Source organism: Vibrio sp. NC2 (assembly GCF_025195005.1).
Lineage (GTDB): Bacteria > Pseudomonadota > Gammaproteobacteria > Enterobacterales > Vibrionaceae > Vibrio > Vibrio splendidus.
The window spans coordinates 119,650-177,320 of sequence record NZ_JANVFC010000002.1 but is presented as its reverse complement, the minus strand read 5'-3'; the positions used below and the strand labels follow the sequence as shown (position 1 = coordinate 177,320).

47 protein-coding genes are annotated in these 57,671 nt (G+C 43.2%); 28 read left to right on the top strand and 19 right to left on the bottom strand.

Translation table 11 applies throughout. From position 1 onward, the window contains the following. Positions 1-53: 53 nt before the first annotated feature. The 6 genes from NX845_RS04515 (at position 54) to NX845_RS04490 (ending at position 6,857) form a co-directional block, all read left to right on the top strand. Positions 54-1,055, top strand: a complete 1,002-nt coding sequence (locus tag NX845_RS04515; protein ID WP_029222116.1) for a TerC/Alx family metal homeostasis membrane protein — start codon at positions 54-56, stop codon at positions 1,053-1,055. A 312-nt stretch (positions 1,056-1,367) separates the two neighbouring features. Further along, positions 1,368-1,556, top strand: coding sequence for a hypothetical protein (locus NX845_RS04510; protein WP_017079198.1), 189 nt, complete (start codon positions 1,368-1,370; stop codon positions 1,554-1,556). Positions 1,557-1,786: 230 nt separating this feature from the next. Then, positions 1,787-2,527 carry a DUF1223 domain-containing protein gene (locus NX845_RS04505; protein ID WP_065681459.1) on the top strand — a complete coding sequence of 247 codons (741 nt, stop codon included), beginning with the start codon at positions 1,787-1,789 and terminating at the stop codon, positions 2,525-2,527. Between the two features lie 143 nt (positions 2,528-2,670). Further along, complete coding sequence (locus NX845_RS04500) at positions 2,671-3,957, top strand: DEAD/DEAH box helicase (protein ID WP_004730920.1); 1,287 nt, start codon at positions 2,671-2,673, stop codon at positions 3,955-3,957. 197 nt (positions 3,958-4,154) lie between these two features. Further along, a complete protein-coding gene (locus tag NX845_RS04495) occupies positions 4,155-5,873 on the top strand; it encodes an autotransporter assembly complex family protein (RefSeq protein WP_065681499.1) in 1,719 nt (572 codons plus the stop codon). 102 nt (positions 5,874-5,975) lie between these two features. Beyond that, on the top strand, positions 5,976-6,857 hold the full coding sequence (locus tag NX845_RS04490; RefSeq protein ID WP_017059808.1) for an aspartate/glutamate racemase family protein: 882 nt from the start codon (positions 5,976-5,978) through the stop codon (positions 6,855-6,857). A 133-nt stretch (positions 6,858-6,990) separates the two neighbouring features. Here the strand turns inward: NX845_RS04490 and NX845_RS04485 are convergent, their stop codons facing one another. The 6 genes from NX845_RS04485 to NX845_RS04460 form a co-directional block, all read right to left on the bottom strand. Continuing rightward, positions 6,991-8,448 carry a phospholipase D family protein gene (locus NX845_RS04485; protein ID WP_065681460.1) on the bottom strand — a complete coding sequence of 486 codons (1,458 nt, stop codon included), beginning with the start codon at positions 8,446-8,448 and terminating at the stop codon, positions 6,991-6,993. 84 nt (positions 8,449-8,532) lie between these two features. Next, positions 8,533-10,632, bottom strand: coding sequence for a carboxylesterase family protein (locus NX845_RS04480; protein WP_260256570.1), 2,100 nt, complete (start codon positions 10,630-10,632; stop codon positions 8,533-8,535). A gap of 218 nt (positions 10,633-10,850) precedes the next feature. Beyond that, the gene (locus tag NX845_RS04475) at positions 10,851-12,512 is read right to left on the bottom strand and encodes a hypothetical protein (RefSeq protein ID WP_065681462.1); all 1,662 of its coding nucleotides are present in this window, start codon (positions 12,510-12,512) and stop codon (positions 10,851-10,853) included. 360 nt (positions 12,513-12,872) lie between these two features. Further along, a complete protein-coding gene (locus NX845_RS04470) occupies positions 12,873-14,228 on the bottom strand; it encodes an FUSC family protein (protein WP_017090882.1) in 1,356 nt (451 codons plus the stop codon). Positions 14,229-14,241: 13 nt separating this feature from the next. Beyond that, positions 14,242-15,102 (bottom strand): HlyD family secretion protein, encoded by an 861-nt coding sequence (locus NX845_RS04465; protein ID WP_017092840.1) that lies wholly within the window; start codon positions 15,100-15,102, stop codon positions 14,242-14,244. 10 nt (positions 15,103-15,112) lie between these two features. Continuing rightward, on the bottom strand, positions 15,113-15,325 hold the full coding sequence (locus NX845_RS04460) for a DUF1656 domain-containing protein (protein ID WP_017079206.1): 213 nt from the start codon (positions 15,323-15,325) through the stop codon (positions 15,113-15,115). 466 nt (positions 15,326-15,791) lie between these two features. Here NX845_RS04460 and aspT point away from each other — a divergent pair, with 466 nt between their 5' ends. The 7 genes from aspT to NX845_RS04425 all read left to right on the top strand — a co-directional run bounded on the left by aspT (position 15,792) and on the right by NX845_RS04425 (position 24,474). After that, entirely contained in the window at positions 15,792-17,507 is a 1,716-nt protein-coding gene (gene aspT, locus NX845_RS04455; RefSeq protein ID WP_065681463.1) for an aspartate-alanine antiporter, read from the top strand. Between the two features lie 89 nt (positions 17,508-17,596). Then, on the top strand, positions 17,597-19,192 hold the full coding sequence (locus NX845_RS04450) for a bifunctional aspartate transaminase/aspartate 4-decarboxylase (RefSeq protein WP_017081112.1): 1,596 nt from the start codon (positions 17,597-17,599) through the stop codon (positions 19,190-19,192). A 180-nt stretch (positions 19,193-19,372) separates the two neighbouring features. Then, positions 19,373-20,230 carry a pyridoxal kinase PdxY gene (gene pdxY / locus NX845_RS04445; protein ID WP_017079209.1) on the top strand — a complete coding sequence of 286 codons (858 nt, stop codon included), beginning with the start codon at positions 19,373-19,375 and terminating at the stop codon, positions 20,228-20,230. A 164-nt stretch (positions 20,231-20,394) separates the two neighbouring features. Continuing rightward, positions 20,395-21,567 carry a patatin-like phospholipase family protein gene (locus tag NX845_RS04440; RefSeq protein WP_065681464.1) on the top strand — a complete coding sequence of 391 codons (1,173 nt, stop codon included), beginning with the start codon at positions 20,395-20,397 and terminating at the stop codon, positions 21,565-21,567. Positions 21,568-21,580: 13 nt separating this feature from the next. After that, complete coding sequence (locus NX845_RS04435; protein ID WP_065681465.1) at positions 21,581-22,006, top strand: hypothetical protein; 426 nt, start codon at positions 21,581-21,583, stop codon at positions 22,004-22,006. 142 nt (positions 22,007-22,148) lie between these two features. After that, the gene (locus NX845_RS04430) at positions 22,149-23,054 is read left to right on the top strand and encodes a LysR family transcriptional regulator (RefSeq protein ID WP_017079212.1); all 906 of its coding nucleotides are present in this window, start codon (positions 22,149-22,151) and stop codon (positions 23,052-23,054) included. A 259-nt stretch (positions 23,055-23,313) separates the two neighbouring features. Next, positions 23,314-24,474, top strand: a complete 1,161-nt coding sequence (locus NX845_RS04425; protein WP_017095565.1) for a BamA/TamA family outer membrane protein — start codon at positions 23,314-23,316, stop codon at positions 24,472-24,474. A gap of 85 nt (positions 24,475-24,559) precedes the next feature. On the opposite strand, the gene NX845_RS04420 is transcribed toward NX845_RS04425, so the two are convergent. The 3 genes from NX845_RS04420 to NX845_RS04410 form a co-directional block, all read right to left on the bottom strand. Beyond that, positions 24,560-25,117, bottom strand: coding sequence for a PhnA domain-containing protein (locus NX845_RS04420; RefSeq protein WP_004730927.1), 558 nt, complete (start codon positions 25,115-25,117; stop codon positions 24,560-24,562). Between the two features lie 264 nt (positions 25,118-25,381). Continuing rightward, entirely contained in the window at positions 25,382-27,925 is a 2,544-nt protein-coding gene (locus tag NX845_RS04415) for a VolA/Pla-1 family phospholipase (RefSeq protein WP_017095564.1), read from the bottom strand. 18 nt (positions 27,926-27,943) lie between these two features. Then, positions 27,944-29,197 (bottom strand): outer membrane protein transport protein, encoded by a 1,254-nt coding sequence (locus NX845_RS04410; protein ID WP_017095563.1) that lies wholly within the window; start codon positions 29,195-29,197, stop codon positions 27,944-27,946. Positions 29,198-29,553: 356 nt separating this feature from the next. Here NX845_RS04410 and NX845_RS04405 point away from each other — a divergent pair, with 356 nt between their 5' ends. After that, the gene (locus NX845_RS04405; protein ID WP_017095562.1) at positions 29,554-30,636 is read left to right on the top strand and encodes a site-2 protease family protein; all 1,083 of its coding nucleotides are present in this window, start codon (positions 29,554-29,556) and stop codon (positions 30,634-30,636) included. Between the two features lie 85 nt (positions 30,637-30,721). Here the strand turns inward: NX845_RS04405 and NX845_RS04400 are convergent, their stop codons facing one another. Continuing rightward, the gene (locus NX845_RS04400; RefSeq protein ID WP_004730934.1) at positions 30,722-31,510 is read right to left on the bottom strand and encodes a M48 family metallopeptidase; all 789 of its coding nucleotides are present in this window, start codon (positions 31,508-31,510) and stop codon (positions 30,722-30,724) included. A gap of 188 nt (positions 31,511-31,698) precedes the next feature. Between NX845_RS04400 and NX845_RS04395 the strand changes: the two genes are divergently transcribed. From NX845_RS04395 to NX845_RS04375, 5 genes are all read left to right on the top strand, one after another. Beyond that, positions 31,699-32,124: a hotdog fold thioesterase gene (locus NX845_RS04395; RefSeq protein ID WP_004730936.1), complete on the top strand. Its 426-nt coding sequence runs from the start codon at positions 31,699-31,701 to the stop codon at positions 32,122-32,124. A 76-nt stretch (positions 32,125-32,200) separates the two neighbouring features. After that, positions 32,201-32,434, top strand: a complete 234-nt coding sequence (locus tag NX845_RS04390) for a DUF3389 domain-containing protein (RefSeq protein WP_004730938.1) — start codon at positions 32,201-32,203, stop codon at positions 32,432-32,434. A 154-nt stretch (positions 32,435-32,588) separates the two neighbouring features. Continuing rightward, positions 32,589-34,280, top strand: coding sequence for an SgrR family transcriptional regulator (locus tag NX845_RS04385; protein WP_017079218.1), 1,692 nt, complete (start codon positions 32,589-32,591; stop codon positions 34,278-34,280). A gap of 65 nt (positions 34,281-34,345) precedes the next feature. Further along, complete coding sequence (locus NX845_RS04380; protein ID WP_065681467.1) at positions 34,346-35,254, top strand: DMT family transporter; 909 nt, start codon at positions 34,346-34,348, stop codon at positions 35,252-35,254. Positions 35,255-35,275: 21 nt separating this feature from the next. Then, a complete protein-coding gene (locus NX845_RS04375; protein WP_017082269.1) occupies positions 35,276-35,527 on the top strand; it encodes a hypothetical protein in 252 nt (83 codons plus the stop codon). Between the two features lie 82 nt (positions 35,528-35,609). On the opposite strand, the gene NX845_RS04370 is transcribed toward NX845_RS04375, so the two are convergent. Then, positions 35,610-36,215, bottom strand: a complete 606-nt coding sequence (locus tag NX845_RS04370; RefSeq protein ID WP_004730945.1) for a DUF2238 domain-containing protein — start codon at positions 36,213-36,215, stop codon at positions 35,610-35,612. 202 nt (positions 36,216-36,417) lie between these two features. Here NX845_RS04370 and NX845_RS04365 point away from each other — a divergent pair, with 202 nt between their 5' ends. Both NX845_RS04365 and NX845_RS04360 read left to right on the top strand, forming a co-directional pair. Next, on the top strand, positions 36,418-37,257 hold the full coding sequence (locus tag NX845_RS04365) for an isopenicillin N synthase family oxygenase (RefSeq protein ID WP_004730947.1): 840 nt from the start codon (positions 36,418-36,420) through the stop codon (positions 37,255-37,257). Positions 37,258-37,565: 308 nt separating this feature from the next. Next, on the top strand, positions 37,566-38,186 hold the full coding sequence (locus tag NX845_RS04360) for a DNA-J related domain-containing protein (RefSeq protein ID WP_065681468.1): 621 nt from the start codon (positions 37,566-37,568) through the stop codon (positions 38,184-38,186). 172 nt (positions 38,187-38,358) lie between these two features. On the opposite strand, the gene mrdA is transcribed toward NX845_RS04360, so the two are convergent. From mrdA to NX845_RS04335, 5 genes are all read right to left on the bottom strand, one after another. Next, on the bottom strand, positions 38,359-40,257 hold the full coding sequence (gene mrdA / locus NX845_RS04355; RefSeq protein ID WP_065681469.1) for a penicillin-binding protein 2: 1,899 nt from the start codon (positions 40,255-40,257) through the stop codon (positions 38,359-38,361). Between the two features lie 246 nt (positions 40,258-40,503). Next, positions 40,504-42,159: an ABC-ATPase domain-containing protein gene (locus NX845_RS04350; RefSeq protein WP_004730952.1), complete on the bottom strand. Its 1,656-nt coding sequence runs from the start codon at positions 42,157-42,159 to the stop codon at positions 40,504-40,506. Positions 42,160-42,278: 119 nt separating this feature from the next. Further along, positions 42,279-44,186, bottom strand: a complete 1,908-nt coding sequence (locus tag NX845_RS04345; protein ID WP_017079223.1) for an EAL domain-containing protein — start codon at positions 44,184-44,186, stop codon at positions 42,279-42,281. Between the two features lie 178 nt (positions 44,187-44,364). Beyond that, positions 44,365-45,564 (bottom strand): enoyl-ACP reductase FabV, encoded by a 1,200-nt coding sequence (fabV, locus tag NX845_RS04340; protein ID WP_065681470.1) that lies wholly within the window; start codon positions 45,562-45,564, stop codon positions 44,365-44,367. An 81-nt stretch (positions 45,565-45,645) separates the two neighbouring features. Further along, positions 45,646-46,263, bottom strand: a complete 618-nt coding sequence (locus NX845_RS04335) for an arylesterase (protein ID WP_004730957.1) — start codon at positions 46,261-46,263, stop codon at positions 45,646-45,648. Between NX845_RS04335 and NX845_RS04330 the strand changes: the two genes are divergently transcribed. The 3 genes from NX845_RS04330 (at position 46,262) to NX845_RS04320 (ending at position 51,362) form a co-directional block, all read left to right on the top strand. Then, a complete protein-coding gene (locus NX845_RS04330) occupies positions 46,262-46,936 on the top strand; it encodes an ABC transporter ATP-binding protein (protein ID WP_004730959.1) in 675 nt (224 codons plus the stop codon). The genes NX845_RS04335 and NX845_RS04330 overlap by 2 nt on opposite strands. A gap of 1 nt (position 46,937) precedes the next feature. Then, the gene (locus NX845_RS04325) at positions 46,938-49,376 is read left to right on the top strand and encodes an ABC transporter permease (RefSeq protein ID WP_065681471.1); all 2,439 of its coding nucleotides are present in this window, start codon (positions 46,938-46,940) and stop codon (positions 49,374-49,376) included. A gap of 531 nt (positions 49,377-49,907) precedes the next feature. After that, positions 49,908-51,362: an NAD(P)-binding protein gene (locus tag NX845_RS04320; RefSeq protein ID WP_260256569.1), complete on the top strand. Its 1,455-nt coding sequence runs from the start codon at positions 49,908-49,910 to the stop codon at positions 51,360-51,362. 141 nt (positions 51,363-51,503) lie between these two features. Here the strand turns inward: NX845_RS04320 and NX845_RS04315 are convergent, their stop codons facing one another. The 3 genes from NX845_RS04315 to NX845_RS04305 form a co-directional block, all read right to left on the bottom strand. After that, positions 51,504-52,454, bottom strand: coding sequence for a biotin-dependent carboxyltransferase family protein (locus tag NX845_RS04315; protein WP_029406024.1), 951 nt, complete (start codon positions 52,452-52,454; stop codon positions 51,504-51,506). Then, on the bottom strand, positions 52,447-53,214 hold the full coding sequence (locus NX845_RS04310) for an allophanate hydrolase subunit 1 (protein ID WP_017095552.1): 768 nt from the start codon (positions 53,212-53,214) through the stop codon (positions 52,447-52,449). Before NX845_RS04310 ends, NX845_RS04315 begins: the two co-directional genes overlap by 8 nt. Before the next feature lie 176 nt (positions 53,215-53,390). Next, a complete protein-coding gene (locus NX845_RS04305) occupies positions 53,391-54,134 on the bottom strand; it encodes a 5-oxoprolinase subunit PxpA (RefSeq protein WP_017095551.1) in 744 nt (247 codons plus the stop codon). A 170-nt stretch (positions 54,135-54,304) separates the two neighbouring features. Here NX845_RS04305 and NX845_RS04300 point away from each other — a divergent pair, with 170 nt between their 5' ends. From NX845_RS04300 to NX845_RS04285, 4 genes are all read left to right on the top strand, one after another. Next, positions 54,305-54,520 carry a hypothetical protein gene (locus tag NX845_RS04300; RefSeq protein WP_065681473.1) on the top strand — a complete coding sequence of 72 codons (216 nt, stop codon included), beginning with the start codon at positions 54,305-54,307 and terminating at the stop codon, positions 54,518-54,520. After that, positions 54,510-55,046: a YfiR family protein gene (locus tag NX845_RS04295; RefSeq protein ID WP_065681474.1), complete on the top strand. Its 537-nt coding sequence runs from the start codon at positions 54,510-54,512 to the stop codon at positions 55,044-55,046. The genes NX845_RS04300 and NX845_RS04295 overlap by 11 nt, the downstream gene beginning before the upstream one ends. Continuing rightward, complete coding sequence (locus tag NX845_RS04290; RefSeq protein ID WP_065681475.1) at positions 55,046-57,019, top strand: diguanylate cyclase domain-containing protein; 1,974 nt, start codon at positions 55,046-55,048, stop codon at positions 57,017-57,019. Before NX845_RS04295 ends, NX845_RS04290 begins: the two co-directional genes overlap by 1 nt. A gap of 85 nt (positions 57,020-57,104) precedes the next feature. Further along, the coding region (locus NX845_RS04285) for a UDP-glucose 4-epimerase (protein ID WP_260256568.1) at positions 57,105-57,671 on the top strand (567 nt) is incomplete at its 3' end.

The following is a 57,671-nucleotide window of genomic DNA, read 5'->3' as shown; positions in this document are numbered from 1 at the left end:
TGATAGTTTTGTTTGCGGAAGGTCTTTGTACAGTTCTTCCGCCCGGAGGAATAATGAACTCAACTCAATCTCTATTATCTACAAATAGTGAATCCTTTTTTTCATCGCCAATCATGACGACTTATGCGGGCTTTTTCCTGCTGACAGTCATTCTCGTCTCTATTGATATCTATCAGACTCGTGGTGGTAGTGTAACCATCAAGAAAGCGGCAATTTGGAGCGTTTTCTGGTTTGTGCTCGCGTTTTTATTTGCTGGTTCCATTTACCTTTTTTGGGACATCTATGCGCCGAATAGTGAATACACAGCCCAAAAAGCAACCGTGTCATTCATTACCGGTTACTTGCTAGAAAAATCATTGAGCGTGGACAACTTGTTTGTTTTCGCGATGATCTTTGCCCAGTACCAAGTTCCTGAACATCTAAGACCTCGTGCGCTTCTTTGGGGTGTCATTGGTGCATTGGTGCTTCGTGCAATTATGATCGCATTAGGTGCTCAGCTATTGGCTGAATACCATTGGGTGCTTTATGTATTTGCTGCATTCCTAATTGGTACGGGTATTAAACTAGCGCTAGACAAGGGCGAAGAGGAGAGTGTGAATACGCTACCTGAGAAGTTACTTCGTAAAGTGATGCCAGTGACAGAAGACTTCCATGGTCCAGCGTTGATGATCAAGCAAGGCACTAAATGGGTACTCACGCCAATGATGTTGGTGATTGGTGCCATTGCGGTTATGGATGTGATGTTTGCACTGGATTCTATTCCTGCAATTTTCGCCGTTACGCGAGAGCCATTCTTAGTACTGGCTGCAAACGTATTTGCATTGCTTGGCCTTCGTTCTTTGTACTTTGTTCTGCAAGGCATGATGGATAAGTTCATCTACTTGAAGCCTGCACTGGCATTCATCATGGTGTTTATTGGTGTGAAAATGCTATTGGTTGACAGTGAGTGGGCTATCCCAACGTATTGGTCGCTAGCTGTTCTGATTTCTACTATGACGATTGCGGTTATAGCGTCGATTTATGCGAAGAAGCCAGACATTGAACAAGTAAATTAAAACAAAAATAACTTATCGAAAACTCGATAAGGATTAGGTGGTCAATGAAGCTTGAAATTTATTTATGTAAATTTTTTGTGACATTGACCACTGTTGTTTGAGGGTTATTTGTACTAAATGCATGATTTAGGCACTGTTGTGAATTTTTACTCATCAAGCGTGAATATGTATTTCGAGGTGTTGTTAATGGATTGTTTTATTAGAAAAACTAATCTGAATTTCTAATTTTAGTCATTTTTTAACCTGCAAAAGATCACCTATTATTCTTGTCATCAGAACGAACCACATAAACAAATTTATAGAGAGGCAATCATGGCTCAAGCAATGCAAATGAATACTATCGCTGTTCCTAACTCTATGGATAAGAAGACCTACTCGGTTAACATCAAAGGATTGATTGCACACATTTTCGATATTCTTTTCGTAGACAACTCTCCACGTAGTTACTACGCAAGCGACCTATCTGGTCACATGCAACGCGATATCGGTATCAACCGTTAATCTCTGCGTTAACATGTAAAAATATAGAATTTAAAAAACGCCAGCTGCTAAAGCTGGCGTTTTTGTATCTGAAAGAAACTGTGTATCTAAAACAAGCTGTCTATCTGAAATAAACTAAGCATCTGAAATAAACCCAGCACCTGAAAGAAACTCATCATCTGAAAGAAATACTTAGGCATAACGGTCTGTATTTGAGCGCCAGTAAATTCGCTTTGTACAAGGATCATGGTATGTCACACGCCACACGCAATTCATCATTGATTAAACTCTGTTTACTTGCCTTGCCAATCGGCGCCCATTCTTCTGTGTCGTTTGCACAAACGTGGAGTAACGAAGGCCAGCCTGCTCAGGTTATTGAGCTGTTTACCTCTGAAGGTTGTTCTAGTTGTCCGCCTGCTGACACGTACCTCAGTACTTTTGCAGATCATCCAAAACTTTGGACCGAGGTTATACCGCTTGCTTATCACGTAGACTACTGGGACTACTTAGGCTGGGGAGACAAGTTCGCCAGCAAAGCATTCAGTCAGAAGCAGCGTTTATACAAAGCTTATGGGGTAACAAGTGGCGTTTATACTCCGGGCTTTGTTGTCGATGGAAAAGAGTGGCGTGGTTACTTTAATTGGCTAGACAGAACGTTGCCTTCGCTCCAACAACAAGCTAATCCCAAATTAACAGTGAACCATAAAGGCGATACGTTCAACGTGAGTTACGAAGGCAAAGGGGATTATGTCGCTCATATTGCCTTGTTGGCGATGAACGAAGTCACCAGCGTTAAAGCGGGCGAGAACAGAGGTAAGAAACTTAAGCACGATTTTGTCGTGGTTTACGACGGCTATCAACGTGGTGAGTCTGATTGGCAATTCAATATCGATTTCTCCCCGTTAGTCGCCACGCCAGATGCTGTAGCCGTGTGGTTAACTGAGCTCAACTCGTACACGCCAGAGCAAACGGTAGCAGGGGGGCTTAACTAAATTTGCGATAACTTGATATCTGGATGTGTTTTAGAGGGGCTTAATCGCTGAAACACGGGAGAAAGGGGCGATTTAGTTACGTAATACTGCTGAAATACGTTAATATAGCGCGCTATTATTTTAGCTTTGAGTTCCTGCAATTAATGACTAACACCACAACACCAACCAACTTCTCTGATCTTGGCTTAATCTCTCCTTTGATGGCTCGCTTAACAGAGCTTGAATACCAACAGCCAACGCCTATCCAAGCGCAAGTTATTCCAAGTGTGTTAGCAGGACGCGACCTAATTGCAGGTGCAAATACGGGTTCAGGTAAAACTGCAGCATTTGCACTGCCGCTGTTACAACAAATCCATGAAGATGCACCTTTAGACCGCAGAGCAGGCAAAGGTAACTTTGTGTCTGGTCTCATCTTAGTTCCTACTCGTGAACTTGCTAAGCAAGTGGCTGACAGCGTTAAGTCTTACGCAGTACACTTCAATGGTGCGATCAAAACGGTTTGTGTATTTGGTGGTGTATCGGTAAACACTCAGATGCAAGCGCTACGTGGCGGCACTGATATCTTGGTGGCAACACCGGGGCGTTTGCTGGATCTGATCTCAAGCAACGCTATCAAGCTCGATAAAGTAAAAACGTTAGTGCTTGATGAAGCTGACCGAATGTTAAGCCTTGGTTTTACAGAAGAACTAGACGCGATCTTGAAACTTCTGCCAAGCAAAAAACAAACCTTGTTGTTCTCTGCGACTTTCCCCGAGCAAGTTAAAACGCTGACTCACGAACTACTGAATGATCCAATTGAGGTTCAACTTCAAAGTGCTAATGCGAGCACATTGGTTCAGCGTGTATTCGAAGTAGAAAAAGGTCGTAAGACCGCATTGTTAGCGCACCTGATTCAACAGCACGAATGGCGCCAAGCTCTTATCTTCGTAAACGCGAAAAACAGCTGTGAGCACCTTGCAGACAAGCTTTACAAGCGCGGTATCATCGCAGAAGTATTCCACGGCGATAAAGGGCAGGGTTCACGTACTCGTATTCTTGAAGATTTTAAATCTGGCGAGATTGACGTTCTTATCGCGACAGACATCGCGGCACGTGGTCTGGATATCGAAAAGCTACCAGTAGTAATCAACTTTGACTTACCGCGTAGCCCATCAGACTACATGCACCGTATCGGCCGAAGTGGTCGTGCAGGCGAGGTTGGTCTTGCACTATCTCTGATCGATCACGAAGATTACCATCACTTCACAATCATTGAGAAGAAGAACAAAATCCGTCTTGAGCGTGAGCAAATTGAAGGTTTTGAAGTGGATGAAGAAGCTACGGCTGAACTTGTTGCTGCATTAAAACCCGTTGCGCCACCGGCTGGCACAGGAAAAAAGAAAAAGAAGAAAGCACCTAAAAACCAAGATGTTTGGTTGAGAAATAACTGATATTGAGTCAGTAAAAAATAGAATTTCTAAAGGCGCTTAATTGCGCCTTTTTTGCGTCTGTAGTGAGGGGATTTGAGTCGTTAATAAACGACTGTTGCAGTGTTAAACAACCAGATAAGCGGCTCGAAGGATAGCGTCCTCCATAAGAGATTCAGCGATTCAACGCTTTGCTCATAACCTGTTCGGGTTTTGAGCAATTGGGTAACCGCGTGAAGACCTCGATTAAACCATTAGTGCTGGCCACTTCATTTTTCCTGTTTACCCAATACTCTTCTAGTGCTGCTGAATTTGAGGTTAAAGGGGTTAATAAAACTCTCACCGACAATGTAGAATTATATTTAGAACCTTTAGCCGATGTTCCCGTCTCACAGTTGTCAAAAAAAAAGATAGCAAAACGTATCGAAAACGCACTCAACCCTTATGGATACTATCATCCTCAATTAGATATCGAACTTAATGATTCTGATAAAGTGATCATTAACGTCGATTCTGGTCCTGTCATGCGCATCGCAGAATCGATAGTAAAAATTACAGGTGCAGCTAGTTTAGATGCGGAGTTCATCAATATACTCAATCAAAGCAAGTTAGGCTCAGGTTTAACTTTGTCTCACCAAGAATACGACCAAACTAAGCGTGCGATTTTCTCTTTAGCAAAGCGGAAAGGTTATTTTGACGGTAGGTTTATCGAGTCAAAGATTGAGGTTATTCCTAGCGAGAACATCGCGAATATACACTTGTATTTTGCAAGTGGTCCACGCTACAAGTTCGGTTCTATAAGTATTCCTGATGATGGGGTTGAGCCTACTCGTATCGAGAAAATACCTACCTTTAAAAAAGGTGATGACTTTGACACCATCAAGTTAGGTGAACTGCAATCTGACTTGTCTGACACTCTATGGTTTCGCAGCGTCGTTGTGCACAGTGAGTTCAACCACCTTGATAACAGTCTGGAAGTCCCAATTGAAATCATCGCGGAGCCAAGCTCGCGTGATATTGTTCAAGTTGGTGGTGGTTATTCTACCGATCTCGGATTTCGAGCCTCTCTGAACTGGTTAAAACCTTGGTACAACCGAAGGGGACACAGTTTTGAAACTCAAACGTATTTGTCTGAACAAGAGCAGTCGCTTCAATTGGGGTATAAGATCCCGACGGTAAAGGTAACGACCGATTACTTTGGTATTCAGTTTGAATCGAAACGTATTGATCATCGAGACACAAAAAGCTTTTCAAACGATCTTAAGTTTGAACGTTACTGGCAACTAGACAGCGATTGGCAAAGTACTATTTACGTCAAATACTTGCACGAGCAGTACCGTCAGGCCTCTGAAGAAGAGCAATCTCAATTGTTCTTACCTGGAATCAGCTTTTCTCAGGTTGATCGTAAGAATGATCAATTGGAGCTTAATCATCGACACATCTATTCTATTGAGTATTCTGACCCTAGTCTGTTCTCTGATTCAAGGCTATTACGGTTGGAAGGAAACAGTGTAGTTTCGTGGGATATTAGTGATGAGCAAAAGCTTCATTTCCGTTCTAACGTCGGCATTAATATCGCAAGATCATTATCGGATGTGCCTTCCTCGCTTCGTTATTTTGCTGGTGGAGACGGCAACTTGCGGGGCTATGGTTATGAATCGATTTCTCCTAGAGACGAGAATGGCGAATTAACGGGGGCACGTTATATGTTAACGGCTGGAATCGAGTATCAGCATCAAGTCTATCGTTCAATTTGGTTGGGTGCCTTTCTTGATGCGGGAGATGCATTTGATCAACAAGCATATTGGAAGCGTGGCACGGGAGTGAGCTTGATTTGGAACTCACAGCTTATGCCAGTTAAACTCGATTTTGCCTATGGTCTGGATGCGCCCGAAGGTGATGAATTCCGTATCCATTTTTCTCTAGGCACTCAGTTTTAATATTTATGGGTCTCAGGGAGGGTTTGATCCATCTAATGGGATTCTAGGAAATCAAGCAAGCGTAATAACCTTTGTGCTTAAATAAACATAAAGGTAAATACGATGAAAAAAGTACGATTTGGCGTCTTTGGTAATATGGGACCTGAAGCTGATGCGTTATTCCAAGATATCGTTGCTAAGAAAGAGATCGAGCATGGTGCGCTAAAAGACCAAGATCATATGGCCATGATTGTGGTTAAAAATTCAGATATTCCGGACCGCTCTGAAGCAATTAACGAAGGCGGCACCGACCCTGTTCCAGAGCTGATTGAGTCAGCGTGCATTTTAGAACATGCCAATGTTCAATTTGGCGTGATGACCTGCAATACCGCTCATTACTTCAGACCTGAAGTTCAAAAACATACCAATGTTTATATTGTCGATATGCTTCAAACCACGGTTGATCAGATCAAAGAAGATAATCCGGAAGCAATTGTTGGTATTCTGTGTACCAATGGTACTTACAACTCGGGAATCTATGACCGTTACTTAACTGACGCCAATCTGGTGTTTGTTAAGCCAGATGCCTTTGAGCAAGAGCATAACGTACATAGCGCTATCTATGGTGAAGTGACGGGTGAGATGACAGAGTGTGGTCAAGCGATTCGTAAAACAAACGGTATTAAAGCCGGTCAGTTTGACCATAATGCAGCTCTACTTTCGATTGCTGTACAAAGTATCGTTGATAAAGGGGTAAATACCGTGATTTTAGGGTGTACTGAACTTCCTCTTGTTAGAAAACAGCTTGCAAGTGCATTTCCAACTATCAAACTTATTGACCCAATGGAAGCGGTGGCTGAGCGTGTTGTAGATATCTATCGACTAGCAGAACAGTATGTCGAACGTGACCATCTTGATTACGACATTAGTGATGTTGAATCTATTTACACAACGTTAGATATGGTTAACTACGTAGCCAAGAGAGCGATGACTCGTCGTTTATAAACTGAGATCTGCTTGCCTGAAACATAAATAAACCGCGAATCACGCGGTTTTTATGTTTTGAAGATTGATGAATTACAAAGAATTGCAGACAAATAAGGACTTTATGATTCTGACACACTCACGGGCATTAGTATTAAAGCTCAAACTCGCCGTTTATTTTGCGGAACAACCAATCCGGCAACGTATTCCATGAACTGTAATCAGGGTTCTTAGTCTGTTTTTGTTCCCCTGAAACCCAAGTAGTCTCACCTGATTGGGCACGTGACACCTCCCAGAACAATTCCTCTTTCTGACGCGTTAAGTAGTGTGTCACTTGCTTCGCAAATTCTTCATTGTCAATCAACACACCAAACTCAACGTTCAGAAAGTCTGATCTTGGGTCAAAGTTAGAAGAACCAATGTAGGTAAAACGGTCATCTAAAATTACTGTCTTGTTGTGGTAGTAGGTATCAACATGAAAGTAGTGATCATCATTGATAGCTTGGCTTTTGTACTCATAGATACTTACGCCTTTGTCGAGTAAAGTCTCACGGTGTTTTTCGTAATACGCTGGTACAAAGCCTGAATCATTGGAAGCCGATGAGTTGGTCAGTAAAGTGACTTCGGCTTGGTTCTCTCTGAGCGCATCGACAAACACAAACTGATTATCGCTTGGCACCGTATAAGGCGTAGAAATTATAGCCTTAGTTGGCGTCGCTACTTTTTGCTTTATTAAGTGCTCTGTACGTTGACGAAAGTAAGGCTTGTTGTCATTGAGCTTCTCCAGTGAATCAAATACTGGCGTGACAGAGGCCGAAATGAACTTCGGTTGGTTTAAGCTCTTTATCTGCCTTTCGACTTCAGACGTGATCAACGCTTTATTCTTCTCGCCTTTATTTAACGCTTTGGTGAACGCTTGGTATTGCTCTTTCTCTTTGATTTTAATGCGCTCTTGAATGGGCACCACATGCTCACTGTTCCACAGCGCTTGGTAATTTCGGTCGAACGCAGCAATCACGTCGCCTTTAAATAGCACATCCATATCAAAGAAGTTGGCGCGTTCACTGTAGCCAAAGTAGTCATCACCGATGTTGCGCCCACCGAGGATCATCGATTGGTGGTCAACATTGAAGTATTTCTCATGCAGTCGGTTATCTAACTGTTTTTGGTGAGTCGAGAAGTTAAACGCGCGTCCTATCCAGCCTGCTTTACGTGACTCAAAAGGGTTGAACAGTCGAATCTCAATATTGGAGTGTGAGTCCAACTCCGCAAGCCATTTGTCATTGAATACCAGTAAGTCGTCTAGCGTCAGGCGCACAGCCACATCGCGATCAGCGGCGTGTTTTAGCTCGTTTAACAGCATCAGGCCCAGAGTGTCGTTTTCCCAAGAGAAGTAGGTCATATCTACGGAATGTTGGGCTTGGCGAACCAGATCAATGCGGCGCGCAAAGGCTTCAGGCGCACTCGGGATCAAATAGACTTCGGCTTGATGTTCTGTGCTTTGCCAGTTAGCTTCGAAGTCAGGTTCAACATCGGGGTAAGGTTGGGCACATCCTGTGACCAAAGCAATCAACATTATTGTGCATGCTGTTTTTAGTTTGCTAAGTGTCATAACTAACCTGCGTTTAAACATAAAATTTGGATATAGAAACGGCCAGCGAGCTGGCCGTTAAAGTAGGAGGGGTGCTGAATATGTTTAGTTAAGGTACCAGTCCCAAGGCATAAGACCTTGCTCTGCTAGACCCGTTAAGCGACCTTCACGAAGCTTAGGATCAACACCTGGGTTTGTGACATAGTCCCAGTCGAAGGTAATACTGTTTTCGCTGAATCCTGCACCATCAATTACAAGCACATTGTCGGCTGCATCGCTGTACTGGTAGCTCTGGAACAATTCATCGCTAAACCAAAGACGCGACATTTCGTTCATCAATGTCTTCTCATTGCTTGTCGGGTGAATATCACTACCGTCAAAGCGTATAGCTTTGTTGAACATAAATGGCAGTTCTGAACCGTTACATGCACCGCTGATGCAACCAATCGTTTTGAATAGATCAATGATTGACAGTTGGTCGTATTCGCCCGTTTCTTCATTTAGACCTGTTTTAAAGTTCCACATGTTAAAGCTTGGTTTGTGCTCAAAGTGGTATAGCGTTGCTTCTACTTTGCTATTTGCTGCCATATAACGAGCAGGGCCATTGAACAAGGTGTCATTTAGCAGGGTTTTAAATTGCGTCATGTTGTCAAGAGCACCACCTATGTCAGCTTCTGAGTTAGGGTAGAAATCCGTTAGAGCCAGAATATCTTGGGTTTGTTGGTGGCTAGTGATATCAACAATGTCGACCAAGCAACCTACGGTACCCGTAATGTCACTGGTATCAATGCATCCAGTCATTTCAAGTAGATCACCTTCTAGCTTGGCACCATAAAATAAACCCGTTACTGCGCTGTAAGCACTGCTTGGCAATGCAAGATCTGCTGAAGCTTCATCACTTGCTTGCTCAGATAGTTTTTGCTGCAGAAGAACGATGTTGTTTTCATCTTCTAACCAGTTAACCATAGCTAGAGCTAGCTTTGCTGGATCTTCATTAGTAAGCAGTTCAGGTTCATCATCTGTTAATAACTCGATGACCGTCGGAATTAAGAACGTAGTGGTAAAGAGCATGCCAAAGCTGTTCGCTTCATGTGCATTTTCACCTAGGACAGTTGGTACTGATAAGCCTGCTTGCGTTGGTGATTCTGCTGATTCGCTACAGCTACCAAGGATACTAGTTTTTTCACACAATATGTATGGAGCAAAAGGCATCAGGTTTGACATTGGCGTCTCATCTGCTGTTGGGCTCAGAATTGGGATTTGCAAAGAACCTAGCAACCAATTTTTTAGCTGTTCAATTCCATCCATAGCTGTCTCTTGCGACGCCATGATCTCGTCGATCGAAGTGTCTACATCAAAGTTATTGTTGCGGTCCTTAGCCACGTCATAGCTAGAATACTCAAAGCCATACGGGTTGCTTTGCATGATGGCACGTTGGAAATATTGACCTGCGATATTGTCATCTTGTTGCAAGAAACCAATAGACATAGCACCTGAGCCTTGACCCATAACGGTTACGTTTTGAGCATTACCACCGAAGTCAGCGATATTGTTATGTACCCACTCTAAGGCGCGCTTCTGGTCACCTAGGCCATAGTTGCCATCTTCGTTCGCGCCTTTAATCCATTGAGTACCTAACTGACCAAGACGGTAGTTCAAGCTTACATAGATGAAAGGCTTACCATCGTCGCTTCCTTGAGCAACTACGGTATCACCCTGCACAAGTGCTTCAGAACCTGAGCCATATTCAAAGTCACCACCGTGGATGAATACATAAACCGGTAGATCTGCATCAGTATCTACGCCTACTGGTCGCCAAATGTTAAGGTTCAAACAGTCTTCAGATTGTGTCTGTGAAACGTTCTTCAATTGAGGACATGCATTACCAAACGCAGTCGCATCAATGTCGCTCCCAAGATCAACAATGTTACTTTGCTCAAAGCGCTCTGCTTCGGCAAATTTAATGCCTTTAAAAGCCTCTACAGAAGCTAGCTTATCGTCTTCGGTATTCGACGTAATTACCAGCTCTTCTTTGGTCGCTTTGATACTTGCGTCGCCGATTTGAGTAGTAAAGGTTTCCGCAGGGGCAGGTATGAGAGGTTCAGGTTTGTCAGGGAAAGGAACCGTTGGCTGGCTCTCGTCGCCGCAACCTATAAGGGCTGAAGCAATAGTCAACGTAATAAGAGAGCGATATGCAATAGTCATAAAAAATGTGTCCACAATAGAATTCGGTAAAATAACGAACCGCGCATCGATACCGTCAAACCTGTAGATCCATAAGGTGATGGCTCCGTCTTTGGAGCATTTGACGTTGTGTTTCTTCGTGTGTTATCTACTTGATAACCAACGTTGGCGCGTTTTCATTTGTATGATGTCGAACTAATACAACGTAGGTTCACATCAGAAATTTGGTTAGATTTAGTCTAGAAGCGGTACCCGAGATTTAATGTCAGTGCATCGCGCGTTTCGCCTTTGTTGTACAAAACGGTTAAGTTGTAATTTTTACCGATTTGCTTGTTGAAACCCGTTAGGAGAGCCCATTCGTTTAGCTCGACACCAACGTCATAATCAAATTCAATATCACCGGTTTTTACAGTACCTTGCATGCGTGAATCTAAACCTTGGTATTCCGCACCTACGAAAAATTGAGCGCGATAATCGACTAATTGATAACCCAGCATTGGTTGAACTGTAACAATGCCTTCTCCCCAATCGTCTAATCCTTTTAGGCGTGTTTGCGAGTAAGTGCCGGTAACTGAGGCAAAAAATTCTTTGTAACCAACAGATAACGTTGTACCCAGACCTCGGAGATCATATTCAAGGTGAAGTGGAACGTTTAAGCGACCGCTGTTACACAGTGCAGATACACCTTCACAAAGTTTGTCGCCCAATCCTGGTAGTTTGTCGTTAAGTTTATCTTTGAGAAATTGCCCAGCTTCCCCTGTATAAGACGCGTCGACATTTGCATCGACATTAACCTTTCCTATGTATCCGAAAACATTCCAAAACGGTAGGATATTTACGTCACCTCGGATAGATAAACTCTCTGCATTGACGATGCCCACACTGTCGTCGGGATCGAACAAATCGTTTAAACGAACACCCCCGATAGTGAAATCGTTGAAGGGAACATTCATGTCTTGGTTTCGGTAAGCAACAGAAACACCGAATGGAAGCGGCATATCGATGCCTTTGCGGCGCACCATGTCACCCATTAATGGAAAGATGCGGTCCAGCTTTACGCTCGCTTCTTGCATTCTTGGGTCTGAGACTTCCTGAAGTCTTGCTTCATTTAGAACTTGTACGCCGTTGTCATCTGCGTATAGCGCGACTGGTTCTACCAAACTAGTCATCTTCATCGGTTTATTCTTCGTTGTGCCGACGACTTCTGTTGTTTTGCGTGCAATAACGAGCTTGCCAGACTCCAATGTGTTGAACTCAATCTCTTGGTTGTAGCTTTCTACCTTGTAGATATGGTGTGTAAAAGGCTTGTCATTGGTGATCAACATTCGCTTTGGTTCACCGTCGACCAATTCGATATCGACATTCAAGAATCGGAAATACGCGATATCTTGAGGTAAGCCATACTTCGAATAATCAAAGCTAATGATGACTTTGTTGTCGTCGATTTCTTGCACGCGCACTGAAGAAGAATCAAAGCTTTCGGCATAGTCACGTAAGCGATATTCAGTACGAGTGAAAGCTTCTATTTCATCCAGTAGATCATCGTTATCGTCCAGTTCTTCTGGGTTATATTTTATACGTAGGTCTATGTTGCCCTTGCTGTCGGTGTTTTTAACTAGGTAGACGCTTGAGTCACGAATTTCATCACCGACTTGAAGAGTACGACGCGCATGTTCGACTAAGTGCTCACCTTGAACCAATGAGCTGATTGCTAGTTTTGGTAAGTCGTGGCTGATGCCATATTTGTCAAACAGGGCACGTCCTTTTTCCATGGCTTCGCTGTAAGTTTTAGTTTCTTCTGCGGCTGAAGCTAAAGAGGGTGTTGTAAGTAGCAGGGCGCTCGCTAATACAGAAAGAGTATGGGTCTTACAGGCGCTAGTGCGTATTTCAAAAAAACTCATGACGGTTTCCACTCTGAGTAGCCTCAAACCTTCGAGACTCAAACAGTCGATGTTGTACTGAACCTCGTGTTCAGTTTGTTATGTATGTATCCATAAGGATTTCCAGTGTGAATGTCGCGTTTAAAAATGCATTGCGCCAATCAATGATAGGATTCTAAGGTGAGGGTGGAAATGTCGTTAATCGCGTTTGATGGACGCCATCCTCACTTAATTGTTTTTCAGTGGTATTATTTGCCAACTAATTGATTTTATAGCTTTAATATGATCATAAGGCAGGCAGGTAAACAGAAAGGAAAACGGCCTGCGAAGCAATATGCTTGGCAGGCCGTTACATTTTTATGAGGGAGTGCAGGCGTAATTTTAAACCGTCACTTTTACTCTGAATAGATCAGTAAATAGTTTCGCTATCATCAAAATGATTAAGATATTGACCAACATTAATAGTGGTGTTTCTATTTGATAGACTGGTGTCAGGTTGAGTGCACCAGATGTAAGAACCACCAATAAGTTAATACCCAATATTCGATGTACCATTAGTTTAGGTGTCGCGAAGACTTTCCATATCACCATGATATTAACGAAGTAGAATAGGGCAAGTTGCCAAAGCTCGGTCATCAAAGGCATCACGAAGATGTATTGAAGTAAGATCACTGAACCTGTACCAAGCACGCCGAAAAATGCATCTTTGATGATACTCGGTGGCATTGTAGGTACCATTGAAGAAAAAACGCCCGCAAGCATTGGAAAAATAAAGCCACCCGGCATTGGAAGATATATCCATATCAATAGCGAAGTTACGAACATCGACACACCTTGTAGGACCTTGCGTCCGTCTTCATTCAAATGTTGAACAAACGTACGATGAGCGCGATGCCAAGACACGTCTTTATTATCGCCCATTACATTGGGTTCACCTTCAATAAGTGATTGATCTGGTGTTAGTGTATTAAAGCTCTTCAAGTTGTTGGTAATAACGGCCCATTGAATACCCAAGTCAGATTCACTGTGACTTTGCTCAAGTAATGTATCTTGGATATGCGCCATCTCGTTGATACGTAAGCGCCATGTTTGGCTGTTCTCTTTAAGATGGTAACTACCAGTAAGTGGCAAATCTAAAAGTTGATACAACTTATCAATATTGGCGGTGTTACTTTCAAGCGCGTTGATGTCGATGTTGTCTAGGTTTTCCATTATTTCTAATAGTGAATTTCTACTGGTTTCAAATCGTTGTATAAAATTTAGCTCTGTGTTGACTGGCCAAATTAAACGATAGACGATAGAAAAAGTTACGATACCAAGTATGGTTTCTTGTATACGTAGCACGGCAAAATGGAAGGTCACTTGGCTATCAAACCCACCCATACAAGAAATAATCGAACAGACGGCGAAACCAATTGAAAACACATAACCATATTTCTCGTCACTAGACATGAAAATGCATGTGCCTAAGAACAATGTAAAAAATGTCAGAAACAAAAATCGGTCTTGTGAAAACATCGCAATGAGGAAAAAGGCATAACCGGTCCCTAACAAGGTTCCCATTAACCGGTTATGCCCTTTGTTTATAGAGTGAGCAAAGCTCTCATTCAACGCCATCACTGCAACTGCAATCGCTGCCCAATAAGGTTTTTCCCATTGGAACCATAGTGCTAAGCATATAGCGATAACAATAGAGAACGCCGCTTTTATCGCTTCTTTAGTCGACGCATTGAACATAGAAAACACCCAATTATTTGATAATTTTGATAGAAGCTGTCATACCAACACGAAGCTGTAATTCATCAGGAATATGGTCTAACTTCACTTTAATTGGAATACGTTGCGCAAGGCGAATCCATTGGAAATTTGGGTTTACGTTGGGCAGCAAGTCATTACCGGTACTCCCATCTTGTTTTGCGATACCAAAACCGATGCTCTTAATGTGACCTTCTAACTGGATTTTGTTGTGCATCATTAACGTTACGTATGCTTTGTCTTGCGCGTCAACGCCAACAAGATCCGTTTCTTTGAAATAACCTTCAATCCAAAAGCTATCCTCATCAATTAACGCGACAACTGGCGAGTTTGCGACTGCTTGAGAACCCTCACGAAGGCTTAGATTAGTGATATAACCATTAGTTGGTGCATACACCTTTGTATACTCAAGATTAAGTTGTGCTTCTTCGACGTTTGCTTTAGCGAGCTGAACGTTCGCGGAGGAAGTCTCAACCGCATTACTGAGGTTGTTTAGCGTTAAAACTGGAATTGCACCTGGCGTTCTTTTTTCTAAGTTAAGTGCGCGTTGCTCTTCATTCTTTGCTTTTGAAAGTAATGCTAAGGCTTGTTTTTGAGAAGCTAAGGCCTTGTGATAGGCCGCTTGGTACAGGCTTGGGTCGATTTCGAACAGAATATCGCCTTTGACCACTTGAGAGTTATCATCAATATGGACTTTGGTTACTTGGCCTGTAACACGTGGTGTTATAGAGACAATATAAGCACTCACCTGGCCGTCTCTAGTCCAAGGGTTGCTTGAATAAGATTGGTAATAGCTATAGATGACAGTACCAGCGGCTGCGAATAATAGGAGTGTAATGAGATAACGTTTTATCACAGGAATTGCCTCAAAAAATGGTAATAAATTGGCCGACGATGCCAGTAAAAATGACGATTAGGCTCAATTCAGCTAACGCAGGAAACGCGACATATTTATGAAGTCCTAATCTGGTTGTGATTGAGCCGGTTAATATCGTCAACACATAAGCCAATGCGACAACCAGTAACAGCGGTGGAAAGTAAACCTCTCCCCATACGAGCTCATGCGGCATGGTGTTCATGGTTTTGTTCTCTATTTGTTTGATGAATGGAACGATACGGTAGTTAGGCTGAACGTGATAATCGTGTTTAGAGGACCTGATCCATCAATAGGCGTAATCGACTTTCTATTTGCCGGATAAGCCTATCAATACGAAGTGAAGTGGATACGTAAAGCGAGGTTGTCAGAGGTATAAATAGAGGTTAGAAACAAATAACGGTTACTTTTAAAATATCTACAAAATTCAAAATAATTATTTTTATTGTAACTCACTGTAATATATTGAAATCTTCATTTCTAAAATGATGATATCGCTTAATTATTGAACATGCGATGATTGAGTCCATCAAAAAGGATTACATTGAATACTCTTTTCTAACTAATATTCGTCTCGAAGCAACGAGATGCTTTAATAATCCAACAAATATCATTACTAATTTATTCGTTCGGTTATTTATTCCTTAATTTAACATAAGAGTAAATTTGTCATGGACATCATTTCTAATCTATTTGATATGGCCCCATTTGTCGCACTATTTATTACACTCTCTCTCGGTTATATGGTCGGTAAGATTACCATTGGTCGATTTGTTTTAGGCGGTGTTGCCGGGACATTATTAATGGGAGTAATTATCGGACAATTCGGTGTTGATATTGACCCAGGCGTGAAAAGTATTTTCTTTGCGCTATTTATATATGCAGTTGGTTATCAAGGTGGTGCTCAGTTCTTTAAAGCACTTAACTTTAGAACCATCAATATATTACTTTCAGCTGTCGTAATGACAGTGTCGGGCTTACTCTGTGTATTAGCTGCCGCATGGTTATTTGACCTCGATAGAGGTACGGCTGCAGGCCTAGCCGCTGGTGGTCTCACACAGTCTGCAATTATTGGTACCGCTGGTGATGCTATCGCTCGCCTTGGTGGGGTGTCAGAAGAAGCAAAACACCTAATGCAAACCAATGTTGCTGTCGGCTATGCAGTAACTTACATCTTTGGTTCTTTGGGTCCAATCCTAATGGTTACCTGGGTATTCCCAACACTAATGAAGTGGGACATTCGAGCTGAAGCGATAGCCCTAGAAGAAAAAAACTCTAGCGGTAAACGCGAACTGGCACCTGGTGAATTTAATGCGGTTACGGCATTAGTTACCCGTGCGTTTAAAGTAAGTTCTGGAGACAAGTTAGTCGGAAATACCTTAGCACAGTTAAATGACACATCGCTTTCTGCTTGTATCGAATTGATTGAGCGTGATGGACATGAGCTTAATGCAGACAAGTTCACAGTACTCAAAGAAGGTGACATCATCGTTGTTACCGGTCGTAGAAATGCGGTTCAAGAGTTACAAGGTAGCGCTCATGGCAAAGAAGTATCTCTTCCTGAAAGCTATGAAATTATAGAAGAAAATCGACAGCTGATCGCTGATAATCGTAAGCTTGTCGGACAATCTCTTCGAGAGATCAAACAACACTCAAACGAAGGTTTATATCGTGGTGTTTACATTACTGATTATATCCGTGAAGGCGTAGCGCTTGCATTGACACCGGAATTGGTTGTTAAGAAAAACGACATTATTCAAGTCACTGGTACTGCAAATGATATTAATCGCGTAGAGAAAAATATTGGTCAGCGCATGGGCTCAGCAAGCATGACTGACTTTGTGATTCTTGGTTTGGGTATGGTTGTTGGTCTGCTTATTGGTTTGATTAGCTTTAAAATCGCTGGTATCCCAGTAACGATCGGCTCTGGTGCAGGTTGTTTGATTTCTGGTTTATTCGTTGGCTGGATTCGAAGCCGAAACCCTCACATTGCACAGTTTCCAGTTGGAGCCGTTAACTTTATTCGTGACTTTGGCCTGGCAGCTTTTGTTGGAATTGTGGGTCTGCAAGCAGGGCCACAAGCCGTTGACACCATCAAAGAACACGGTATGTCATTATTGTTCTTAGGTGCTGCTGTAACCATTATTCCGCAACTTATATCATTCTTCTTTTCATACTTTGTGTTAAATATTAAGAATCCGGTAGAAGCATTAGGTTGTGTGACTGGCGGACGCAGCGCAAACCCTGGCTTTGCGGCATTAATGGAAAAAACAGGCAATGCAACACCTGTATTTACTTTCACAGTAACTTACGCAGTAGCTAATGTCCTACTTACATTGTGGGGCCCTATCATCGTCGGTGTAATTACTTTAAACGCAGGCATGTAAATAATAAACAGTATAACTTATCGGCTAAATATTTGGTCGATAGGGTAAGTATTCCCAAAATTTAGTAAATATATAATTAGGTAAATATTATGACTACACAAAATACAGTAATCGACTTCTCAAAATTCGAAGATTTAAGCCCATTTGAATTAAAAGATAAACTAATCGAAGTAGCACAAACAGTGCCTGACCGCGCGCTATTAGATGCTGGTCGTGGTAACCCTAATTTTTTAGCGACACTACCACGTAAAGCGTTTATTCGCCTTGGTGAATTCGCTGTTAATGAAGCAGAACGTAACTATGCATACCTTGGTGGTGATTTTGGTGGTATTCCTGACGGCGTAGGTATTGTTGAGCGTTTCGATACATTTGCAAAAGAATACCAAAACGACAAAGGTGTTCAGTTCATCGAGCGCGCACTAAGCTACGCAAAAGATCGTCTAGGCATCCAAAAACAAGCGTTCCTAAACGAACTCGTTCTCGCTTACCTTGCGTGTAACTACCCAGTACCACCGCGTATGTTGGTAAACATTGAGAAAGTAGTTAAACAATACATCGCTGAAGAAATGTACGGCCCAACACCAATGACAACAGATTTTGATTTGTTTGCAACGGAAGGTGGAACCGCTTCAATGACTTATACATTCCAAACGATGTTTAACAACGGCTTACTTAAAAAAGGCGACAAGGTTGCGTTGATCACACCAATCTTTACTCCTTATTTAGAAATACCTGAACTTTCTGAATATGAGCTAGAGATCGTCGAACTACGCCTTGATGAGACAACTTGGCAACTACCAATGTCTGAAATTGAAAAACTAGCAGATACAGACATTAAACTGCTTTGTGTCGTTAACCCGGCGAACCCGGCATCAGTGAAATTCTCGGATGAAACGCTAGATAACTTAACAAAATTTGTAAATGAGCAACGCAACGATCTATTTATCATTACCGACGATGTATACGGCACGTTTGCTGACGATTTCGTTTCTCTATTTGCAAAACTACCATACAACACACTTTGTGTTTATTCATTCTCTAAGTACTTCGGTGCAACTGGCTGGCGCTTAGGTACTATCGGGATTCAGCACAAAAATGTATTCGACGACACACTGAGCTCATTCAGTGAAGAGAAACAATGTGAGCTTGATGACCGTTACAAAACGTTGTCTCCTGAACCTCGCGACATCAAATTCATCGATCGTATTGTGGCAGATAGCCGAAGCGTTGCATTGAACCACACTGCTGGCTTGTCATTACCACAACAAGTGCAAATGGCAATGTTTGCCCTAACATGCCTTATGGATTCTGAAGGCAGCTATAAAGCGGCGTGTAAACGCATCATCCGTGAACGTTACATTACGCTTTACAAAAACATGGGTCTTGAAGTTGAAGAGAACAAAGATCGCGTTGATTACTACACACTGCTTGAGCTGGATACTTTAGGTGGCAAGTTGTACGGCGACGCGTTTGTCGATTGGTTCAAATCAAATGGCAAAGGTAAAGATTTCCTATTCCGTCTTGCGCATGAAACGGGCGTTATTTTGCTGCCAGGCAAGGGTTTCGACACGGTACATGCATCAGTTCGTGTATCACTCGCTAACCTAACTCACCATGAATACGAGCTAATTGGCCGCGCGACTCGTAAAGTACTTGATGAACACTTTGTTGAGTTTCAAGGCTAATAATCGCTAATGAGTTAGTGGTTCTATTCACTTACCGGTCCTATTAACTCAACGGTTTACATTATAAAGAATAAGCCTCGACACCGTCGGGGCTATTCCGACCAAATAAGCACAGTGAAATCCAATTAATCTGTTGTGTTTATTTAGTCGTCAATCGATCTCACTAAAGAAGAGTGACCTATGAAAAGTATTATCTCGATCCAATCTCATGTTGTTTATGGTCACGCTGGTAATAGTTCAGCAGTGTTTCCGATGCAGAGAATGGGGCTAGATGTATGGCCGATTCACACTGTACAGTTTTCCAACCACACACAGTATACACAGGGTTGGACTGGGCAAAAGTTTACATCAGATGACATTCGAAACTTGATGAAAGGGCTTGATAACATTGACTCTTTGCGAGCATGCGGCGCTGTATTATCGGGTTATCAAGGGAGTGCAGACCAGTGTCGGGCTGTTGCTGAATCAGTAACTTTAGTCAAAGAACGCAATAAAAATGCTTTGTATGTATGCGACCCAGTAATGGGTGACCCGGACAAAGGTTGCATTGTTGATGACGGTGTTAAGGCAGCGATTGTCGAGCATCTTTTACCCATCTCTGATGTCATTGTTCCGAATCAATTTGAACTTACGGAACTTACGGGTATCAATATCAACTCTTTGTACGATGCAGTGACCGCATGCAAAAAAGCGTTAGAACTGGGCCCGAAAATCGTTCTAGTAAAACATCTCCATTCATTACCTGACGAAGCTTTCAGCATGATCTTGGCGACACCTAAAGCCTGTTATCTAGCTCAGCGACCAAATATCGATTTTCCTAGACAACCTGTAGGTGTTGGTGACCTAATTTCAGGGCTGTTCACCGCATGTTTAGTTAAACGCATGTCGCCTGTTGCCGCTTTTCGTCACGCACATAATGCGGTCTATGGGGTATTAGAAGTAACTAAAAGTTATGGTACTTGGGAGCTACAAACCATCAATGCTCAATATGAATTCGTAGAACCAACGAGTGATTTCAATGTTGTTAAAATTGCATAGCACCTTATCGGGTGTTTTTTCGAAGGGTTACATCCTACATACGTGATTATTTAAACTCGTCGATTCGTTTTATATTTATTCGACAGAAGAAACGGACTTCATTTATTTCTTACCCTTGAAACAAAACTCTGGAAAGCACCGGAGAAGATGAAATGAGTCCAAATATGAATCGCCGAGTTTACTCTGTTTTTACTGTCCTGCTGTCCGCCTTCTTAGTGGCGTGTAGTTCTCCTCACACCTTAGATGCAAGAGTTTCTAAGGATAATTATCGAGACGTAACGGTTGCAGCGACACCTTCTCATGAGCCATTACGTACGTGGGCGAATGAAACCCCTGATTTTCTCTATTCTGAATATAACAAAACAACCCCGATTAAGGTGAGTGGCGAACATTTAAATATACTCGCGCTTTCTGGTGGAGGGGCGAATGGGGCATTTGGGGCTGGAGTTTTGATGGGACTAAAGGAGTCAGGACAACTCAAAGACTATTCAATTATCACAGGCATTAGCGCGGGGGCGTTGATTGCGCCGTTTGCTTTCATCGGCGGAGATGCGCTACGTGATATGAAAAACGTCATGCTCGACATAAACGACGATGCAATATTAGGGAAAAAGAATTTTCTAAACACGGTTTTCAAAGACGCCTTTACTGACGGTGAACATTTATACCAATTCATTGCCAATGCTTATCCGGAATCAATGATCGACCAAATCGCTCAACAACATCGAAATGGTAAACGCCTATTCATTGGTAGTACGCATTTTGATTCCGGAGAATTGGTTATTTGGAATTTAGGCGCCATTGCTAACAGTGAACGACCAGATAAGGCGGAACTCGTATACAAAGTGTTAGCCGCAAGTGCTTCAATCCCCGTGGTTTTTCCACCGCAGTTCATCAATGCAGAACTAGACGGAAAGACATATGAAGAGTTGCATGTTGATGGTGGCCTTGCTGCTCAAGTGTTTTTTAATCCATCAAATTTTGATTATACAAAGATATCTGAAGCGTTAGACCTCGAAACACCTCCCCAATTAGACGTAATTAGAAATGGGGCTCTTAAAGCGCCTTATCATCGTTTACAAGATAAGGGGTTGGATTTGGTAGCAAAAAGTTTAACAAGCTTGACGTTGGCACAGACGCGAGGAGACCTTTATCGAATGAAATACTTCAGTGAACTGAATGACATCAAAATGCAATTTACCTATATCGAAAAAGACTTTGGATTTGCCAAACGCTCAAAAGACATGTTTGACGAGCACTACTTGAAAGCAATTTATCAATACGGCTTTTATAAAGCGACTCAAGGGCAACTTTGGGTCACTGAATTACCACAATAAAAAGAGCAAAGAAATGAACAACACAACACTGGCGTTACTATTACTAAGCATGTCAACGAGCGTTATGGCGCAAGACCTAACGAAAGCTGATCAACATCACGTAGATAACCAAATGCAACAAATGACACGAGTACATGAAGATTCGGCCATTATTATGATTGATGAGAATTCGAGTTATGTTTCTATTGAATACGTTGGCGAATGGACAGAGATAAACAATTACGTTTCTCATGATGAGGCAAACGCGCTGCAACTACAAAAAGTGGGCAAAAAATTTGTTTACTCACAAACTGGCGATAGCCTCGAATTCTTAGAACAAAAGTTAATGGAACATATTGAGAAAGATCGCCCGAGCTATTTCAGTGTTGATGTATACCGAGATTATCATGGAGACTCAGGTGAATTTAATTACTTAGCGCGTGTCATCGAATATAAATAAGCGTTCTATAAACCTACTCAATTCAGTAGGTTTTCTTTTCTATCCAGCATGTTAGTCATGGCGTTATTTACGTTGCTTAGTAGCAATTACGCGTTCTTGTGATAGTTTAAATACATGATTCGAGAAAAATTAGTACTTCATTATGAACTTTAGTATTGAACAACTTCTTGCTTTTGTGACTGTCTATGACCAACTGTCTTTCAGCAAGGCAGCAGTCAAGCTTAACAAGCACAGAACGACAATCGGGCAGGTTATAACTAACCTTGAAGACCAACTCGCGGTAAGCCTATTTGAAAGGGTTGGACGCTCTGTAAAGCCGACAGAAGATGGTCATCATCTGTACCACTACGCTAAGCAAACGATTGAACAGGCAAGAACATTCGACAAGGTGGCTTTGAGCTTGTCTTATGGCGGGTTGGAAAACATCACCTTTGCTTATTCTGGTGTGATACCTCATCAAATGCTTTTGGATATTCGAAAGAAACTGCGTCGTGATTTCCCGATGATGCGAGTGAACTTTTTAATTCGAAACAAAAAGGATATTAAGAAGGGCCTTCAAAGCGGAGAGTATCACTTTGGACTAGTCAATGTGCATGACAGCCGGGGTATACACAGCTTTGATGCGACTTTTCTAGGTCACATTGAATTTTCCCCATTCGTTCAAAAAAATGGTGAGTTCTCATCTTTGGCGCAAGAGGATGTACTTTTAGCGTTAAGAAATTCAAAGCAGTTTATCTTGAGATCGTTTATTGAAGAGGGAATGTCAGAAAAAGTAACCATCAGCTCCGATAACGAAGAAGTCGATCAATTGGCGTTAGTTATTAAAATGGTTGAAGCCGGTTTAGGGTGGGCACTGTTACCAAAAACGTTTGCTCATTCTGAATTTTCCCATTACGACATTGAACCTATACAGTCATCTGAAATGCACCAAGGATTCAAATTCGGTTTTGCGCTTTGGTGCCATCACTCTAAGCAAATGAGGGAAGTAAAATTATCGGTTTTATCTGTTATAAAAGAACATGTTGATCGAGTATTGAAGCGAGATTAGCAGAGCAAGAACGTAAGTAACTTATTAATAGAGGCTCATTTATATGAGCCTTTTGCGTTTCTGTCATCTAGAAAGCTCTTTAATTTTGTAGGGCGACATCCTCCATATGGGAGTAGGGCAAATATACAAAGCTGGTTATTATGCCCGTGCTGATGAGGAACTCTCTTAGCAGCAAAAAGTTCTTAATTTCAATGTTTATTGCACGGAAGCAAACTTTCAACCGAGGCTCAGTCCTCGGTTTTTTTTTGAGGCAATTTATATGAATCGCTGTGGTGTGCTTGCGTTATTCTCAAGCTCCTTATTGACCCCTTTTACTTCTATGGCATCCTTTTACGACCCAGTGGACGGTCAGTTTGATATGGGGCATCACATCGCGGAAAATGCGACTGGATTCTTACCCATACCTATCTTAATTACAGAGCCTGCCGTTGGGTACGGTGGCGGTGTTGCTGGGTTGTTTCTACATGAGAGTGAAGAAGAAAAACGTGTCCGTAAAGAAGCTGCGTTAAAGGCTATTGATGGAGGGGCGCAACTCGTTCCGTCTGCGATGAGTGTCGTAGGTGCTTTGGGGACTGAGAATGATACTTGGTTTGTATTCGGTGGCCATAGACGATCTTGGGTGAATGATTCAATACGTTATATTGGTGGTGGTGGTTTTGGTGTTGCGAATCTTGATTTATATAAGCAGTTTTCTCTTGGCGGGAAAGAGTTAGACCTTAAATTTGGTACAAAAACGTCAGTCGCTGTACTGTCGCAAAAGGTCCAATTTAGAATTGGCAGCACGCCCTGGATGATTGGCGTGAAACAGTTATTAGCCAAGTCTAAAGTTGAATCTGATAATCGCTTGATTGATAAGTTAATGGAACTCACTTTAGGCACAGAGTCGGTGACATCAGGCTTAGGTATTGAAGCTGAATTTGATACAAGAGATAACTTGTTCTACCCAAAGAGCGGGTACCGGTTTTCAGCGGACTACATGGTTTTTGATGATGCTATTGGTAGTGATTCAAACTATCGTAACTTCAATGTTGAAGGCGAAGGTTACATCCCAGTGGCAGAAAAGTGGACGCTTGGGCTAGCGGGTAATTATCAAAGCTATGAGCAAGATGATGGGTTCGTTTCTCCAACAGCCAAGCCATATGTTGAATTAAGAGGTGTTTCCTCATTTCGCTATCAGGGAGATGAAATTGAGACACTTCAAGGGCAGCTAACTTACAGCATAAGCCATCGTTGGAACGTATCAGGCTTCTATGGATCAGGAAAAGCATCAGAGCGAGCTGAACAAAGTAACAAAGTGAGCGCAGGTGGAGTAGGCTTTCGTTATCAAATTGCTCGTAGGTATGGTTTACATATCGGGATGGATTACGCACAAAGCCATGAAGAAAGTGCCGTCTACTTTAATATAGGCAGTGGATTCTGACAAAAAATTGGTTTGAATTTTCCAATCAAAAAAGGCGCTAATTATTCATTAACGCCTTTTTAGATTTTTTCAGCGAAAAGAAGAATTACTTCTTACGGCAGAACTCAGCGATTACGTACATTGATTGACCGCCGTTGGTTTTACCAGAAACAAGCTTAGGATCGTCACCAACGCTGATGCCACGGATAACAGTACCTTGCTTAATCACTTGGTTAGTACCTTTGATTGGCAGGTCTTTGATTACTGTTACGTCGTCACCTTTTTTAAGTTCAACGCCGTTCACATCAAGAGGCTTGTCATCAGCAGACATGCCGATTTGTGCCCAAACTGATGTTTCTTCTTCAAGGTACATCATGTCTAGCGCGTCTTGAGCCCAGCTTTCAGAGTTCAGACGAGTAAGTTGACGCCATGCCATTACTTGAACTGGCGCTTCTTGGCTCCACATGCTGTCGCTTAGGCAACGCCAGTGGTTGATATCTTTTGGATCGTCAATCTCACCAAGGCATTTGTCACATACCATGATGCCGTGATCCACTGTTACGTGGCTGTGTGGCGGTACTGCGTATGCAGTAAGAGAAGAATCAGAACCACATAGTTCACATTTAGATTGGCAGCGTTCTAGCATCGTAGCTTCAGAAGACATAATGGACTCACATTTATTAGGTATTAAATTACGGGGCTATTATCCACTTTATTTACAATAAAGAAAGAGGTCGTACGGTATTCTGTCTTGATTAATTTTAGCTGAGATCAACCATTTGTGTTTTAAGGTTCTATGCAAACGGTTAACTAGGGACGATGGGGTGTCGATAGATACAAAAATGCCAGCGGTTAGGCTGGCATGAATAAGTTATAACTTGGCTTAATGACCTGGGCTATTTGCCTTTTAATCATTAGTTACTTGTTGCTAATCAATCGTTGCATCAAGCAGTACAGGGTTAACGACTAAGCTACCCGTCGCATTACCTTGGGTGAGATTGAATTGCACAATTTGTGACACCATTTCTTCATGCGCGGCACTGTCGTCTTCTGTAGGTAGGTGAGATTTTTGTGGTGCAATCGCAGTACTATGCTCAGCAAATGAAGTGCGAGCAAAGTAAGACGCCAATAATTGGCCTGTAGAATGATTAACACTGTTCTTTAACTCAAGTTTGCTAAACAGAGCTTGTGTGCCAGCTGTAGGCAGTTGAGTCGTATTAGGTATTGTCTCATCACCTTCTGCTTGTATGCCAAGTACCGGGCCAGACATAAGTGTCGCTATGTTAATCGGGTCAACATTGTCTAACACGGTTTGCGCCGCATAAGTGAATGACGTGAGCGTTGCATCAACAACGGCTTTTGTTTGTTTTTGTTCATTACTTGCGTTCGAGTCACTGAGCGTTGCATAGAAATCATCAAAGCAATCACCACCGTCAATTGCCGGCGTTTTGTTATAACAATTGACGGCATAATAGTCTTGATATGCGGTGACTTGAGTACCTATTACCGTATGCTTTATTGTTCCGGAAAATGAGCCAGATTCAAGTAAGAATGGACCGATACCACCGCCTGGATTCGCTAACGTTGTCGCTTTATAAGCAAGTTCGTCATCAACCGTAATGCCGAATTTCGCATCAATCTTGGTGTTGGCTACTGCTGAAGAACTAATGCCGGTAATGCCACCAATAGAGTGCCCCATCAAAGATACGTTGCTCGTATCTAAAGAGCTAAATGGTGCACCAGTACCGTTATTGAGCGCAAGTCTCAAACCAATGCCATCAATCGCACTTTGTCTAATATTGTCACGGGCAACCGGTAAGTACTCAAGGTTCATGTACACAGTCGGTGTGTTTGGCGTAGTCACGACTTCTCCATTTTGTCCAAGACCTCGCTGACCATGCAGCGGTTGATCAATCGCAACAATGGCGTAAGGTTGCTGGCCGGTTTGGATTGCGCCCGCAATATGCTGCAACGCGAAAGCGTAACTGGTCTCTTTTAAACTGGTAATACCGTGCTGGTATTGAAGTACTGGCAGGCTGTTACCTACAGGGCCACCAGAAGGGATAAACATAATGACATCAACGCTTTCAACAGAGCGAATCTGTGGAACGGCACTGTATTTGGTTAAGATTCGTTCTGGGTCCAGTTGAGAGCCGTCCGCTAAGGTCAGCTCCGTACCAACTAGGTTCTTTTGGTAATTTGGATCGAGTAGTTGAGTCGCTGGGTCAGTGATACCCAGTACAAATAGTTGCCTTGCTATTTCACCTTTGTCTGCGTCCGAACCAGACGTTAGAACTTTGAGGATCTTGAGGACACTCGGCATGCTACTGCGCCAAGGCTGAGTTTTCCAACCACTGTTCGCTGTGTCATTAGATAGGAAATACGGTAATTTAACTTTAGCACGGTAGACCGTGATTTCGCTGCCCGTTAACTTTAGATCAGCATAATTGGTGGTGAGGGCATTAATGCCATCTGTTCCCAGTACCGCTTTTGCGTATGGATCGACACTTAGTGCGGTATCAAATGCCATGGTATTTGGAATTTGGCTCGCAGTATCAATTTCTATCTCGTAAAGGCTATTGAGTATATCTGCATCAATATTGTTCGGGTTGGCGCTGCCTTGCCAAATCTGAGATTGGGTTGACTCATACCCTAGTGCTAACGCGTTTTTGGTATTTTGCATTACGTTACCTGCCGACGCAGTAGTAAACCAAGATGAGTAGATAATTTCATCTGAGCTTGATACAGAACCATAGCCAGCGAATAACGCTTCAACTTGATGGATGATTTTTTGTGGTAAATCGAGCGAGCCTGCTTGGTCTATATCTGTCGTTTTTAAAGACGCGTAGGAGCTTGATGTTCCTAGTGGTTCATCTGCACTATCAACAATTGAGTCAGTTAATGCATAGATATAGTCAGAGCTAGGGTCTAAACCTTTAAGAGGTAAAACTTGTATGGTCTTAAAATCGCTAGATGCCACTAAGTAGTCAACTCCAGCAGTTAGCGCAGTAAAGTTAGACATGATACCGGTACTCAGATCAACGTCTACTTTTGCTACTTTTACGCCAGCATTTAAGTGCGCGCTAAACGGTGTCGTCCCGTTCATCACGACATCGTTTTTCAGCGTTCTATCACTTGGAAGATTCACATTAATAGTGAACGGCATGATAGTACTCCAACCATCAGCTTCCCCCATCGCTACTTTTGGATCATTCAACAATCCCGTTGAATTTGTATCTAACGGGATGTTTAAAGTGTGATCGTTGGTATCGAACAAGAAAAACGAAGGAAGAGGGACATCCGCTTCATTACCTAAAAGCGTAAAGCTAATTTTTGAGCTTCTAGCTAATGATTGGTTGATTGCGTCGGAATACGGTGCTGCAGTTGAATCACCAGAGCTTTCACTGTTGTCCCCACAGCCAGTAAGAAGTAATGCTGAGCATACGAGAGATAAAGAAAATTTGTTATTCATGTAATTATTCCCGTACGGTTAGTTGAACGTGTAGTTAAGTTGGATCGCTGAAAGGTAAGCAACGCCTTCAGCATCAAATGTAAGCTTTTGTCTTGCTGCATCGGTTTCGGTAAACGAGCCGCTTTCGCTTTGTACTAATGCAAATGCTGCATCGACAGTCATGTTTTCAGAAACGGCATAAGTTAAACCGGCTGAATACCACATACGGTCGCTATCGGGGATGCTTAAGGTCGCTTCACCAGCTTGTTCGTCATATGCCAAACCTGCACGTAGAGTCCAGCTTTGGTTAACCATGTAAGTAGCACCTACAGACCATCTTTGGTTGTCTTCGTAATGCTCGGTTTTTAAGAAACACTCATTATTTTTACAATCTGAACTCGTTGCTTTTAATTCTTTGAACTTACTCCATTTGGTTAATTGCCAACCATAGTGTATTGCCCAAGCATCGCTAAGTTGATGAAAAGCCGATAGTTCAAAGATATCGGGTAGTTCAATTTCTAAACGTCCGGTAGTCTTACCTGGAGCGCCACTTTCCATTTTTAAGCCGGTGTAATCAGTGAACTCTCCGTCATCAAAATCAAGTTCGACAGATGAGCGATAGCCAAAACCAAAACGGTTATTTTCATTCAGTTCATACAGCGCACCGACATTCCAGCCAAAAGCGAACGTTTCACCTGTCATTGATATCAGTTTGTCACTTGGCGATCCGCCAACAGGCAGACTTCCTTTGTGTCTATTTAATTCAGCTTCCGCATATACCAGATTGATACCAGCACCGAGGCTCAAGCTTTCATTTACTCTGTAAGCAATGTTTGGATTTAGGTTTACGGACACCAAAGATGTGTCACCGGCTAAATCACCTGCATAAATATCGTCGGGATAATCAGTAGCAACGCCATATGTAGTGAACATGCCAATCCCCCAAGCCCACTTTTCATTGATTGGACTGATGTAGTAAGCGGCTGGGACTACTTGCAAGGGGGCTACGTCAGAAGACTTCTGATTGAAATCGCTATCATTAATTTTGGTTTGAGTGACGTTAACCTCTGGATCAACGATAGAAACCGCGCCTGAAAATTGGGCTGTATCAAATAGGGTCATTGCGGCGGGGTTTCTCGCTAGTACACTCGCGTTATCAGCTACAGCACCTTCACCTGAAAATGCGCGACCAAGACCTGAGGCAGAGTGCTCAGCAACTTGGAAACCAGCCGCAAGTGAATTACATGCAAATAGCACAGAAAGTGAAACGAGAGAGCGTTGTATTGTTTTCATCCTTGACCCTCCTAGGGCATCAAATCTCATTCTTATTGTTGAAAACACACTGAGCGTTGTTGGTGTTTAAGCTCTAATGTAAATGGCATGTTAAATTCATGTTTAATATAAAGTCAAAGAATGAGTTATCATTTTGTGAAGTAATATTTTTAAGGGGCGGCACTCTAACACTAATAATATAACTACAATCAATGATTTATGGGTGGTTGGAGGTGTGACCAGAATGTTTATGTCAGGTACTGGTATAAATAGTGTTCAACTGCTCAATATGTAACAACTTTGTTTATGTTTACCGTTAATCGCTAAATCGGCATAATATCGATTCATATTGATAGTCATTAAATTGGAATTAAAGTTTGGAATTACTCGCGATAGAGTTTCTTGGAAAACCACTTCGTTTAGAGGGGTCAATGGCAGGGTGGCAACAGTTGTATTGGGACAATACTTTGGTGTCCCAATTAGACGCAACCACAGATCAAGATGATGCTCGAACCCATGCATTTACTCTGCGCGCAGGTGAAGAAACGTTGCAGTGTAACGTTGAGGCGGCCGTTCAGTGGCAACCGTTTGAGATGACCTATAAAGCGACCGTGAATGGCCAAACCGTTACCGAAGGCAATCGAAACACCAAAGATATTGAGCAACAAACCCCGGTTGTCGCACCAAAACCAGAGAAGCGTTTTAGCTTAATCGGGTTAGTTTCGCTGGGAATGAAAGCCCTCAAGAGTGCCAAGTTAATCAAGGTGGTACTTGCCTCTGCGAGTTTAGCCGCTTATTCGTGGCTATTTTCAATTCAGTTCGCTTTAGCCTTGATCGCTTGTTTAATGTTCCATGAATATGGCCACATCAGAGCAATGAAATACTTTGGAATGAAGACCAAGGGCATCTATTTAATACCGTTCCTTGGTGGCTTGGCGTTATCCGACGAAAAGATCAATACGCGCTGGCAAGATGTGGTTATCTCGATCATGGGACCATTGTTTGGCTTGATATTGTCGTTGATATTTATGGTGTTGTACTGGGCGACTGGCGAAATGTTCTTCGCGGGGCTTGCGGTATTTAACGCGTTATTAAACCTGTTTAATCTATTACCGATTTTGCCTCTCGATGGCGGGCATGTACTAAAAAGTATCAGTTTTTCGATGAACAGTGTGCTTGGTATTGTCCTGTGTGTTGCAGCCGCTATTGCTGGCGTGGTACTGAGTTATCAGTTGAATTTGACCCTGTTTGGCTTCTTATTGATCATGGGCAGTGTGGAAATACTATTCGAATGGAAAGGGCGTCACCACAGTCACTTGTTGCCATTAGACAAATACGGTCAAGTCGTGTCGTTTGTTTGGTATGTGGGTCTAGTGAGCAGTTTGATCGGTGTTATCTGGTATTTTGCATCTACTGGTGATCAGCTATTAAGCCTACCATTGCAAATTCTTGGTACTTAACAAGAATCAAAAACAAAAAAATGCCCTAAACAATATGGATAGGGCATTTTTGTATTCGAAGTTTAGCGTCTAAACAAATGTTAGATTACGCTTTGCAATTTGGTCTTGGTGAACCCGATTGAGGTAACGTCTTTATCGTCGCCTGTAGATCTTTGATACGTGTACTGTGGGAAGGGTGCGTAGACAGTAATTCTGGCGGTTGGCTACCACCTGATGCTTTCGCCATGTTTTGCCACAAGTCGACGCTCTGTTTAGGATCGAACCCTGCCTGAGCCATATATTCTAAACCAACAACATCGGCTTCTGATTCCTGAGTTCGGCCATACGGTAGAATAACCCCGTATTGAACACCTAAACCTAGGGCAGCCATTGTCATTCCTTGGTACTGTTTGTATTCTGATGCACCTAACGCGACACTAGTAATAGATAAGCCAGTATTAGCGATTTGAGACTGAGATAGACGCTCATTACTGTGGTCAGCGAGTACGTGAGCCACTTCGTGTCCGATAACCGTTGCGAGTTGGTCTTGATTGACCGCTACCTTAAGTAACCCTGTGTATACGCCAATTTTGCCACCCGGCAAAGCAAAGGCATTCACTTGGTCGCTATCAAAAACAACAACTTCCCATTCACTAAAGCCTTGTTTTGGAATATGTTGAGTAATGCTATTTGCAACGCACTGTACATAAGCGTTCGTTTTCGCGTCTTTACTTATTGGCTGCTCTTTCTTCATTTGTTCAAAAGATTGTGCCCCAAGTTGAGACATGTCTTGATCAGAAAAAAGCAGTAATTGGTTTCTTCCTGTCGGGGAAGCGCTACATGCGGTTAGGCCTGCAAGTGTGAGAAGCGAGGCAAACTTCATCCATGACGTCATACAATATCCTCTGTGTATTCGGTTTTTATGCATGTTAACATCAACTTGCGTAATAACTAAGAGCTGTAAGATAAGTATTGTATTTAAAAACATGGTTATCGTTAAGATCACTATTAACGATAATGAAGCTATTCACTTACTAATAAAGCTATTCACGCACTAATAAAGTCAATAATTAAGGAACCCATATGAGTATTTGGAAAAAGCCCGTTGACCTAGATACCTTCAACGCGACCTCAAAAAACACCTTAATTGAGCATCTCAACATTGTTTACACAGAAGTAAACGATAATTCCTTAGTGGCAACCATGCCGGTTTGTCATTTTACGCACCAACCACTAGGCATGCTTCATGGCGGCGCATCGGTTGTGCTAGCGGAAACGCTTGGCTCATTGGCGGCTAATTTCTGCGTACCGGAAGGCTACTATTGCGTTGGATTAGATATCAACGCGAATCACGTAAGATCAATGCGTGAAGGCCATGTTATCGGTACTGCTGAACCTATTCACCTGGGTGTCTCTACCCAAGTATGGCAAATCAATATCACTGACGAGCGTCAACGCTTAGTTTGTACGAGTCGATTAACGATTGCCGTGAAGAAACATAAGCGATAATAGAGTAGGCAGCAGTTAACTGTGTTCTATTTAGAAAATAGTAATTTGTATTTCAAAGAAGTAGCTAGAGAAACCGATGGTCATAACGTTTAAAAGTGGAAAAGTTATCGCAACCGCACATGAGCTGGTTGTTCGTTTAGATGGTGAACATAGAGTCACGCTGCAAGCGCAAGTTGATGCGATTCAATTAATTGGAAAAGGGGCAAATGTCATTTCGGCGAATGGCTCTGAGTGCAAGTGGTCAATTAAATTAGATAATGAACAACAGCTTCGTGACATCGCCAATGAAATCGGCTGCGATGTGATGTAACCGTATGCTGCAAAAGTACTTAGCCATTCTGTTTGAATAAAATCTTGGGACGTCATACCCAATAATTCGCAATAAAAACACGTCAGTAAGATTGATTTTACGTCTTAAAATAGGGAAACTGAATTCAATGTCCTTTGAATAAGTTTTCCTCTTTATGAGCAGCCCAAGACTTCGCGTTCAATTTGAAACCCTGTTTGAATACTTCGATGGTAAAGATTCTGATGTTCAGCTCGATGACATAACAGATGTACTCTGTTGTACGCGTCGTAATGCAAGAATGGTACTCAACAAACTTGAAGAACAAGGCTGGGTAGAATGGCTACCGGCAGCTGGCCGAGGTAAGTTATCTCAACTTATCTTTAAGCAGAATCGTTGCGATGTCAGTGAAAACTTAGCGAGGCGGTACTTACAGGAAGGTAAAATTGGTCAGGCGCTGTCAGTGCTTGACCACAATGCTGCCAAGCTTACTCAGGTTATTCAAAACTATTTGGGTGTGCAATATCAAGAAGGTGAGCAGGTCATTCGTTTGCCTTATTACCGACCGCTCTCAATGCTTAACCCTACAAAATCGATGCGACGTTCAGAGCAGCATATTGCCTGCCAAGTCTTCAGTGGGTTAACGCGACTGGATGAAAATGATCAGTTACAACCCGATCTTGCTCATTCATGGCAAAAAATCAGTGACTATCAATGGCGATTCTTCTTAAGGCCGGGTGTCCGTTTTCATAACGGGGAGCCTCTATTAACGAACCATGTTGTCGACACGCTTCTTGCGCTCGAACCACTCAATTTGTTCTCGCATATTAAAGATGTCTCTTCACCCGCAAATTGCGTGGTCGATGTCTTCTTAACGCGCCCAGATAAGTATTTCCCACTCGCGCTCACGGAGTCGGTCGCTAAGGTCACTTTACCGATGATTTTACGTGGCGAAGACTACGATATTCGACCAATTGGTACGGGGCCGTATCGCATTGAGAAGAACGATGAGAAGCAACTCGTACTAACGGCTTTCAACGGATACTTTGGTTTCAGGCCGTTGATTGATCGCGTTGAGGTTTGGGTGGTTGATGAAGCGTATTCCTCTATGGTTTACCCAAGCCTTTCGAAACCGGTGATGGCCGACCGTGGTGATAGTGATGAAGTAGAGCTTGATCCCGGTTGTACGTATTTACTGTTGAATAGAAAGAAGGGCATCGCACAAGATCCCGCATGGGCGGAGTTTTTGTCTAACGCATTGAATGCAGCGGATCTGTTTGTTCATATCCCAAAAGAGACCGTCATCGATTTGGGCGTTCTGCACGCATATGGGATAAAACCTGGTTGGTATGACATAAAGTTAAACACGCCAGTTTGTCCACCAGCAAATGCGAAACCTACCATTAGATTGGCGTACCAATGCCAACACCCGATGTTCCCAACACTTGCCAAAGCGATTGTCACCGTGTTGAAGCAATATAATGTCGATGTTGAGCTTATCGGTTACGAAACCGATCCTCCACACGCCGATAATGTTGATATTTGGATTAATCCAATGGGTATCGCTAATAATAGAGACGATGCATTGGCCGGTTGGTTAATGGATTACAGTTTTCTTGATGAATCTAGCCCAGCTGAAGATTTCGACCAATGGTGTCACATGATTGATCGTTGGCGTTCAGGCGAATTCGAGCAATTCCCAGCACGACAGTTAGGTAAACAACTGGTGCAAAGCAATCAGTTAATTCCGATGTTCCACTGTTGGTTGGGCGTTAACAAAGATCAATGTGGTACGTTGCAGAACGCAAAATGTAATGCATTAGGTTGGTTCGACTTTAGTCAAGTTTGGGTGAAGCCTGACGTTGATTGAAATCCAACGTTGATTGAAACCCAAGAACACTTATTAGGACAAAACAACTCAATTAGGACAAAACGATGCAAACTGTGATGGTTACATTTATTACGCTGGTGGCCTTTGCTGCTAATTCAGTATTGTGTCGCTGGGCTTTAATGGATCAAACGATTGATCCTTTGAGCTTTTCTATCGTACGCATCTTGTCTGGTGCGCTTACACTTCTGATTTTATTCACTTTATCTTCCCAATCAAAATCTAAGCAAGAGCTAGCAAGCAACAGCACATCGGTATATACAAAGCTAAAGTCACAGTTTCAATACACATCAATATTGTCACTGCTTGTGTATATGTTTGGCTTCTCATTCGCTTACTTAAAGCTTGGTGCAGGTCTTGGTGCGCTGGTGTTGTTTGTCGCAGTACAATTTACGATGATTGCCGCACACTTGTTCTCTGGAAACAGGATGTCATTACTTGAGTGGGGCGGATGTTTGTTATCGGTGGCAGGGCTTGTTTACTTGTTAATGCCAACTGAATCGACACAGGCACCAGACTTAGTTTCTATCATCTTGATGTCTCTGGCCGGAGTTGGGTGGGGTATTTACACATTGGCAGGAAAGAAATCTTTAAACGCACTGCAATCGACGACCGCTAACTTTGGATTTAGCTCGCTAGTTATCCTTGTAGGTTTAAGCCTTCTAGTTGTAATACCTAATGCAATGCCTCAAGTCTCTATCACTGAGCAAGGTTTGATTTACGCGGTTATATCGGGCTCGGTGGCTTCTGGTGTGGGTTATAGTTTGTGGTATTACGTGGTGAAAAAGCTGAATACAGTGGTCGCATCCATTGCACAGCTTTCTGTGCCGGTTATCGCGACACTCGGTGGCGTCTTGTTACTCTCCGAGCCGGTCACCATGCAATTCATTATCTCATCGACCGTTATTTTACTCGGGATAAGCTTGGTTCTTGTCGCACCTAAACTTAAGAAATAAAGAGTTCAATCATTAACTTCTATGGCTAAACCAAACAAGAAACAACCGACCAAAACGGTTCAGATTTTCTGTGCGAAATGCAAAACGCAACTTTTTAAGTATCGGAAAGGTGGCAAAGGTGCACTAGTGAAGTGTTTTAAGGAACGTATTGTTGAAGATTTCACTAAAGAGCCATGTGTGTGCCCTGAATGTGGGATTGAATTCGCGCGAGATACCTTGGTTCGAGGTACGCCAGCCTACAAGTTTGTTGGTGGCAAGGTAACGATGAAATAACCCGTCACGGTGAAACAAAAAATGCCACAGCACAGTTTGTGTTTGGCATTTCAACGTTACTTTTGATACTCAGAATAAAGCTTTAAGCTCTAACTCGCCCTTGAAGTTTCAGAAGTAATAGCGAGACAATAGCACCCGTTGTATCACACAGCATGTCTTTCTGCGCATCCCAAATATCACCTTGTGAGCCAAGGAACGCGATACCTTCATCACCACCTGCAATCTCCGCGTACCACCACTCAATAATCTCATAACCTGCTGCAACACTCATGATCGCAAATAAGGCAAAGAAACATGCCAGTACCGGTTGAGCCAGTTTCTTACGAATCAAATACTCAGCGAGTGGGTAGGCGTAAAGGCCAATAGAGAAATGCGCGACACGGTCAAAATTATTACGTTCAGAGCCAATCATGTTGTTAAACCATTCAAACGGCACTTCTGCAAAGGTATATTTCGCGCCTATCGTATGTAGTATCAGCCAGATAAACATCAAAACGTAGGCTGTCTTAGTGAAGGTCAGCTTTGTTGATAACCACCAGATACCCACCAATATCGCTAGAGCCGGGACAATTTCGGCAATCCATACTGCTCTTGAAGAGGGAGCAAATGCTGAAAATAGAAACACAATCAGATAAAGCGTCGTTAATGAAAGCAATGGTCGATTTTGAGCAAGTGGCGTAATTGTCATATCGAGATCTCTCGTCGAAGTTTTTAATAGTGTTACATAATATTGAACAGTGTTCAATTGAGCTGTAATCACCATATTTGTTGAAAACTGGCGTTATCGCCCAGTATCTAGACAAACGGTTGCGAGAGTTTCACAAAAGTTTGATTTACAACAAAGCGAACCTTAAAATCGCTTCATCACTACATAACAAGAAAGAAAAGTCATGAAACTGGAAACTGTCGATTACCTTGCTGACGACGCAGCAGAACAATTTGTTCGCTCTCTACGTGAAACTGGTTTTGGTGTTCTTAAGAACCACCCAATCCCGAAAGAGCTTGTTGAGTCTATTTACGAAAACTGGTACCAATTCTTCATCTCTGAAGAAAAAGAGAACTTCCACTTTAATGTTGAAACACAAGATGGATATTTTCCACCATCAGTGTCTGAAGTTGCTAAGGGCCACACTGTAAAAGACATCAAAGAGTACTTTCACGTATACCCTTGGGGCCAAATTCCTGAGCAGCTAAAAGAACAGATTCTAGATTACTACCAACGTGCGAATGCTTTTGCTCAAGAGCTTCTAGGATGGGTTGAAGCTCATGCTCCTAAAGAAGTACAAGAGAAGTTCTCTATCGCGTTGTCTGAAATGATCAACGGCAGTGAGCAGACTCTGCTTCGTGTTCTTCACTACCCACCAATGCAAGGTGACGAAGAGCCAGGCGCTATCCGTGCAGCAGCACACGAAGACATCAACTTACTGACTGTTCTTCCTGCAGCAAACGAGCCGGGCCTTCAAGTTAAAGCTCAAAACGACGAGTGGTTAGATGTTCCATGTGACTTCGGCAACATGATCATCAACATTGGTGACATGCTTCAAGAAGCATCGGGTGGTTACTTTCCATCGACAACTCACCGTGTAATCAATCCATCAGGTGAACGCCAAGAGAAATCTCGTATCTCTTTGCCTCTATTCCTTCACCCGAAACCGGAAGTTGTGCTGTCTGAAAAGTACACAGCAAACGAGTACCTAATGGAGCGCCTAAGAGAACTTGGCGTTATCTAATTAGCGAAATCTTTCGTACTAAAATTGGTATAGATATCAAAGGTCAGCTAAATTGCTGACCTTTTTTGTATCGGTACCGCAGGCTCACTTCTGCATTGATGGCGGTTGCACTCACTTAATGACTTTCGGTTTCATGATGAAAGGGTGCCTTTGAGCCAAGCGTTTGAAAGTTGTTGGTCCATTAGCTCGACAAATCGCAGAAAATCGCTTTCAATTAAAAGAGATACGTCAATGGTTATGATGTAGGTTGCTCATTGTATCCAATACCCTAGTCATCCATTAATACAGAAAAGCTAACTGAGTCTACTATGTCGAATCATCAAGAGGTGAGATCAAACTTTCATTGCCATATGGAGAATCCATTGCTTTGGCCGATTATGGAAGTGCTTAAGCAAAAGCCAAGCGGCTGGAAAGTACACACATTGGCGGTTCACCTTAACGACCTTGGATTTGTGCCGGTGCTAGACCCAGCACCTGAGAAAGAGTTGTTTAAAAAGAACTTCCTCATCATGAATGCGCTTTATCAGCTTCAAGAAACCTTACACCCTGATGGTTGGCTACAAGTCCAAGCGATGGACATTGAATTGATGAATGGTCGGTATCACGGAAGCAGTCACAGCATCGATCATCAAGACCCACTGCGAGAATACTACATTAATTGGGTTAACTATGAAGCGGACGAGGGCGAAGTCAAAAGGCTGCTGAACGAGTTCTGGACTCGGTACAGAAAGTTTGTCGGTGGTGATGAACTCGATATGGATAGAAGCCGAGCGTTAAATTTGTTTGAGTTACCGTTGGACGCGACTCACCATGAGATTAGAAAGCGATGGCGACAATTGGCTTTGCGCTGGCATCCAGATCGGGACGAGGGAAATACGGCGAAATTCCAGACGCTCTGTGAAGCATGGAATGTATTACGAAGCTCGTAATCGAAAGTAACTCTTATTGCGCGGTTTATGACCCTTTAGATAAAGTGAAATTTAGGCCCTAATATATAAAATTGAAAAGCCCCACATTGTGAGTGACACAAGTGGGGCTTTGTCGTCATTACGCTATGTTCTGTAACTATATTAAGCGTCGTTACTACTTCATTTAATGGTGCTACGACTGGTCTTTGCTTTCACCACTTTTATGCTCAAATGCATAATCGAGTACTTTACGGATATATGGCGCGCCAACTTTTGAACCGCCGTTGCCGTGCTCAATGACCACCGTCGCGACATACTCAGGGTGCTCGTAAGGTGCGAAAGCCGTGTAAAGCGCATGGTCGAGTAAATGCTTAGCTAACTTCTTCGAGTTGTAGACCTGATCTTTCGCAAGATCAAATACTTGTGCCGTACCTGATTTTCCGCCGCTAGTGTAGTTGGTTCCCTTAAATGCGCGTCTACCGCTACCTCGACTACCGTGGTTTACCAGTCTCATTGCATTGATGGGTACATCCCATATTTTGTCAGGGACTTCAGTGATAGACGGCATAGGTTCAGGTGTAACGAGTTGTTGTGTGTCAAAGTCCTCACCATGATCCAAGATTGCTCTCAGGATATGAGGTGGCATCACCTTTCCATGATTGACCAACACTGAAGTCGCTTTTGCCAGTTGCATTGGTGTCGATGTCCAATAACCTTGGCCAATGCCAATAGGAACAGTGTCACCTTGATACCAAGGGGTACGATAGCGCATCATCTTCCATTCTCGAGTCGGCATGTTGGCGGTGCTTTCTTCATAGATATCGATACCTGTCGGTTCACCAAAACCAAAGCGATTCATCCAGCTTGAGATACGGTCAATGCCCAAGTCAAAAGCGGTTTGATAGAAGAACGAATCCACTGACTCTTCAATGGCTTGAGTAACGTCGACAGGGCCGTGACCCCAGCGTTTCCAGTCACGCCATGATTTAGAGTTGCGTTTGGAACCGGGAATTTGCCATGAGCCGTGGTCATTACGAATCGTATCCTCGGAGATGACATGTTCTTGCAGTCCCGCTACAGCCATAAATGGTTTCACGGTTGACGCCGGAGGATAAACGCCGAGAGTAGTGCGGTTTACCAACGGGTGAGCAGGATCATTCAACAAACGTTGATAGTTCTTGCTAGAAATACCGTCGACAAAGAGGTTCGGGTCGTAGCTGGGGCTTGATGCCATTGCAAGTACACTGTTGTCTTTCGGGTCAAGAACGACCGCGCTGCCTGTTCGGTGATCAAGCTGATCGAATACGTATTTTTGTAGTTCGAGGTCGATATTTAAAACGATATCTTTTCCTGCTACCGGAGCTACATACTCGATGGTGCGGACGACTCGCCCACGGCTGTTTACTTCGACTTCTTGATAACCTTTGGTACCGTGCAAAATGTCTTCGTAATAGCGTTCGACACCAAGCTTACCGATAATGGTAGTCGCTTGATAATTCGCTTCGATGCCTTTTTCTTCTAGTCTCTTAAGATCGCTATCATTGATGTGTGCGACATATCCCAAGACATGGGTAAGTACTTCTCCATTTGGATAAAATCGTTTCAAGCTGGTATCAATCGATAAGCCGGGGAATTGGTACTGGTGCACTGAGAACTTAGCAATTTCTTCTTCGCTTAGGTTCTCTAATATCGTGACAGATTTGAAACGGCGAGTGTTGTGATAACGCTTTTTGAAACGAGCAATCTGCTCAGCCTCTCGCGGGATGTATTTGTCCAACTTGGTAAGCATTGCATCGACATCATCAGTTTGCTCTGGAATCATCGTTAGATTAAAGACGAGTTCATTCTCGGCGAGCAACACACCATTGCGGTCGTAAATAAGCCCGCGAGTCGGGGGAATAGGTAATACTTTGATTCTGTTGCCATCGGCACGGGTTTGATAGCTTTTAAAATTTTCGACTTGAAGTCGGTAAAGGTTGCCGACTAAGACAAGAGTGAACAGCAAGATCCCACAAAACGCAACGGTTACACGATTTTTGAACAGATTTACTTCTTTTTTATGGTCACGCATCTTAACGCGTTTATGATTCATTGAAGCCTCAAGGGTTTGTTACATTTAGTTACACCTATCGAGTCGGAACTTTATATGAATATCGCCATAGTTTTGTAAAAGCTGTGTCATGATTTTTAGGATAAGCACAATATTGGTGGGTTTTATCTTCAAACAAGAAAAGTGAGGCAGGAGACGGTCTTAAGGCTTTAGATCTAGAGCTAGCGAATAAAAAAACGGCCCTCAGAATGAGAGCCGTCAATAGAATTTATGATGCTTGAATCTAACTTAGTTTGAAGGTTTGAACTGAGACTTACGCATACGGTTTAGTGCGGCCATTACATCCAATACTCTTGGTTTCGCTAAGTCACCGTAGTTTGGCATGTTCACGTGCCACTCATCGCTTAAGATAGCGCTAAACTCTTTAGCTGGGTTATTTGACCAACCTGGAGTTTGTGCAAACTGGAACCATGCCCAACCAATCGCGTTAACTTCTGATGTTGACTCTAACTGCTCTAATGCAGAAAGGTCAGCGAATTCCTTACCAAAACGCAGAGACTCTTTGCCTTTGGCGTTAACACGGAACTTACCGTCAGTAAGAATATTCATCAGTGCTGCGCGGTTTAACGAACGAGGAACAAACGTTTCTAATGCCGTCTCACATTCGTTAGTACGTTGAGTAGGGTGTTGAGCTATCACTTCTTGTGCTTTTGCAGTTACGTCTACCGCTTGGTAATCGTGCATTTGAATCACAGTGTCAGCCACATCTAAGTAATCGCCAGAACCCCCCATTACAACAATGGTAGAGATATCCATCTCTTCACGTAGTTGGCCAATACGGTCAACAAGTGGCGTGATTGGCTCAGCACCTTTTGATACTAGCGCTTGCATACGTTCGTCACGAATCATGAAGTTAGTCGCTGACGTATCTTCATCAATAAGTAGCGTTTGAACGCCTGCTTCAATTGATTCTTGTAACCAAGCGGCTTGCGATGTCGAGCCAGACGCATCTTGTGTACTGAAATCAGATGTGTCTTTTTGCATCGGCAAATGGTTGATGTAATTTGATAGGTTCAAGTTGTGAACACAGCGGCCATCTTCAGCGCGGATCTTCATCGTATCAGTCGCCGTCACGATACCTTCACGACCGTCACCAGGAATATGGTTGTAGATAGAACGTTCAACGGCGTTCAACAGCGTAGATTTACCATGGAAACCACCACCAACGATTAGCGTGATACCTTTTGGAATGCCTAGGCCAGTCACATCACCTTGGTTCGGTGTGTTTAAAGTAACACTCAACGATTCTGGAGCAGCAAAAGGCACCGCACCTTTCATTGGTAGGTCACAGTTACCAGCAATACGAGGTAATACGCTGCCATTTGCTACGAATGCCGCTAGGTTGTTTTCTTCCAATTGCGCACGCAACGCGTCTTGGTCTTCAACGGCTTCACAATGCTTAATCATCGCTTCAATGTTGAGTTCGCGTTCAAGCGTTGCGCGACGAATAAATTTAGGCAAATAGAATGTAATGATGTTGATTGCTTTCTTTGCAAGAATACTACGCCCATCAGCCGGTAGGTTGATACGAAAACGAATTTCGATACCGTGCTCGGTGAAAACCACAGATGTGTTATCCAAAACAGTTTGGCCTGTTAGTGCGATAGACACAGTCGTTTCTTGCTTAGCAAATTCAGAGAAGCTACGTGCAATAAAATCACGCGCTGCTACTTGGTATTCGTAAGACTTTTCTTTCAGCCAACCTAACCCTGTTAACGACCAGGCGCGTGTTGCGCGAAAACGTGAAGAAGATGCGTACGGGTCACCTTGAACGTGGTCGATGTGTAATTCGAAATCAGCAAAGTCGTATTGACCTTTAATTTGTTGATATGCGCGGAAGTTTTGTTTTTCGAGCTTTTTAAGCTTTGCAGTCAACTGATCCATAACGAGGAATGCCTATATAAAGGGAAGATTAAAACAGAAAGGCGGCGATTATAAAAATCACCACCTTTAGAGTAAAGAGAAAGTAGGCCTAAATCCAAAACAAACTGCTCTTTTTCGCTTTAAGCGTAACGGGTTGTCCCCAAATAGTTTTGATTGATTAAACTGTGTTCGAATTCTTGGCTCGGCATTGGCCGCCCATAAAGGTAACCTTGGCCCACATCGCAGCCCTCGTTGATAATAAATTGCTCCTGAACTTCCGATTCTATGCCTTCAATTGTGACTTTTAGGTCGAGCTTCTTCGCGATTTGGACAATAGAACGAACGATTTCCGAGTCTTCGTGTGAGTTAAGCATCTGATCGATGAAGCTCTTATCAATTTTAATCGTGTCGAACGGAAATTTCTTGAGATAACTGAAAGACGCGTAGCCTGTACCAAAGTCATCCAGTGACAATGTAACGCCAATGTCATGCAGCGATTCTAAGGTATTCTTAGCGACAACTTCATCGGCAATCAGGCCACTTTCTGTCACCTCGAGTTCCAAGAAGTGGGGTTCTAGGTGATAGGTTTCGAGTAGGTGAACCACTTGTTCCGCAAAGTGCACATTCTTGAGTTGAATTGCAGACACATTCACAGCCATCTTGAAATCTTCAACGTATTCGGACCACTCTTTCGCTTTTTCAATCGCATTACGCAGAACAAAGCTTCCGACTTCGAAAATCAAGCCGTTTTGCTCGGCCATATGTATCAAGGTTTCGTTGGAGATATCACCTAATACTGGATGGCGCCAACGTAGTAGGGCTTCAGCACCGACCCAACGATGCGTTAATGGACATACCTTAGGTTGAAAGTAGAGCATGAGGTCATCATTACGGACAGCTTGAAGCAAATAACCTTCGATCTTATTGATGTGACTTTGTTGTTCAGTATGAGATTGAGAGTAGTAAGCGAATTTTTGTCCGGAATCTTTACAGGCGAGCATGGCTTCTGATGATTTCTGGAGAATGCTTTCCGCATCATCTTCGTTATCAGTAATCGCGATCCCGATAAAGGCATGCAAATGTACTTTGTCACTGTCGATATCGAACTCTGAATGGCCGACCTTAACGAGCGTCTGGCAAAGTTCTTCTAGGCGTTGGTGCAAATCTTTTACGCTGAACGCCAGTACTAGATCGATAGAAGTAGGGCGTGCAGTTAGTACCTCGATATCCGAGATACTGTCGATACGTTGTCGGTATTCAACTAACACTTGGTCTAACGCGTCATAACCATATCGAGCCTGTATACGCCTTCCATTCGTAAACCCTATATGAATAACCGCAAATGAACTGTCCGTCAGCCTTTGCTGTGACGACAGTTTGTTATTTAGGCGAGACTCGAATGCGGTTCGGTTCAAAAAACCGGTGCCGATGTCATGATTCTTTTGGAAGTTTATCTTTTGTTCAGCCGCTCTTCGCTTATCAATCTCTTGGTTTAAAGAATAATTGAGGCTCGCGAGATCTTTAGTGCGAGTGTAAACCCGGTTCTTTAAGTCACGATTCATTTGGGTGAGTTTAGCGTGCTGAAACAAGGTTTTAAGCTGGGATTCTATCGAGGTACGAAAGCTTTCTAATAGCTTGATATAGGTAGGTGTGTAGTGGTTCTCTTTCGAGTCCAAGATACAAATAGTACCGAACAATTCGCCGTTAGGCCAAAACAGCGGAATGCCACAATAAGAGATTAAGCCAAGCTTTGTGTCGGGGTTGTTTTCCCAATCAGGATCGGCAAGCGCATTGGGCACCACAAGCTGTTGCTGAGATTCCATCACCGTTTCGCAGTAAAGCCCATTTCCTAAGGTCTCAGAATCGCCTTTGTTGTAAGGGTTATCCTCACTGCGGCTGGTAGAGAAAACTTCAATGTAGTTGGTGTGAACGCGCATGATAAGTGCGGCGGGAACTTCAGTGATTTGAGCCAAGAGGTCGACAATATTCTGCCAACTGGAGGCCATATCGTCAGGGATATCTAAGTCTATCGTTTTTATCTTCTTCATATGACTCCGAGTCAATTATGCTAAATGCATCAACACATCCTGTGTTAATTAAGATGAACCAAATAAACTGTGAATCTTACTTTTACTAAGTATAAGAAATGTTGCACAAAAAAACCTCTGCAATTTTGCAGAGGTTTTCAAATGTGAATCTGGGTCTCAGTAATGAGATAAGTTTCGATTAAGGCTTTAACTTTATAAAATCATCAGTGTTAAGTTTCTCTTTATAGTCTACCGACGGTTGAGCAAACCCGTTCAACTGTAAAAACTCTTCTTTGAATCCTTGATAGTCGCCAATTGCTTGGAAGTTGTTTTCATCCATAGCTTCAAGTAGCTCAGTCACATGGGCTTGGGTTTCTGGATCGAGTTCCCATTCATCCATACGAATTAGGCGTTCGCCGTCCAGAGGGACTTTTGATTGACCATAGAGTTTGCTACTAAACAGACGCTGCATTTGTTGGATACAACCTTCGTGCGTCTCTTTCTCTTTCATCACTTTATATAAAGCGAGCAGATAGGGGCTTAACCCCGGAATGAACACACTGGCTTTGGTGACGAGTGCCTTACACACAGTCGCATAGGCATTACCGCCGAAGTTTGCTAGTTCAAGATTCAGCGCATGGCTGGTTTGATGAAGGTCTATTTTAGCGCGTCCCAAAGTGCCGTCTAAATAAATAGGGTGCGTGACTTCTGGACCAACATAAGAAAATGCGATGGTTTTACAACCTGGGGCAATGGATTCAGCGTTGATGAGCTCATCTATCCACTGTTCCCAATCTTCGCCGCCCATGACTTTAAGGGTACTTTCGGCTTCTTTTTCCGTCGCTGCAGCAAGTGTGTTTGTCACCCAGTTGTCGTGCTCTAGCGAGATAGTCGCGCCGGTAACGCTTTCACCAATAGGCTTAATGGCAGAACGCCAAAGCTCATCAGAATTTGGCTTAGGTCGAACGCCAGCCGCTAAGCTATAGATAATCAGATCCACTTCACCTTCGAAGTAGGTTTCAATGGCTTCGACAACTTGTGTACGTGTTTCTTGTGAAAATGCATCGCCAACGATGTTGATAGCAGTGCGTTGCTCTCGTTCGGCTTCTTTCTTGAAGTAGATGTTGTTGTACCAACCAGCACTACCGAGGGACTTTTCGTTAGGACCGCGCTCGAATGAGACGCCGATGGTGTCAGCTTTTGCACCGCCAAAGGTCACGGCAATACGAGCGGCAAGGCCGAAGCCTGAGGAAGCGCCGATAATCAGTACTCGTTTAGGGCCATCTTTGATTTGCGGCGCACTCTTAACAAACTTGATTTGTTGCTTTACGGCTTCTTGACAGCCAAGAGGGTGAGCGCTTTTGGCTACCACACCCTTGATAATAGGTTCGATCAGCATAAATAACCTTACAGTTAACGGTGATATGCACTCAGGCTAACGTAAAGCTGTGTAAAATTTATTGAGCTAGACCATTAAAACTTAAAGATACTGATATAATTCTTCGGCGACGAATTCAGCGATCCAAGGTTGAGCTTCTGGTTTTGGATGCAGTCCGTCGTTCATCATCCACTCAGGTTTAAGGATGATATGCTCAAGGAAAAATGGCAAAAGCGGCACATTTTGTTGATCAGCAAGCGCTGCAAAAACGTATTCAAATTGCTGGTTGTAACGCTTACCGTAATTCGGTGGGATTTTAATCTGCATCATGATTGGCTTGGCGCCCGCAGCTTTTATCTGCTCAATGATTTGATCAAGGTTCGCAGACATCAGCTTAGGTGGGAAGCCACGAAGGCCATCATTTGCACCGAGTTCAATAAGAACAGTGTCTGGAGCATGTTCTTCAAGCAATTGTGGTAAACGAGCTAACCCGTTGCCGGTTGTGTCACCCGAAATACTGCCGTTAACCACGGTAACTGTTTTGTCATGCTTCGCTAATGCGTTTGGCAATAGACTTGGCCAACTCTGTTTGATGTCCATGTTATAACCAGCACTCAAGCTATCACCAAGTACCAGTAACTTAGAATCTAACTCGGTATCTTGAGCCAAAGAAGCGGTTGAAAATATAATAAAGAATAAAAAGGAAATTAGTCGAGTCATGCATACATCCATCATTAAAGCAGAAGCTGTTTCGAAGACAGTGTCTACTAATCAAGAACATTTAACAATCCTAGAGCACGTCGATATTGATATTCGTGAAGGTGAAACTGTCGCGATTGTCGGCACATCTGGTGCAGGTAAATCAACCCTAATGACGTTGCTTGCAGGGCTTGATGTGCCAACGAAAGGCGAAATCAGTTTATTAGGGCAGCCGCTTTCACAGCTTGATGATGAGGCAAGGGCTAAGATCCGCAGTGAATCGGTAGGGTTTGTATTTCAAAGCTTCTTATTAATCCCAAGCCTTTCTGCGCTGCAAAATGTCACGCTTCCTTGTTTACTTAAAGGTGAAGACGAAGATATCGAACGTGCGACGGCTTTGCTTGAGTCAGTGGGCTTGAAAGACAGGCTTGATCACCTGCCATCTCAGCTATCAGGCGGTGAACAACAAAGGGTCGCTTTAGCTCGTGCTTTTATGATCAAGCCAAAAATCCTTTTTGCTGACGAACCCACAGGCAACCTAGACCAACAAACGGCAGCCAAAATTGTCGAGTTATTGTTTGAGTTGAACTCATCCCACGGCACAACGCTTGTTCTAGTGACGCATGATCCTAAACTCGCACAACGTTGCCAACGAACACTTAAGATGCATGTCGGTCAGATAGAGGAAGTCTAAATTGAATTCATCAAACGGACTGAATAAACGCCTGTTCTCATGGAGTGTCGAAGAGATTCGACACGGTCAGTTGTGGCCAGTTTCCATAGCATTAACACTGATCATTGCGTGTGTTTTTGCATTGTCGGCATTGGCCGAACGTATGGAGCAGGTGATTGTTAAACAAGGCAAAGATGCACTTACTGCCGATAGTGTGTTTATTTCAGCAAACCCAATCCCGCAACCCTTGCTAGACCTCACTCAGGTTGAACAGTTAGAAAGCTCTCAGTTGACCCGTTTTTCAACGATGGCATTCAGTGATAACTCGATGCAGCTAGTGACGGTGAAAGCGGTTGAAAGTAATTACCCATTACGCGGTGAAATGATCTTAGAGGGTGCTGATAAAGCATCAAGTAACCATGTTGAGCCAGGTGAACTTTGGTTAGACGAGCGTATATTTGCGCAGCTAGATGTTGAGGTTGGTGACAATGTCACTATTGGCGATGCCGATTTAACGATAACAGGGCGTATCACCCAAGAGCCAGGTTTGAGCTTTAACCCATTCCAACAAATGCCAGCTGTGCTAATTCATACCAGCGATATCGAGGCCACTGGAGCAATTCAACCGGGCAGTCGTGTAAGCTTTAGGCTTTTTCTAAACGGTGATGATACAAAACTGAAAGCCGCGCAAGACAGCGTAGAATTAACACCAAGCGATCGCTGGCGTACTCAAGACTCTGCGAGCCGTACTAACGACATGTTCGAAAGCACGACTCAATATCTTTCGTTAACTGTGGCTATCGTTGTGATAATGGCGGCGACCACTTTGGTACTTACTTGCCAACATTATGTTGCGAGTCGCCGTAAAACGATCGCGATGCTTAAGAGTTTGGGTGCAAGCAAGCAGTGGATCGTTAAATGGTTGTTTGTACAGGTATCTCTGTTAGTGATCATCGGCGCTGTACTTGGAATTACAATAGGGGTCGGCTTAGAGTTTCTACTTCGTATACCTTTAGGTGATTTGTTGCCAACACCACTTCCTAGCTATGGTATTGAACCTGTCATTTTGGCGATTTTATCAAGCATCCTCATTGGTGTGCCTGCTCTTGGTATTCCGTTAATTGGCTTGGTAAACACCTCGGCAATCAGCGTGATTCAATCAAGTCATCAGTCCAATGAAAGCTACAAGAAATACCTGTTGTTGCTGGTGCCTATTATTCCAATGATGCTGATGTACGGCGATAACCTGTTGGTATGGATAGTTCTAGCGGGTATCGCTTGCCTGTTCTTTGTGCTCGCGATTGTCAGTACGTTTGTTCTGCGTTTGGTCGGCAAGCTGCCGACGTCGACATCTATGCGCTTGGCATTGAGCCGAATTAATCGCACACCATTAGCAACAGGGATTCAATTTGGTTCTTTAGCGCTGTCTTTGATGCTGCTATCGATCATATGGCTAGTGAGAAGTGACTTGCTGTCGGATTGGCAGCAAACCTTACCTGAAAACGCGCCAAATGCGTTTGCGCTGAATATTGCGAGCTATGAGAAAGACAGTTATCTCGAGACGATTGATGCAAACGAAGTAGAGCGTACTCAAGCGTTTCCAATTATACGAGGAAGACTCACAACCATTAACGGCGTTGAGGCGGAAAAATACAGCGAGACCTCAGAAGAAACAGATGCACTAAGCCGCGAGATCAACTTCACATGGGGAGATAGCCTGCCTGAGTACAATGAAGTGTTAGAAGGCAGTTGGACACAAGAGCAGGGCGTATCTGTGGAATCCGATGTCGCGGAACAGCTGGGTCTAAAGATTGGCGATGAGCTATCGTTCACAATCAACAGCCAGAATGTCTCTGCCAAGGTGAACAGCATCCGAAAAGTAGAGTGGCGAGAAATGAAGCCAAATTTCTACTTCATATTTACGCCAGATGTTTTGAGCTCTATTCCTTCTACTTGGCTCGTGAGTTTCCGACTAGAAGAACAACATAATCAGATGCTCAACGAACTCTCTCGAAATCACCCAACCGTGAGTTTGATGGATATTCGTAAGATGGGTAGCAAGATCCAAGAGTTGCTCAAACAGATTGTTTGGTCGATAACCGTACTTGCGGCTTTGGGTGTGGTAGCAGGGTTGTTGCTAATCTTTACTCTGTTGCGATTGAGCTTGTTTCAAAGACAACAAGAGATACGTTTGTACCGCACTCTAGGTGCGAGTAAGAAGCGAATTCTCAACACGATTTGGTGTGAATACGGGTTAATGGCGCTAGTGGCTGGCTCGATTGCTGCGTTGGGTTCTGAGCTCAGTGTTGCAGGGGTAATGAACTTTGGCTTCGAGTTAGAACCTTCACTCCACCCAATGCTGTGGATAGCGCTACCCGTACTAACGTTCATCACATTGGCCGCGGTAGTGAATAGCTTAATCAAACGTTTGTTGGCACCAGTAAACAAGGATTTTGGCTAGTCTCTAGCGAGATCTCACAAATGCTTAAAACGGTCTAAAAGTGACATTATTTATATTTAGTCATGCACTATTTATAAGGCGTCGCTTTAGACCGTTTTTTATTTGACCAATGCGTAGCACAAGTAACGAATATCGCACCTTAATTTTCCAATTTTTTAGTGTTTTTTAAAACTAATCGCACAATAATGCCGATTTAATGAACAGCGGTTAGTCCCTGTAAACAAAGGGTTTGCGCAACTTAGCAAGAACGTTATCAACAGTTATCCACAAAAACGGTGGATAACTTTAGGGATAAGTTAACATCTATGTTTTAAGAGTACTGATGCAGCCTTTATGTGGCGTCACTTAGGACAATTTTGACTGTTAGAATAACCTTTAAAACTCTATCTGGAGTTATTGAGTCAAGAGATTATTTATGTTTTTTACATAGATATTAAATCCCACTTAACTAAGACCTTGATAAAAATGTGTTTTAATTCATCGCAGAACAAAAGTAGAATAGCGGCAGTTAATCTTATTCTACAGAACACGATGAACCACAAAAAAACGGATACAAATCAGCCTTCTATTGCCATTGTTGGTGGTGGTATTGCCGGAACAACAAGCGCGATTCACTTTAGTGAGTTGGGTTTTAAGGTCACTATCTTGGAAAAAGGGCCGAGTTTGGTTAATGGTCCACCAATTTGCCACCTGCACGCTGGCGGCAATTTGTATCGAGATATTTCTGTAGAGCAGTGTCTTCAGTTGCTCACGCAGTCAATTGATACCGTCCGCTTGTTTCCCCACACGATCAATATTCGTCCGACAATTATCGCTGTTCCACACAGTGATGGTGGAGAGCCGTTGGATCTACTTCCGCGTCTAAAGATAATCAAGGACGCTTATGCTGAACTTGTTAATCAAGATAAAAGTAACCAAGTGCTTGGTAAGCCGGAAGAGTATTACAAGCTGTACAGCAAAGAAGAGTTATTAACACTTGCCACCCAAACACAGCCTCTAAAACCAACATCGCTTGATGATTGGTGTATTCCTTTCGCTAAACATACGGATCTAGAAACCCTTAAGTATCCTGTTGCTATAGTTCAAGAGTATGGCTGGAGTGTATTCCGCTTGTCTGCAACCGCTCAACTGTCTTTGGGGCAACAATCGAATTGCTCAGTATTAACCAACAGCCGATTACAATCTGTTGAATCGTTAGAGCAAGGCTGGTCTTTGACTTATACAGACGCTGAGAACCAAAGCTGTCATTTAACGACCGACTACTTGATTAATGCAAGTGGCTTTGAAACGGGCATCGTGGATGACTTTGTCGGTTCTAAGCAACAAAGGCTTGTTGAGTTCAAAGCCGCATACGTTACAGAGTGGCCGTATTCGCAAGAGTGTAAGGAAGAGTGGCCAGAGGTTATCTTCCATGGCCCGAGAGGCACACCGCAAGGCATGGCTCAGCTAACACCGTACGCTGATGGTGTATTCCAACTTCACGGTATGACAGAAGGGATTACTCTGTTTGAGGGGGGGCTTGTTTCATCATCAACAGATTCATCACAACCTCAGCTGCCTTCTAAGCTTCTTAAGAAAATCGTATCAGGTTGGAGTGAAGAGCAGCTTGAATTAAGAACTCGCGCTGCGATAACGCATATGTCTCAGTTCATCCCAAGTTTTAGCTCTGCACTGGTAGGTGGTAAGCCTCTGTTCGGTGCACAGCAGATTCCGGGAACCGATCCGAGCTTAAGAGCTTCAGACGTTTCATTCTGTGGTGATCGCTATGCTCGACTTGAAGTAGTCAAAGCTTCCTCAACCTTAGAGGCTGCACAAAAGGTTGCTGAGCATTGGTTTGATGTCGCAGAGTCAGTATCGATTGAAGATACACACTCAGTGACAATGTCACTTAATCTAAGTAATATTGAGAATAGAGCGATAGATTTGACACAAGAACGTGGATACCCAGAAGCCCTTGCAAAGGTATCAGGCCAAGATCACGCTTAAAATTGCGCTGATTCTCCTAGCGTTTAAATCATGATGGCCTTACCAAAAAAATCCAGCTTGCTGCAAACAGTAAGTTGGATTTTTAGTTTATACGTCTTGCTCATGTTCTTAATTTAAGTGGCTTTTACCTACAGGGGCGCATCAATAACCGAAAAATTGAGCCCATTGGCACCACACATCTTGTAATCCTAAGCGATCGCCTTTACTAAACGAGACCTCATGTCCAGGTTTGGCTTGTGCTAAGCGCGGTAAATCGATTCTGGCGACACATCCAATCTTCGGATAGCCACCAATGGTCTGCCTGTCATTAAGCAACACGATAGGTTGCCCATCTTGGGGGATTTGAATCGCACCTAAGGCTATGCCTTCTGACAATAGCGAAATATCAGGTGAATCAACCGATTCACCACTCAGTCGATAGCCCATGCGATTTGAATTTTGGTCAACGTGATACTGTGCGTTATACAAAGTCTCTTTTGCTGACTCGGAGAACAGCTCGCTTTGATAGCCTTCAATCACTCGCAGGTTCACTGGTAGGTTGTAATTAGGCGTGTATCGGAAGGTGACACTCAACGCTTTAAACGGGCGAGAGAGTTTGTGTTGGGTAAACGCAATTTTTTGCCCTTGCTGACATGGCTCTCCATCTTGCGTTAATCCACCAATCTTTTCACGAGTCACCGTAGAACAGCTATCAAGAGTTGATGGGACATCGAAGCCACCCTTAACGGCTAAATACGCTCTTAGACCATTTTTAGGTAAACCAAATGCGAGAACTTGCCCTGCGAAAGCTTGAAAAGTGCGCCAGTTAGACTGTGGTTTGCCATCGAGCTTCGCTTGTAAATCGCCACCACATAACGCCATCTCGCAATCAAAATCGATTCGTAACGCACATTGCCCAAGCGTGATTTCCAACGCCGCTTGGTTGACTGGGTTTCCGAGCAGGTGATTGGCCCAGCTATACGAGTAATCATCAACAGGGCCACCTTGTGTCAACCCGAGATGAGCGACACCAAATCGTCCGAAGTCTTGAATCAAACTCAACGGGCCAGGTTTAATCACTGTTAGTGTTGGTTTAGCTATTGTGTTAACCATTAGCGACATCTCCACTAATCTCCATAAGCCTAAGCTCTACAAATTCTTGTTTTGAAATCGCGATGAAACGGACTGTGTCACCGACATTGAGCAGAGACAGCGGCGTTTGCGTGGTATCAGCGTTCTTCAATTGGCTGTGATCAAACAGTGCGAGCGGGCAATTGCCAATAATATTCCAACCGCCCGGTGAGTCCGAAGGATACACCGCCGTTTTCGTATCCGCGATGGCGATGCTGCCTTTCGGTACACTTAAACGTGGGGTTGAATGACGAGGCAAAGCAAGCTCGTTGACCACATCAGACATAAACGCAAAACCAGGCGTAAACCCAATGGCACTGACGCTGTAAGTCTGTGAGGTGTGATGTTGAATGATCTCATCCAGCGACAGGCCTTTGGCTTGATATCGGTCTAAATCGAGTGCTGTTTCTGGTGAGTAATAAGCGGGAAGCTCGATAGTGTTACGCGTGTTAATAACACTAGAGAAGGACGAAATAGCATGACTCAACAAGGCGTTGAGTTGTTCCATGAGCTGATGTTCTGAAATTCTATAAGGTAAGTAGTCAACCAGAATGGTGTGATAAGCAGGTGTCACATTCATCAACACCGACGCTAAGTTTTGACGAATAGCATCGGAAAAATGAGCCATGTACTGCGCATATTGAGCGCTAGATTGATTATTTGAAGGCGATAGCGTCAAGGTCACCAAAACGCTGCATTCTGCGACTGGCGCTATATTGAACTCAATTTGATTCGTCGTCATTTCGTTTCCATACGTTTGTTTGCCTTTGATTTACTTACTGTCTTTTGTTTGCTTATTTGGCGTGTCTCACTTCCGTGTCCAAACCAATACAAAGCAATTAGACCTTACGAGCAATTGGTTAAGTGCTCGTAAGGCGAGCGATAAGACCATGCGCCATACGAATCACACGCTTCATATTAGTTAAAAGCGTTGAGGTCTTGTCTGATTTTTCTAATTAATGCGATAGATTGGGGATTATCACCATGAACACAGATGGTATCGGCTTCAATCGGCAGTCTTTCACCTTCAATGGTCGTGACCGAACCGTAGTTAATGATTTGCATGACTTGGTTGTAGATGTCGTCTTGATTAACGTAAACCGAGCCTTTTTGAGTTCGCGGCGATAACTGCCCATTATTCAAGTATGCACGGTCGGCAAACGCTTCAAACAAGAGGGGTAAGTCATGATCGTCAGCAATATCTAAATACTGCTGATTGTCTGACGAAGAGAGAATCATCAAGGGGATGTTAAATTCAGCGACGGCTTGGGCTACCGCATTAAACACATCAATGTTCGCCATCATATCGTTGTAAAGGGCGCCATGAGGTTTCACATAGCCAACAGAGGTGTGGTGATAGCGGCACAGCGCTTGTAGTGCACCGACTTGATAACAAACCAGCTCACTGATCTCGTCCATGGTATGAGGAATAGAACGGCGACCAAACCCAACTAAATCTTGATAACCAGGGTGAGCACCAATTTGGGTGTGATAGTGCTGCGCCAGTTTTATGGTTTTGGACATAACGTGCGGATCAGACGCATGAAAGCCACAAGCGATGTTTGCCATATCGACCCATTCCATGACCGACTCATCATCGCCCATCTTCCAATTGCCGAAACTTTCTCCCATGTCGCAATTAAGCAAAATCTTCGTTGTCACGTGGTGCTAATCCTTTACGTTGAGGTAAGTAATGACGGTCTTATAAATGCCATAAATAAACAGTGACCTGACTCAAACTTTCGACACCGAAAATTTACCAGTATGGCATTTCATATATAGTTGAACTATTGATTAAAGGATTAATATCTATCTGTATATTAGGTGAGCACATGATATCGCGCCAGGTTTGCTTAGGACTAGCATTAACGACACCTGTTTTTGTAGCTGCTCAAGAAAACTCTTTAGACCAACTCATGTCGATGAGCCTTGAAGAGTTGTCTATGTTAGATGTTGAAATGGAAACGGCTTCGAAAGTGACACAAAAACTTACCGAGATTTGTGTCAACCAAGAGTCTGTATATGTGAGGGTCTCTCATGAATTCTAAGTGGCTCAAGTACCGTAATAAACTCGGTTTTAATAAACTCAGCCTTGCCACTTTAGCTATGTTTATTGTGCCTTTGAATACATCTGCGGCTAGCTTCAAGCCTTATGAAGTGAAAGCGGTGTACCTTTTTAGAATTGCCAACTTTATTCGTTGGAACGACGAAAGCACAATGAATACGGTTAACTTCTGCGTGATTGGCGATGAGAAGGTAAGCACAGCACTGACGTCGATTACACAAGGGAAATCTATTCGTTCTCTCGCTATTCAAGTACATCAATTGGTGACTCCTAAGTGTGATATCACTTATCTATCTGATCTCGATAATGATGAATTTAGCCGTAAAGCCCACTCACCACATACTGTGACGATTAGTGATATCCCAAACTTTACGGACATGGGAGGAGTCATTGAGCTAACGCACATCGATAATAAGTTAAAGCCTAAGATCAACTTAGTGAATGCAAGACGCGGTGAATACGTCATCGGCTCAAACCTATTACGAATCGCTATAGTGGAGGGCCAATAATGTTGTCTTTCATTAATAATTTATCGATTAAAAACAAGCTGATATTACCGATTGTCATCTTCATCGTGGTTACTTTTGTGACGATTCAATCAGTTAATTACACTGTCACTTTTGAGCGAGAAAAAGAGAGTCTTATTCAGCGAGTTAAAGTGTTGGCACAAGGGGTTGCCTATAACCTACAAGCCGCGATTCTATTTGAGGATAAATCTTCGGCTCAGGAGATTTTGTCAGCCTTTGTTGCGGATAAAGATATCGTCAGGGTGAAGCTCTATGACATTAACGAACAGCTTTTTGCGAGTTATCAAGTCAGTAATACGTTGGTTCCAAGGCCGAATACCGATGAATTAAATGACATCGCGGATCACCAATTTGCCATCTCCGAGAATTTCATCTTTTTGCTTGTTCCGGTGACGTTGGATGACGCTGTGATCGCTAACTTGAGAGTGACAATATCAAAAGAGACGTTTAATACGATCTTAACGAATATTTTCAAGGTTGCGGCCGTCTACCTGCTATTTCTGGTGATCTTAGGTGGGGGATTGGTCAAATTGGTTCAACGCTTAATTATCGATCCAATGTTTGACCTTAATGAGGCGATGCAAGCCTTTGTTGAACGTCGTTCAGAACAACCAAAATTAGTCGCAACGAACCACGATGAGATAGGGGATCTGGTTCGAGCTTTTAATACCATGCTCGAAAGACTTCAACATCGTGACAACCAAATCAATTTTACGCTAGATAAACTACAAGAAGAAAAGTCGTTTGCGAATGAGGTAATTGAAACTGTTCAGCACTCGTTGTTGGTAGCCGATGAAAAAGGGTTCATCGTTAATGCGAACGCTGCCACTCGTGACATTTTTAAGTGTACCGAAGCGTTTCTTGAAAATTTATTGATCCAAGAGTTGATCGCGACAAAGCAAACTGGGTTCTTACAAGAGGTTATCGACGCTAATATTGAGCTGAATGACGAACTACTCGAAACCACTGATCTCTTTAACTCAAAACGCTGGCTTCGTGTGAGCAGCCGTTCGTTGTCAAAGCACGGTCGTATTCTTTATGCAATCCAAGATGTCACGGGGATAGAAACGGCCATGAGTCGCCAGCGTATAGCCGCGGGTGTTTTTGAGAACAGTAAAGACGGCTTAATCGTACTGAATTCATCCAATGTAATTACCATGGTAAACCCAGCGGTCACCCAACTTCTTGGTTATCACGCTGATCTGCTGGTGGGCAAAACACCATTTGACGTTTTTTCTTGGCAACAGTTTTCATCCCTAATGCCGACAATTCGCAGTTCATTGGAAAATTATGGGCAGTGGCAAGGCGAGGTATGGGAGAAGAGTGCATCTGGCACTTTGGTTCCAATGTTTGTAAAAGTGAATCGAGTTTCGTCAGGCAACGAGAAAGACGAGTTTGATATGGTACTCACACTGTCTGATTTATCTAATGTCAAAGAGATGGAAAGGCTTGAACACTTGGCTCATCACGACGCATTAACGGGTTTGGCCAACAGAGCTCAGCTGTATAAGGTGATGGATGATGTCGTCACGTCTAGCCATTATTCTAATCAGCATTTTGCGGTTATCTATTTGGATCTCGATGGCTTTAAACACGTTAACGATAACTATGGACATGATGCGGGCGACGAAATCCTCAAAGAAGTATCGAGCCGGTTGCTATCTCAAGTTCGTGCAGGAGATTTGGTAGCACGTTTGTCGGGTGATGAATTTGTTCTTATTATTAAACAGACCAATAAAGTCTTGTTAGCTAAGTTAGCGGAGCGACTGTTGGAGCTGATCGGGCAAGAGGTGACCCATAAACAGCGTTCGCTTCATGTTGGAGCGAGCTTGGGCATACACTTAGTTGATGGTTCAGAGCGTGATATAGACGTGATTCTAAAGGTTGCCGATGAGGCGATGTACCAAGCAAAACGCAAAGGAAAAGGTCAATTTGTGTTCTCTCGTGATAGTTAATAGCCGTAGGCGTTTGTGACCTCTACCTAAGTTGTTGTATCATAAGTGATAGGTTGAATATTTTTAATTAAAAGGTCTGCTAAACATGAATGTTTTAGTTACAGGTGGCATGGGTTACATCGGTAGCCATACAAGTATCCAGATGATCAACGCAGGAATGACACCTGTACTTTTTGATAGCTTGTATAACAGTAAACCAAGCGTTCTAGAGCGTATCGAAAAAGTATCTGGTGTTCGCCCTAATTTCATTGAAGGTGACGTTCGTGATAAAGCGCTTTTGACTGAAACCATGAAGCAACACAACATTGAAGCCGTTATTCATTTCGCTGGCCTAAAGGCGGTTGGTGAATCTGTGGCTAAGCCTCTTGAATACTATGACAATAACGTGAACGGCACGTTAGTCCTTGTTGATGCAATGCGTGACGCTGGTGTAAAAACCTTAGTATTCAGCTCTTCAGCAACGGTCTACGGCGATCCTGCGAGTGTGCCTATCACCGAAGATTTTCCAACAAGCGCAACCAATCCTTACGGTCGTAGTAAACTAATGGTTGAAGAGTGCTTAACCGATTTCCAAAAAGCCAATCCAGATTGGAGCATTACGCTGCTGCGTTACTTTAACCCAGTAGGTTCACACCCAAGTGGTGAGCTAGGT

What these genes read in the sequence shown, in the direction of transcription:
- NX845_RS04515 (WP_029222116.1), top strand. Translation starts at nt 54, where the DNA reads ATGAACTCAACTCAATCTCTATTATCTACAAATAGTGAATCCTTTTTT.
- NX845_RS04510 (WP_017079198.1), top strand. Translation starts at nt 1,368, where the DNA reads ATGGCTCAAGCAATGCAAATGAATACTATCGCTGTTCCTAACTCTATG.
- NX845_RS04505 (WP_065681459.1), top strand. Translation starts at nt 1,787, where the DNA reads ATGTCACACGCCACACGCAATTCATCATTGATTAAACTCTGTTTACTT.
- NX845_RS04500 (WP_004730920.1), top strand. Translation starts at nt 2,671, where the DNA reads ATGACTAACACCACAACACCAACCAACTTCTCTGATCTTGGCTTAATC.
- NX845_RS04490 (WP_017059808.1), top strand. Translation starts at nt 5,976, where the DNA reads ATGAAAAAAGTACGATTTGGCGTCTTTGGTAATATGGGACCTGAAGCT.
- NX845_RS04485 (WP_065681460.1), bottom strand. Translation starts at nt 8,448, where the DNA reads ATGACACTTAGCAAACTAAAAACAGCATGCACAATAATGTTGATTGCT.
- NX845_RS04480 (WP_260256570.1), bottom strand. Translation starts at nt 10,632, where the DNA reads ATGACTATTGCATATCGCTCTCTTATTACGTTGACTATTGCTTCAGCC.
- NX845_RS04475 (WP_065681462.1), bottom strand. Translation starts at nt 12,512, where the DNA reads ATGAGTTTTTTTGAAATACGCACTAGCGCCTGTAAGACCCATACTCTT.
- NX845_RS04470 (WP_017090882.1), bottom strand. Translation starts at nt 14,228, where the DNA reads ATGTTCAATGCGTCGACTAAAGAAGCGATAAAAGCGGCGTTCTCTATT.
- NX845_RS04460 (WP_017079206.1), bottom strand. Translation starts at nt 15,325, where the DNA reads ATGAACACCATGCCGCATGAGCTCGTATGGGGAGAGGTTTACTTTCCA.
- aspT (WP_065681463.1), top strand. Translation starts at nt 15,792, where the DNA reads ATGGACATCATTTCTAATCTATTTGATATGGCCCCATTTGTCGCACTA.
- NX845_RS04450 (WP_017081112.1), top strand. Translation starts at nt 17,597, where the DNA reads ATGACTACACAAAATACAGTAATCGACTTCTCAAAATTCGAAGATTTA.
- pdxY (WP_017079209.1), top strand. Translation starts at nt 19,373, where the DNA reads ATGAAAAGTATTATCTCGATCCAATCTCATGTTGTTTATGGTCACGCT.
- NX845_RS04440 (WP_065681464.1), top strand. Translation starts at nt 20,395, where the DNA reads ATGAATCGCCGAGTTTACTCTGTTTTTACTGTCCTGCTGTCCGCCTTC.
- NX845_RS04435 (WP_065681465.1), top strand. Translation starts at nt 21,581, where the DNA reads ATGAACAACACAACACTGGCGTTACTATTACTAAGCATGTCAACGAGC.
- NX845_RS04430 (WP_017079212.1), top strand. Translation starts at nt 22,149, where the DNA reads ATGAACTTTAGTATTGAACAACTTCTTGCTTTTGTGACTGTCTATGAC.
- NX845_RS04425 (WP_017095565.1), top strand. Translation starts at nt 23,314, where the DNA reads ATGAATCGCTGTGGTGTGCTTGCGTTATTCTCAAGCTCCTTATTGACC.
- NX845_RS04420 (WP_004730927.1), bottom strand. Translation starts at nt 25,117, where the DNA reads ATGTCTTCTGAAGCTACGATGCTAGAACGCTGCCAATCTAAATGTGAA.
- NX845_RS04415 (WP_017095564.1), bottom strand. Translation starts at nt 27,925, where the DNA reads ATGAATAACAAATTTTCTTTATCTCTCGTATGCTCAGCATTACTTCTT.
- NX845_RS04410 (WP_017095563.1), bottom strand. Translation starts at nt 29,197, where the DNA reads ATGAAAACAATACAACGCTCTCTCGTTTCACTTTCTGTGCTATTTGCA.
- NX845_RS04400 (WP_004730934.1), bottom strand. Translation starts at nt 31,510, where the DNA reads ATGACGTCATGGATGAAGTTTGCCTCGCTTCTCACACTTGCAGGCCTA.
- NX845_RS04395 (WP_004730936.1), top strand. Translation starts at nt 31,699, where the DNA reads ATGAGTATTTGGAAAAAGCCCGTTGACCTAGATACCTTCAACGCGACC.
- NX845_RS04390 (WP_004730938.1), top strand. Translation starts at nt 32,201, where the DNA reads ATGGTCATAACGTTTAAAAGTGGAAAAGTTATCGCAACCGCACATGAG.
- NX845_RS04385 (WP_017079218.1), top strand. Translation starts at nt 32,589, where the DNA reads ATGAGCAGCCCAAGACTTCGCGTTCAATTTGAAACCCTGTTTGAATAC.
- NX845_RS04380 (WP_065681467.1), top strand. Translation starts at nt 34,346, where the DNA reads ATGCAAACTGTGATGGTTACATTTATTACGCTGGTGGCCTTTGCTGCT.
- NX845_RS04375 (WP_017082269.1), top strand. Translation starts at nt 35,276, where the DNA reads ATGGCTAAACCAAACAAGAAACAACCGACCAAAACGGTTCAGATTTTC.
- NX845_RS04370 (WP_004730945.1), bottom strand. Translation starts at nt 36,215, where the DNA reads ATGACAATTACGCCACTTGCTCAAAATCGACCATTGCTTTCATTAACG.
- NX845_RS04365 (WP_004730947.1), top strand. Translation starts at nt 36,418, where the DNA reads ATGAAACTGGAAACTGTCGATTACCTTGCTGACGACGCAGCAGAACAA.
- NX845_RS04360 (WP_065681468.1), top strand. Translation starts at nt 37,566, where the DNA reads ATGTCGAATCATCAAGAGGTGAGATCAAACTTTCATTGCCATATGGAG.
- mrdA (WP_065681469.1), bottom strand. Translation starts at nt 40,257, where the DNA reads ATGAATCATAAACGCGTTAAGATGCGTGACCATAAAAAAGAAGTAAAT.
- NX845_RS04350 (WP_004730952.1), bottom strand. Translation starts at nt 42,159, where the DNA reads ATGGATCAGTTGACTGCAAAGCTTAAAAAGCTCGAAAAACAAAACTTC.
- NX845_RS04345 (WP_017079223.1), bottom strand. Translation starts at nt 44,186, where the DNA reads ATGAAGAAGATAAAAACGATAGACTTAGATATCCCTGACGATATGGCC.
- fabV (WP_065681470.1), bottom strand. Translation starts at nt 45,564, where the DNA reads ATGCTGATCGAACCTATTATCAAGGGTGTGGTAGCCAAAAGCGCTCAC.
- NX845_RS04330 (WP_004730959.1), top strand. Translation starts at nt 46,262, where the DNA reads ATGCATACATCCATCATTAAAGCAGAAGCTGTTTCGAAGACAGTGTCT.
- NX845_RS04335 (WP_004730957.1), bottom strand. Translation starts at nt 46,263, where the DNA reads ATGACTCGACTAATTTCCTTTTTATTCTTTATTATATTTTCAACCGCT.
- NX845_RS04320 (WP_260256569.1), top strand. Translation starts at nt 49,908, where the DNA reads ATGAACCACAAAAAAACGGATACAAATCAGCCTTCTATTGCCATTGTT.
- NX845_RS04315 (WP_029406024.1), bottom strand. Translation starts at nt 52,454, where the DNA reads ATGGTTAACACAATAGCTAAACCAACACTAACAGTGATTAAACCTGGC.
- NX845_RS04310 (WP_017095552.1), bottom strand. Translation starts at nt 53,214, where the DNA reads ATGACGACGAATCAAATTGAGTTCAATATAGCGCCAGTCGCAGAATGC.
- NX845_RS04300 (WP_065681473.1), top strand. Translation starts at nt 54,305, where the DNA reads ATGATATCGCGCCAGGTTTGCTTAGGACTAGCATTAACGACACCTGTT.
- NX845_RS04295 (WP_065681474.1), top strand. Translation starts at nt 54,510, where the DNA reads ATGAATTCTAAGTGGCTCAAGTACCGTAATAAACTCGGTTTTAATAAA.
- NX845_RS04290 (WP_065681475.1), top strand. Translation starts at nt 55,046, where the DNA reads ATGTTGTCTTTCATTAATAATTTATCGATTAAAAACAAGCTGATATTA.